The 49,042-nt window shown below is 71.2% G+C and carries 38 protein-coding genes (1 of these 38 cut by a window edge); 20 read left to right on the forward strand and 18 right to left on the reverse strand.

Annotated features, from left to right (window positions below):
• The 5 genes from nirB to MTP10_RS28170 form a co-directional block, all read right to left on the reverse strand.
• Positions 1–1,274, reverse strand: partial view of a nitrite reductase large subunit NirB gene (nirB, locus tag MTP10_RS28150; protein WP_310712740.1) — the 5' portion only. Its footprint begins 1,162 nt before the window's first position; the window shows 1,274 of its 2,436 coding nt (coding positions 1–1,274); it begins with the start codon at positions 1,272–1,274; the stop codon falls past the left edge of the window.
• A complete protein-coding gene (locus MTP10_RS28155; RefSeq protein WP_310712742.1) occupies positions 1,271–2,668 on the reverse strand; it encodes an FAD-dependent oxidoreductase in 1,398 nt (465 codons plus the stop codon). Before MTP10_RS28155 ends, nirB begins: the two co-directional genes overlap by 4 nt.
• Positions 2,665–4,689 (reverse strand): molybdopterin-dependent oxidoreductase, encoded by a 2,025-nt coding sequence (locus MTP10_RS28160; protein ID WP_310712744.1) that lies wholly within the window; start codon positions 4,687–4,689, stop codon positions 2,665–2,667. Before MTP10_RS28160 ends, MTP10_RS28155 begins: the two co-directional genes overlap by 4 nt.
• A 3-nt stretch (positions 4,690–4,692) precedes the next feature.
• Positions 4,693–6,006 (reverse strand): MFS transporter, encoded by a 1,314-nt coding sequence (locus tag MTP10_RS28165; RefSeq protein WP_310712746.1) that lies wholly within the window; start codon positions 6,004–6,006, stop codon positions 4,693–4,695.
• A gap of 459 nt (positions 6,007–6,465) precedes the next feature.
• Positions 6,466–7,047, reverse strand: coding sequence for a TetR/AcrR family transcriptional regulator (locus MTP10_RS28170; protein ID WP_310712748.1), 582 nt, complete (start codon positions 7,045–7,047; stop codon positions 6,466–6,468).
• 97 nt (positions 7,048–7,144) lie between these two features.
• Here MTP10_RS28170 and MTP10_RS28175 point away from each other — a divergent pair, with 97 nt between their 5' ends.
• Positions 7,145–8,338: an MFS transporter gene (locus MTP10_RS28175; RefSeq protein WP_310712750.1), complete on the forward strand. Its 1,194-nt coding sequence runs from the start codon at positions 7,145–7,147 to the stop codon at positions 8,336–8,338.
• Between the two features lie 104 nt (positions 8,339–8,442).
• On the opposite strand, the gene MTP10_RS28180 is transcribed toward MTP10_RS28175, so the two are convergent.
• Positions 8,443–10,302, reverse strand: coding sequence for a hypothetical protein (locus MTP10_RS28180; protein WP_310712752.1), 1,860 nt, complete (start codon positions 10,300–10,302; stop codon positions 8,443–8,445).
• Between the two features lie 50 nt (positions 10,303–10,352).
• Between MTP10_RS28180 and MTP10_RS28185 the strand changes: the two genes are divergently transcribed.
• The gene (locus MTP10_RS28185; RefSeq protein WP_310712753.1) at positions 10,353–10,640 is read left to right on the forward strand and encodes a hypothetical protein; all 288 of its coding nucleotides are present in this window, start codon (positions 10,353–10,355) and stop codon (positions 10,638–10,640) included.
• Positions 10,641–10,843: 203 nt separating this feature from the next.
• Here the strand turns inward: MTP10_RS28185 and MTP10_RS28190 are convergent, their stop codons facing one another.
• Together MTP10_RS28190 and MTP10_RS28195 are read right to left on the reverse strand one after the other, a co-directional pair.
• Positions 10,844–11,479 carry a transcriptional regulator gene (locus tag MTP10_RS28190; RefSeq protein WP_310712755.1) on the reverse strand — a complete coding sequence of 212 codons (636 nt, stop codon included), beginning with the start codon at positions 11,477–11,479 and terminating at the stop codon, positions 10,844–10,846.
• On the reverse strand, positions 11,476–11,871 hold the full coding sequence (locus MTP10_RS28195; protein ID WP_310712757.1) for a DNA-binding protein: 396 nt from the start codon (positions 11,869–11,871) through the stop codon (positions 11,476–11,478). The genes MTP10_RS28190 and MTP10_RS28195 overlap by 4 nt, the downstream gene beginning before the upstream one ends.
• Before the next feature lie 57 nt (positions 11,872–11,928).
• Here MTP10_RS28195 and MTP10_RS28200 point away from each other — a divergent pair, with 57 nt between their 5' ends.
• Both MTP10_RS28200 and MTP10_RS28205 read left to right on the forward strand, forming a co-directional pair.
• Complete coding sequence (locus MTP10_RS28200) at positions 11,929–13,185, forward strand: PEP/pyruvate-binding domain-containing protein (RefSeq protein WP_310712759.1); 1,257 nt, start codon at positions 11,929–11,931, stop codon at positions 13,183–13,185.
• Positions 13,182–13,796, forward strand: coding sequence for a histidine phosphatase family protein (locus MTP10_RS28205; RefSeq protein ID WP_310712760.1), 615 nt, complete (start codon positions 13,182–13,184; stop codon positions 13,794–13,796). The genes MTP10_RS28200 and MTP10_RS28205 overlap by 4 nt, the downstream gene beginning before the upstream one ends.
• A gap of 27 nt (positions 13,797–13,823) precedes the next feature.
• Here MTP10_RS28205 and MTP10_RS28210 read toward each other — a convergent pair whose 3' ends face one another.
• Together MTP10_RS28210 and MTP10_RS28215 are read right to left on the reverse strand one after the other, a co-directional pair.
• Positions 13,824–15,035 carry a DUF6596 domain-containing protein gene (locus tag MTP10_RS28210; protein ID WP_310712762.1) on the reverse strand — a complete coding sequence of 404 codons (1,212 nt, stop codon included), beginning with the start codon at positions 15,033–15,035 and terminating at the stop codon, positions 13,824–13,826.
• Positions 15,032–15,403 carry a YciI family protein gene (locus MTP10_RS28215; RefSeq protein WP_310712763.1) on the reverse strand — a complete coding sequence of 124 codons (372 nt, stop codon included), beginning with the start codon at positions 15,401–15,403 and terminating at the stop codon, positions 15,032–15,034. Before MTP10_RS28215 ends, MTP10_RS28210 begins: the two co-directional genes overlap by 4 nt.
• A 182-nt stretch (positions 15,404–15,585) precedes the next feature.
• On the opposite strand from MTP10_RS28215, the gene MTP10_RS28220 reads away from it, so the two are divergent.
• Complete coding sequence (locus tag MTP10_RS28220) at positions 15,586–17,088, forward strand: MFS transporter (RefSeq protein WP_310712764.1); 1,503 nt, start codon at positions 15,586–15,588, stop codon at positions 17,086–17,088.
• Between the two features lie 1,107 nt (positions 17,089–18,195).
• On the opposite strand, the gene MTP10_RS28225 is transcribed toward MTP10_RS28220, so the two are convergent.
• From MTP10_RS28225 to MTP10_RS28235, 3 genes are all read right to left on the reverse strand, one after another.
• Entirely contained in the window at positions 18,196–18,648 is a 453-nt protein-coding gene (locus tag MTP10_RS28225; RefSeq protein ID WP_310712765.1) for a nuclear transport factor 2 family protein, read from the reverse strand.
• An 89-nt stretch (positions 18,649–18,737) separates the two neighbouring features.
• Positions 18,738–19,625 (reverse strand): VOC family protein, encoded by an 888-nt coding sequence (locus MTP10_RS28230; RefSeq protein WP_310712767.1) that lies wholly within the window; start codon positions 19,623–19,625, stop codon positions 18,738–18,740.
• A 43-nt stretch (positions 19,626–19,668) separates the two neighbouring features.
• Positions 19,669–20,109 carry a DoxX family protein gene (locus MTP10_RS28235; protein WP_310712807.1) on the reverse strand — a complete coding sequence of 147 codons (441 nt, stop codon included), beginning with the start codon at positions 20,107–20,109 and terminating at the stop codon, positions 19,669–19,671.
• A 104-nt stretch (positions 20,110–20,213) separates the two neighbouring features.
• On the opposite strand from MTP10_RS28235, the gene MTP10_RS28240 reads away from it, so the two are divergent.
• Positions 20,214–20,783, forward strand: a complete 570-nt coding sequence (locus MTP10_RS28240; protein WP_310712769.1) for a TetR/AcrR family transcriptional regulator — start codon at positions 20,214–20,216, stop codon at positions 20,781–20,783.
• A gap of 638 nt (positions 20,784–21,421) precedes the next feature.
• Here MTP10_RS28240 and MTP10_RS28245 read toward each other — a convergent pair.
• Positions 21,422–21,643, reverse strand: a complete 222-nt coding sequence (locus MTP10_RS28245; RefSeq protein ID WP_310712770.1) for a hypothetical protein — start codon at positions 21,641–21,643, stop codon at positions 21,422–21,424.
• Positions 21,644–21,750: 107 nt separating this feature from the next.
• Between MTP10_RS28245 and MTP10_RS28250 the strand changes: the two genes are divergently transcribed.
• Positions 21,751–22,236, forward strand: a complete 486-nt coding sequence (locus MTP10_RS28250; RefSeq protein WP_310712772.1) for a metallophosphoesterase family protein — start codon at positions 21,751–21,753, stop codon at positions 22,234–22,236.
• Positions 22,237–22,245: 9 nt separating this feature from the next.
• Here the strand turns inward: MTP10_RS28250 and MTP10_RS28255 are convergent, their stop codons facing one another.
• Positions 22,246–23,268: a LacI family DNA-binding transcriptional regulator gene (locus MTP10_RS28255; protein ID WP_310712773.1), complete on the reverse strand. Its 1,023-nt coding sequence runs from the start codon at positions 23,266–23,268 to the stop codon at positions 22,246–22,248.
• 119 nt (positions 23,269–23,387) lie between these two features.
• On the opposite strand from MTP10_RS28255, the gene MTP10_RS28260 reads away from it, so the two are divergent.
• From MTP10_RS28260 to MTP10_RS28310, 11 genes are all read left to right on the forward strand, one after another.
• On the forward strand, positions 23,388–25,286 hold the full coding sequence (locus MTP10_RS28260) for a beta-L-arabinofuranosidase domain-containing protein (protein WP_310712775.1): 1,899 nt from the start codon (positions 23,388–23,390) through the stop codon (positions 25,284–25,286).
• 11 nt (positions 25,287–25,297) lie between these two features.
• Entirely contained in the window at positions 25,298–26,668 is a 1,371-nt protein-coding gene (locus MTP10_RS28265) for an extracellular solute-binding protein (RefSeq protein WP_310712777.1), read from the forward strand.
• Positions 26,669–27,550 (forward strand): sugar ABC transporter permease, encoded by an 882-nt coding sequence (locus tag MTP10_RS28270; protein ID WP_310712778.1) that lies wholly within the window; start codon positions 26,669–26,671, stop codon positions 27,548–27,550.
• Positions 27,547–28,449: a carbohydrate ABC transporter permease gene (locus MTP10_RS28275; protein ID WP_310712779.1), complete on the forward strand. Its 903-nt coding sequence runs from the start codon at positions 27,547–27,549 to the stop codon at positions 28,447–28,449. The genes MTP10_RS28270 and MTP10_RS28275 overlap by 4 nt, the downstream gene beginning before the upstream one ends.
• Positions 28,450–28,460: 11 nt before the next feature.
• Positions 28,461–30,389 carry an Ig domain-containing protein gene (locus MTP10_RS28280; RefSeq protein ID WP_310712781.1) on the forward strand — a complete coding sequence of 643 codons (1,929 nt, stop codon included), beginning with the start codon at positions 28,461–28,463 and terminating at the stop codon, positions 30,387–30,389.
• Positions 30,390–30,400: 11 nt separating this feature from the next.
• Entirely contained in the window at positions 30,401–31,900 is a 1,500-nt protein-coding gene (locus MTP10_RS28285) for an Ig domain-containing protein (protein WP_310712783.1), read from the forward strand.
• A 175-nt stretch (positions 31,901–32,075) separates the two neighbouring features.
• Complete coding sequence (locus MTP10_RS28290; RefSeq protein WP_310712784.1) at positions 32,076–35,621, forward strand: S8 family serine peptidase; 3,546 nt, start codon at positions 32,076–32,078, stop codon at positions 35,619–35,621.
• A 175-nt stretch (positions 35,622–35,796) separates the two neighbouring features.
• Positions 35,797–37,434, forward strand: coding sequence for a cytochrome c oxidase subunit I (ctaD, locus tag MTP10_RS28295; protein ID WP_310712809.1), 1,638 nt, complete (start codon positions 35,797–35,799; stop codon positions 37,432–37,434).
• 76 nt (positions 37,435–37,510) lie between these two features.
• Complete coding sequence (locus MTP10_RS28300) at positions 37,511–38,764, forward strand: NAD(P)/FAD-dependent oxidoreductase (RefSeq protein WP_310712786.1); 1,254 nt, start codon at positions 37,511–37,513, stop codon at positions 38,762–38,764.
• A gap of 19 nt (positions 38,765–38,783) precedes the next feature.
• Entirely contained in the window at positions 38,784–39,611 is an 828-nt protein-coding gene (locus MTP10_RS28305; RefSeq protein ID WP_310712788.1) for an MBL fold metallo-hydrolase, read from the forward strand.
• Between the two features lie 150 nt (positions 39,612–39,761).
• The gene (locus MTP10_RS28310; RefSeq protein ID WP_310712790.1) at positions 39,762–40,526 is read left to right on the forward strand and encodes an SDR family oxidoreductase; all 765 of its coding nucleotides are present in this window, start codon (positions 39,762–39,764) and stop codon (positions 40,524–40,526) included.
• 167 nt (positions 40,527–40,693) lie between these two features.
• Here MTP10_RS28310 and MTP10_RS28315 read toward each other — a convergent pair whose 3' ends face one another.
• Entirely contained in the window at positions 40,694–41,914 is a 1,221-nt protein-coding gene (locus tag MTP10_RS28315) for a sn-glycerol-3-phosphate ABC transporter ATP-binding protein UgpC (protein WP_310712792.1), read from the reverse strand.
• 178 nt (positions 41,915–42,092) lie between these two features.
• Here MTP10_RS28315 and MTP10_RS28320 point away from each other — a divergent pair, with 178 nt between their 5' ends.
• Together MTP10_RS28320 and MTP10_RS28325 are read left to right on the forward strand one after the other, a co-directional pair.
• The gene (locus MTP10_RS28320; protein WP_310712794.1) at positions 42,093–43,166 is read left to right on the forward strand and encodes a LacI family DNA-binding transcriptional regulator; all 1,074 of its coding nucleotides are present in this window, start codon (positions 42,093–42,095) and stop codon (positions 43,164–43,166) included.
• Positions 43,167–43,271: 105 nt separating this feature from the next.
• A complete protein-coding gene (locus tag MTP10_RS28325; RefSeq protein WP_310712796.1) occupies positions 43,272–46,217 on the forward strand; it encodes a BTAD domain-containing putative transcriptional regulator in 2,946 nt (981 codons plus the stop codon).
• Here MTP10_RS28325 and MTP10_RS28330 read toward each other — a convergent pair.
• The gene (locus MTP10_RS28330) at positions 46,202–47,161 is read right to left on the reverse strand and encodes a hypothetical protein (RefSeq protein WP_310712798.1); all 960 of its coding nucleotides are present in this window, start codon (positions 47,159–47,161) and stop codon (positions 46,202–46,204) included. The genes MTP10_RS28325 and MTP10_RS28330 overlap by 16 nt on opposite strands.
• Positions 47,158–48,534, reverse strand: a complete 1,377-nt coding sequence (locus MTP10_RS28335; RefSeq protein ID WP_310712799.1) for an AMP-binding protein — start codon at positions 48,532–48,534, stop codon at positions 47,158–47,160. The genes MTP10_RS28330 and MTP10_RS28335 overlap by 4 nt, the downstream gene beginning before the upstream one ends.
• Positions 48,535–49,042 lie beyond the last annotated feature (508 nt).

Here is a 49,042-nt window from a genome sequence, read left to right on the forward strand (position 1 = left end):
GGGACGTCGGTCACGCCCTTGTCGGCGATGGCCATGCGGACCGCGCCCGCGCTCACGTTGTTGCAGGAGCAGACCTGCGCGTCGTCGGGCAGGTCCAGCCCGGCCACCCCCGCCCCGGTGAACAGCAGGTCGGCCGGCGCGGCGGGCAGGGCCTTGCCGACGAACGGCCGCAGCGTCGCGTACGGCGAGGCGTCGCCGACGCAGATGCCGCCGAGCAGCGTCCGCGCGTCGTCGCTGATGAACAGCTTCTTGTAGACGCCGCCCACCGGGTCCATGTAGGTGACGTCGAGCGCCCCGCTCATCGCGCCGAACTGCGCCACCTCGACGCCCAGCAGCTTGAGCTTGGTCGACAGGTCGGCCCCCTCGAAGCCGGCCGTCCCGCCGAGCACGCGGTCGGCGGCCACCTCGGCCATCGTGTTGCACGGCCCGACCAGGCCGTACACCTGGCCGCCGGCCAGCGCGCACTCGCCGATCGCGTAGATGGCCGGGTCGGAGGTGCGCATGCCCTCGTCGACCACGATGCCGCCGCGCTCGCCCACGTCGAGCCCGCTGGCGCGGGCCAGCTCGTCGCGCGGCCTGATCCCCGCCGAGAAGACGACGATCTGCGCGTCGAGCAGGGTGCCGTCGGGCTTGCGCAGGCCGGTGACCCGCCCGCCGGCGTCGGTGACGATCTCCTGGACGCCCGCCCCGGCGTGGACGCTCAGCCCCAGCCCCTCGATGTGCCCCTTCAGCACCGAGCCGCCGCCCTCGTCCACCTGGCGCGGCATCAGCCACGGGCTCATCTCGACGATGTGCGTGCGCAGGCCGAGGCCGCGCAGCGCGTCGGCCGCCTCCAGGCCGAGCAGCCCGCCGCCGACGACCACGCCCTCCGACGCCCCCTCCGACGCCTCGCGGATCGCGTCGAGGTCGTCGATGGTGCGGTAGACGAAGGCGTGCTCCGCGCCCGGCACCGGCGGCACGAACGGCGCCGAACCGGTGGCCAGCACCAGCACCTCGTACGGCACGCTCGCGCCGTCGGCCGTGGTGACCACGCGCGCCTCCCGGTCGATCCCGGTGACGCGGGTCCCCAGGCGGGTCTCGACCCCCTCGGGCACCTCGTAGGTGAGCTCCTCCATGCTCGTCCCGGTCAGGTACGAGGTCAGCGCCACCCGGTCGTAGGCCGGGCGGGGCTCCTCGCCGATGACCGTGATCCGGCCGTCGAAGCCCCGCTCGCGCAGCGCCTCGACGAACCGGTGGGCGGTGGGCCCGTATCCCGCGACGACGACTCCGGTCATGCCGAAACCCCTTCCTGCTCACACAGCCAGCCGACGATGCCCTCGACCGCGTCGCGGCAGGTGCCGCAGCCGGTCGTGGCCCTCGTCGCCGCCGCTATCCCGGCCACGTCCCGCGCGCCGGCCTCCCAGCACGCCCGGATCTGGCCCTTGGTCACGTTGTTGCACTGGCACACCTTGGCCGCGTCCGGCATCAGCGTCGGGCTGTCGGCCACGTGCGCCGCCGACGACAGGCCGGGGAACAGCAGCCCCGCCCGGTCGCCCGGCAGGGCGCCGCCCCGGTCGAAGAGCTGCGTCACCGTCCCGACCGCGTCGCTCTCGCCCAGCAGGATCGCGCCCACCAGCCGCCCGTCACGGATGACCAGCTTGCGGTAGGTGCCGCGGGCCCGGTGGCTGAAGCGCACCACCTCGGCGTGCTCCTCGGTGAGCTGCGTCTCGCCCATCGCGGCCAGCTCCACGCTCTTGGCCTTCAGCCGGGTCACCAGCCGCGAGCCGCGGTAGAGGGCCTTGCCGCCGGTGATGACGTCGGCCGCCACCGTGGCCTGCTCCCAGGCGGGCGCCACCAGGCCGTACACGGTGCCGTCGTGCTCGGCGCACTCGCCGATGGCGAAGATCGACGGGTCGTCGGTGCGCATCTCGTCGTCCACGACGACGCCGCGCCGCACCTCCAGCCCGGCGTCGGCGGCCAGGCCCGTGACCGGGCGGACGCCGCAGGCCAGGACCACGAGGTCGCCCTCGACCAGCTCGCCGCCGGCCAGGGCGACGCCGTCCTCGCGCACCGCCTCGGCGCTCACGCCGGTCCGGATGTCCACGCCCAGCCCGGCCAGGGTCTCGCCGAGCACCTGCCCGGCCTCCACGTCGAGCTGGCGCTCCATGAGGTGGCCGGCCAGGTGCAGCAGCGTCACGGGCAGGCCGCGCCCGGCCAGGCCACGGGCGGCCTCGATGCCGAGCAGCCCGCCGCCGATGACCACGGCGCGCCGGCTGTGCTCGGCGGCCTTCAGGATGCGCCCGCAGTCGTCCAGCGTGCGGAACGGGATCGCCCGCTCCACGCCGGGCAGCCGGGGCACGATCGCCTCGCTGCCGGTGGCCAGCACGAGCACGTCGTACGGCACGCGGCGCCCGTCCTCGGTGATCACCGAGCGGGTGTCCCGGTCGAGGCACGTGACGGCGCTGCCGAACGCCGCCTCCACCCGGTGCGCGGCGTACCACGCCGGGTCGACCAGGCGCACCTGGTCGGGCCGGGTGGTCCCGGCGAGCACGTTGGACAGCAGCACCCTGTTGTACGGCTGGGACGTCTCGGCGCCGAGCACCGTGACCGTGATGTGCGGGTCACGTGCCCGCACCTCGCTGACCAGGCGTGAGCCGGCCATGCCGTTCCCTACGACGACGAGTCTCATGCGACCCTCTCCACTTTGACGGCGCACACCTTGAACTCAGGCATCCGGGAGACGGGATCGAGCGCGGGGTTGGTCAGGCGGTTGGCGCCCTCCCAGTGGAACGGCATGAACACCGTGTCGCGCCTGATCGCGTCGCTGATCTTGACCACTGCCTGGCTGTCGCCCCGCCGGCTGCTGACCCGCACCATGTCGCCCGCGCTGATCTCCAGCTCGCCGGCGAGGTCCGGGTGGAGCTCCACGAAGGGCTCGGGCGCCGCCTCGGCCAGGGGGGCGATGCGCCGGGTCTGGGCGCCGCTCTGGTACTGGGCGAGTACGCGGCCGGTCGTGAGGTAGAGGGGGTAGTCCTCGTCGATCTCCTCGGCGGCGGGGCGGTGCTCGACCGCGACGAACCGGGCCCGGCCGTCCGGGGTGGCGAACCGGTCGAGGAACGGCCGCGGCGTGCCCGGGTGCTCGGGGGAGGGGCAGGGCCAGAAGACGCCCTTCTCCCGCTCGATCCGCTCGTACGTGATGCCCGCGTAGTCGGCGATCCCGCCCGCGCTGGCCCGGCGCAGCTCGTCGAACACCTCGCGCGGATCGGCGGAGTAGGTGTGGCCGAACCGCTTGGCCAGGCCCTGCAGGAGCTCCAGGTCGCTGCGGACGCCGTCGGGCGGGGCGACGGCCTGGCGGCGCAGCAGCACCCGGCCCTCCAGGTTCGTCATGGTGCCGGTCTCCTCCGCCCACTGCGTGACGGGGAAGACGACGTCGGCCATGGCGGCGGTCTCCGACAGCACGACGTCGGCCACCACCAGCAGGTCGAGGGCGCGCAGCCGGTCGGTGACGTGCCCGGAGCGGGGCGCCGACACCACCGGGTTGGAGCCGAACAGCAGCAGCGCCCGCGGCCCCTCCGGGGTGCCGAGCGCGTCCAGCAGCTCGTAGGCCGAGCGGCCGGCGCCGGGCAGGTCCTCGGGGGACACGCCCCACACCCGGGCGACGTGCTCGCGGGCCGCCGGGTCGTCGATCTTGCGGTAGCCGGGGAGCTGGTCGGCCTTCTGGCCGTGCTCGCGGCCGCCCTGGCCGTTGCCCTGCCCGGTCAGGCAGCCGTACCCGGAGCCGGGCCGGCCGGGCAGGCCCAGCGCGAGCGCCAGGTTGATGAACGCGGTGACGGTGTCGGTGCCCTTGGCGTGCTGCTCGGCGCCGCGGCCGGTGAGCACGACGCCTCGCTGCGCCGAGGCCAGCGCCCGGACGGCCTGCCGCATGCGGGGCACCGGCACGCCGGTGATCCGCTCGACCCGCTCCGGCCACCAGGAGGAGAGCGAGGTGCGCACCGCCTCGAAGCCGGAGGTGCGGGCGGCGACGTACTCCTCGTCCACGAGCCCGTCGGCGATGGCCAGGTGCAGCAGGCCGAGCGTCAGCGCGAGGTCGGTGCCGGGGGTGGGCTGCAGGTGCAGCCAGGCGAGCTTGGCGGTCGCCGTGCGGCGCGGGTCGATGACGATGAGCCGCGGCCCGTCCAGGTGCCGGACGAACGGCGGCATGGTCTCGGCCACGTTGCCGCCGGCCAGCAGCACGACGTCGGCCTGCGCGAGGTCCGTGATCGGGAACGGCATCCCGCGGTCCATGCCGAACGCCCGGTTGGAGGCGGCCGCGGCCGAGGACATGCAGAAGCGGCCGTTGTAGTCGATCTGGCTGGTGCCCAGCACCACCCGGGCGAACTTGCCGAGCTGGTAGGCCTTCTCGTTGGTCAGCCCGCCGCCGCCGAACACGGCCACGCCGTCGGGGCCGTGCTCGGCGCGGATCTCGGAGAGCCGGCCGGCCACGTAATCGAGGGCGGTCTCCCACGAGACGGGCCTGCCGTGCAGCAGCGGGCTGGTCAGGCGCTCGCCGCCGGTGAGCAGCTCGGCCGCGGTCCACCCCTTCTGGCACAGGGCGCCGCCGGCGTTGGCCGGGATGTCGGTCCTGGGACTGATCACCGCCTCGGCGGTGATCGCCATCCCGCACTGCAGGGCGCAGTACGGGCAGTGGCTCAGCACGGGAAGCTCGATCATGTCTCAGACCCTGGCGTGGGCGAGGCTGGCGACGCGCGAGACGCCGACGGTCCGGGTGTAGCACCACCAGGTCAGGACGAAGCAGGACACGTAGAAGGCGCCGAAGGCGGCCAGCGCCGTCGCCGGGCTGCCGGTCTGCGCGAACGACATGCCGAACGCCCGGTTGATGAGGAATCCGCCGAGCGCGCCGACCGCGGAGATGATGCCGATCGCCGCCGACGCCTGTCGCTTGCCGTACAGGAGAGCCTCCTCGCCCTCGCCGCGCTCGGCGACCGCCTTCGCCTGGAAGATCGCGGGGATCATCCGGTACGTCGAGCCGTTGCCGATGCCCGCGGTGATGAACAGTGTCTGGAAGGCCAGGAAGAACGGCCAGAACGCGCCCGAGTCGACGGCGAGCCAGACCAGCGTGACGCCCACGCCCATGCCGGCGAAGTTCCACAGCGTGACCGGCGCGCCGCCGAGGCGGTCGGCCAGCCAGCCGCCGACGGGCCGGATGAGGGAGCCGACCAGCGGCCCGACGAAGGCCACCGCCGCCCACGGGGAGTCCGGGAACAGGCTCTTGGCCAGCAGCGGGAACGCCGTCGAGTAGCCGATGAACGAGCCGAACGTGCCGATGTAGAGGAACGACATGATCCAGGTCTGCGCCCGTCCGGCGACAGCGAGCTGCTCGCGGGGGCTGGCCTTGGCGCTGGTCAGGTTGTCCATGAAGAACCAGGCGCAACCGGCGGCCACCAGGATGAACGGCACCCAGAACCAGCCGGCCGCCGCCAGCCCGAGCCCGCCGATCACCAGCGGCATGACGAGCTGCACGGAGCTGACGCCGATGTTGCCGCCGGCCGCGTTGAGGCCGAGGGCGACGCCCTGCTTGGAGCGGGGGTAGAAGTAGGTGATGTTGGCCATGCTGGAGGCGAAGTTGCCGCCGCCGACCCCGGCCAGCGCCGCGATCACCAGGAACAGCCAGTACGGCGTGCCCGGGTTGTTCACCGCCACCCCGAGGAGCACCGCCGGGATGAGCAGCATGAGCGCGCTGAAGGTGGTGAAGGTACGCCCGCCGAACCTGGCCGGGCCGAAGGTGTAGGGCACCCGCAGCGCCGAACCGATCAGGTTGGGCAGCGCCACCAGCCAGAAGAGCTGGTCGGTGGAGAAGTCGTAGGCGCCCATCCTGGTCGCCACGATGCTCCAGAGCGTCCACACGGTGAAGCCGAGATGCTCGGCGAAGATCGAGAAAGCGAGGTTCCGCCGTGCGATCCTCTTCCCTCTGGTCTCCCAGAAGGTCTCGTCATCGGGGTGCCATTCGGCGAGCCACCGCGCCATCATCTCCTCCTACGCTCGATCTTTCTGGCTGCGAGCCTAGGAAAGGCGGGTTACGCACTCTGACGGTCCGTGGCGGTGCTCCGGTTACGTGTGTCGCACGCCTGTAACAAAGCGCACACATGGGTAACGAGCGAAACACGGCCGCAACAATCGCGCTGTGAGAACCAGGGAACGGGGCCTCGAAGGCAAGGTCCTCACGGAGGGGCGCGCTTCGCGCGACGGGGTTCGGGCTGTGACAGTGGGGGAGCCGAGCTCCCCCACACCCCCTGGCCGGGTGCCTCCGGCCCCGGACCCCCGAGCGCCGGCCACCTCGACGGGCGAGAGGCCGGCCCGTGTCTCGTCGGCGCTACGGTGGTCCTGCGCATCGGCTCACCGGATACCGGCAGGCCCGGCTATCACAACCTGCCGAATGGCGGTAGGGGCGGCCGGTCTCTCGCTGCTCCGCGACCGGGATAGGCGTGGTCAGGTCGCAGATGTCGCGAGCGTTTTGATCGTGAAGTCGATTGCTGTGGCGAGCCGTTGGGCGTCGTGTCCGACGCGTTCGCGTACGCGTAGTCCGAGCACCGTCGTGAACAGCAGCTCCGCTGCGGTGTCGACGTCCAATGCGGCGGGCAGGTCGCCGTCGCGGATGCCGCGGCGTAGCAGTGACGCCAGGGTTTTCCTGGTGACTTCGAACGCGGCCTCGGTCCTCTGCTGGACCTCGGGGTCGGTGGTGCCGAGTTCGGCGGCCGTATTGACCACGAAGCAGCCGCGACCGGCCTCGTGGCTGATCATCCAGATCAACCACTCTCGCAGGACTTCGAGGCTGGGACCGGCGGCGCTCAGCTGCTCTTCGGCTTGCGTGGACTCCGTCGCCCGATAGTGGTCCAGCGTCCGCAAGAACAGTGTGCGCTTGTCGTTGAAGGTCCGATACAGGCTGCTTTGCTTGAGTTTGAGCTCGGCGCCTAGGTCGCGGACGGACGTGGCGTTGTAGCCGCGACGCCAGAACAGGTCGGTCGCCTTGGCGATCACGTCTTGCTCGTCGAACTCCCTGGGCCGTGCCATGCTCGCCACTCTATCAAGGTTGTGGAGCGATCGCTCCCGTATTAAGGTTTGCCGTCATATGGGAGCGACCGCTCCCGAATAAGAGGGGAGACACGACGTGACGGCAACGGACCCCACGACGACCCGGCGAGACGCGTCAGCGAAGAATCATTGGATCGCGGTGTCCGCCGTGGCCTTCGGCACATTTCTCCTGGTGACGGCCGAGCAGCTCCCCATCGGACTGCTCACCCCCGTCGGATCGGCGCTGTCGGTCTCTGAGGGTGCGGCGGGCTTGATGGTCACGGTTCCCAGCATCGTCGCCGCCGTCGCGGCACCATCGGTCCCGGTACTCGTCGGCAGGATGGATCGCCGGCTCTTGCTCGTCGCCTTGATGGGACTCATGACGCTCGCTAACCTGGCCTCCGCCCTGGCCCCGAACTATCCACTTCTGATCACCGCCCGCGTGCTGGTAGGGGTGGCGATCGGCGGATTCTGGGCCATCGCCGGCGGTCTGGCCGTCCGGCTCGTCCCCGCCCCGCTCGTGCCGCGGGCCACGGCGATCATCTTCGGCGGCGTCGGGGCCGCGAACGTCTTCGGCGTCCCCATCGGCACGATGATCGGCGGGCTGGCGAGCTGGCGGATCGCGTTCGGCGCCTTGAGCGCCCTCGCACTGGTCGTGCTGGTCGCCTTGCTGGCCGTGCTGCCACCGTTGACCGCTGCTCAACCCGTCGGCCTGCGGCGGCTGACCGATCAGTTCCGCAACCAGGGCGTCCGGATCGGCATCCTGGCGACCTTCCTGATCGTGACCGGCCACTTCGCGGCCTACACGTTCATCAGCCCCGTGCTGCAGGATCTGTCCGGCATCGACGCGCAACTCGTCGGGCCACTGCTGTTCGGATTCGGCCTGGCAGGCGTGGCAGGGAACTTCATCGCGGGTGCCGCCGTGGCGAAACGGCTCCATCGGACGGTGCTGTCCATCGCCGCCGCCTTGGGGGTTACCGTGCTGCTCTACCCCCTAGCAGGGCTCACCGCCGCAGGCGGGGTGACGCTGCTCGTCGTCTGGGGCCTGGTGTACGGCGGGGTCTCCACGAGCCTCCAGACATGGATGATCAAGTCCGCGCCACAAGCGGTCGAGGAAGCCTCCGCCCTGTGGGTGGCGGTGTTCAACCTCTCGATCGGTCTCGGCGCGCTGGCCGGCGGCACAATCGTCGATGCCCTGCCACTCCAGGGCATCCTCTGGCTCGCCGGCGTGCTCGTCCTGGCGGCCGGGCTGGCAGTGTGGAGTGCGCGCCGGAACGACAGCCTTCGATGACACCCATCTCGCCAATCTGCGGCGATGACGTTTGCCGCGCATCGAATTCGGATTTTCCAAGACCCAGTACCCCGTCGACTGGTTATCCCGCACGATGCTGGAGGTCAGCGGCGCCGCCGGGCAACGCTCGCGGCGTAGCCAGGGCGGGTGTTTCCCGCGGCTTGGGCCCATTCGGTGGCGGTCGAGATGTGCAGGCCGAGGAGCTTGCTGACCACGACTGGGGGCAGTTGTGAGGCGAGGTCCATGAGGGCCGTACTGCGTCCGGGGCGGCTGTGTGCTCCGACCGCGTTGAGCAGTTGGTTCAGACTGGCCGGGTGCATGTGCTGGTTGGCGTACTGGCCGGGGAAGAGCCAGCGGTGGCCGGTTTCCCCGAGGACGGCCGCATGGTGATCAGCGGTGGCCAGTTCGCGGAGGAGGTCGGCCAGGGGTGCGGGCACATCGACGGGTCGGATTCCGAGTTGTAGCCGCATCTGGCCGGGGTCGTCGATGATCTGGTCCCCGGTCAGGGGCGCAATCCGGCTGACGGTCTGGCCGTAGAGCAGGACGAGGCAGCCTGCGACGCGGACGCGGGTGTCGAGACTGTCGTCGTGCAGGAGCCGGTGGACGATGCTCCAGCGTTCGTCGTCTTCGATGGCGGACTGGCCTCGGCCAGATCGGTCGGGGCTCGGGAAGATGACGTCCTTGAGGTAGTGCTGCTTGGTCGCCCAGCTGATGAACCGGCGGCTCTCCGGTCGGCCGGGGCCGTCGGAGGTGAGCCAGGCGTCGAGGTCGGCCTGGGTGCAGGTGGGCAGGGTGCGGTCGTGGTCGCGCACCCAGCTAAGGAAGCGGATCGCGGACCGGATCTGGGTTCGTGGTGGGGCTACCTGGCCGTAGCTCAAGGGTCTGCGGGCTGCGGCTCGGCGCAGTTGTCGAAGAACGGACCAGGTGCCGAAGCTGCGGATCAGCTTCTCGTCGTCGCGTTCTTCGACCTGGTTGACGATCTTTGTCAGCCAGGTCTCGAACGTGATGAGGTATTCGTCACGGGGAGGCAGGAGGCCCGCAGCGACGAGCGCGGCCCTGAGGCTGGCGACGTCCCGGGAGGTGCCAAGCTGGTCAAGGAAGTGGTGGTCGAGGCCGCTGCCTGCCTCGCGGAGCCGCCGGAGCTGGTGGCGCTTGCTGGTCCTCTCCAGAAGGTTGAGCAGCGGCAGAGGGCGGCCGGCGGTGAGGGCTTTGACGATGCCTTCGAGGTCGGCGCGGATGGCGCCTTCGGGGTCGGCGAACAGGTCACGCAGCCAGCGGATCGCGGCGCAGCGGTTGCAGAGCCGGTCGTGATACAGGTGCTCGACGGTGCCGCAGGTCCGGCATTCACGGACGAACCGAATGTCGGCGCGATAGCAGTTACGGCAGATCGGCCCGTCGGGAGTCCGGGTGATGACGCGGGAGTCACGGCCGCAGGTCGAGCACGGCTCGGTGGTCTCTCCGCACGCCTGGCAGAGTGCGCCGCCGTCATCGGCCCGGTAGGCGATCAGCCGGACGTTTCCGCAGCGGACGCATGGCGCCTTGGAACGTGAGCAGGACGGGCAGATCGGGCTGGCGGTCGCGGACCGGTAGCAAGGTTTGGACTTGCCGCACCGTGAGCAAAGCGCGACCGGCTCGGTGTGGCAGGACCTGCACAAACGTGTCCCGTCCTGGCGGGGTCGGCACAGGGCACGGCGCCCGCATTCGCCGCACGTCTCGTGGTTGGCGGGGTCGGCTTTGGTACACCGATCGCAGACCGGATCGCCGTCGGGGGTCCTGGAGGCGATGTCACCGACTTCGCCGCAGCTTCCGCAGGTGCGGCGAAGGCCGATGGCGTAGCAACGGCGGCAGCAGCGCAGGCCACCGTGCTTGAACCTCAGTGGAAGGGTGCGGCCGCAGACCGGGCAGGCCGGCGCGATGATCGAGCGAGCGCCGCGGCTGATCAGGGCTTCGATTAGCGCGATCACCCGCGGCGATCTCGGCGCGCTCCGTGACCTGCCTGCGGTACGTTGCCGGGGTGCTGAAGGTGCGCGTCACCGGCGTCCTCATCGAAGACGAGCGGATTCTGCTGCTGGACCAGGACACCGACACCGGCCGCTCCTGGTCCTTGCCCGGCGGGACGCGGACCGGCGGCAGCCTCGGTGCCGCCGACGGCGCGGACACAAGACCGATCCGGGGCGTGCGCTTCGTGCCCGTCAGCGACCTGCCGTCGCTGGGATTCAGCCGCCGCTTCACCGAGCTCGCCCAGGCCGGATTCCCCGGAGCCGGCTCCTACATGGGCGCCAAGTCCACCATCGGGCTGTGAGCCGAGCAGCTCAAGAGCGCCGACGATGCGGCCGTCCGGAACAGGCGCTCGGCCGTGCCGCCAGGACGAATGCGGTCGCATGCTGCTCGTCGTGTGTCGGATGCTCCTGGCGGGCGACCGTCCAGAACGGGCCCTGCCGGCCCAGCGACGGGCAGGTGGCGGGCCGGAGGGCCATCGGGTCCGAGGGGCGGGGGAGTGTGGGGTCAGGGTTGCGTGTGGCGGTCCAGGCCGAGCGTGGCGATGAGGTCCTCGTGGAGCTCGAACCAGACGCGATGGCAGGAGTCGACGTCGGTGCGGTCCACCCAGGCGCTCTCCCCGGCTCGGGCGCGCGCCAGAGCTGTGGTGAAGCGCGTGTCGTAGCCGCGGAACCGTGTGAGGACGCCCCCGAGCCGGTCCGCGAGCGGCCCGAGCGCGCGGTCGATGCCGGTGAGCTCGTGGAGGACCCCGGCGTCCCAGACGGGGTCGGAGTGGTCGTTGACGGCGAGCCGATCCCCGGCGGTGGGCCGGAGTTGCCAGTCGGTGCAGGCTCGTAGCAGGAGCGCGTTCAGCGGAAGGAACGCGCGGTAGGCGTCACGGACCTCGTCGGCGCCGCCGACGCGGGCGAGCTCGGCCGCGAGCCGGCGCTCGTCCTCCGCCCGGCCCCGTTCGGTCAGCGACCAGCCCCCGGTGCCGGCGAAGGCGGTGTGCTCGACCCAGCCACGTGCTTCGGCGTCGAGCAGCGCCTCTCTCGTCTCGGCCGGGTCGAGGCCGTACCGCTGAGCGATCACCGGGGTGTCCGCGAACCCGGTGATGCGGACGGCGTGCAGGGCCAGGAGGTCGGGCGGAGAGTCCGGCGTCACGAGTCGGCGTCCTGCCGTGCCGTCAGGCGGTTGTAGTGCTGCTGGCACGCCTGCGGGGAGTTGAACCCCATCGCCTGCGCCATCTGGGCCCAGGTCAGTCCCGCGCTCCGGGCTATGAACAGCAGGGCGGATTCGAGTCCTTCGACTTCGGCGCGTGCGGCGGGCAGGAGGGTGAGCGTGCTCAGGATGTCCTCCGGGTCCAGGTCGGCGTGGCGCCAGACGGCGAAGTGCGCGAGGTCGACCGCCGTCGGCGGGGCGGGCGGGGGTCGCCACGGACGGGCGTCGAGCGCGTCCGCGCCCAGGCCCAGAAGACGCTGTTGCGCCTCGTGCTCACGCCGGGCCCGGATGTGGTCGGCGTGCGCCGGGTGAGCGAGGTCCTGCTTGCGTGACATGCCACCTACGATCCATACTCAACAAAATATTGTCAATAATTTATTGAAAGGCCGCGGATGATCCTACCCCTCAGGGAGGCTGTCGCCGATACCTGCGGAGGCAAGGCCGGCGCACTGGGCGCGCTGCTCCGCGCGGGCCTGCCGGTTCCCGACGGCTTCGTCGTCTCGTTCTCCGCCTACCTCGCCGCCGTCCGCGACCTGGACCTCGGACGGTTCGCGGGCGAGCCGGACGGTCTTGACGCCGTGCGGCAGGGGATCGAGACCCGCCCCCTCCACGCCGACGTGATCGACGCGCTGGGACGCGCACTCGACGGGCTCGGCGACCCGCCTGTGGCGGTGAGATCATCGGCGTCGAACGAGGACACCGGTCAGGCATCGGCGGCCGGTCAGCACGAGAGCTTCCTCGCCGTGCACGGGGCCGGCGAGGTCGCCGACGCCGTACGCGCCTGCTGGGCCTCGCTGTTCTCTCCACGTGCCATCGGCTATCGGGCCGTCTCCGGCCGCGACGAGCGGCCGTCCGACGATCCTGCGATGGCCGTCATCGTCCAACGCCATCTGGACGCCGAGGTGTCCGGGGTCATGTTCACACCCGCGGGCCCGGACGACGCGACCCGGATCGAGGCGTCGTGGGGCCTGGGCCCCACCGTCGTCGGGGGCACGGTCACCCCCGACACCTACCGCGTCGCCGGCGACGGGTCGGTCACACGCACCGTCGCCGACAAACCGGACCGCCTCGACCGGCGCGGCACGCGGCTCGTCGTCAGCGACGTGCCCGCCGGCATCCGGGACCGACCGGCTATCGACGACGCGACCGCCACGCGGCTCGCCGAGCTGGGCGAGGAGGTCGCCGCCGTGATGGGCGGGCCGCAGGACATCGAGTGGGCGATCCTCGACGGCCGCGCCTGGATCCTGCAAGCACGACCGGTCACCGCCGCACCCCCACCGCCACCACCACTCCGACCTTCCGCAGCCTCGGGGCCCGCAGGCGCCACACTCACCGGGACACCCGGCAGTCACGGGACCGCGACCGGCGCCGCGAGGATCGTCCGCGGTCCCGGAGACTTCGCGCGCGTGCACCGGGGCGACATCCTCGTCTGCCCTTACACCGACCCCGCGTGGACGCCGCTGCTGCGCATCGCCGCCGGCGTCGTCACCGAAACGGGAGGCGTGCTCTCCCACGCCGCGATCGTCGCCCGTGAGCACGCCATCCCCGCCGTCCTCGGCGTCCCGAACGCGACGAGCAGGCTCCACGACGGCACCCTCATCACCATCGACGGCACCAACGGCATCGTCACGACGACCAACGCCTCATGACGACGCGACACCTCTATCTGGCACGCCACGGCGCGGCCGACGCGTTCGGGGAGCTCACCGGCGACGGGCGCCGGCAGGCGGGCCTGCTGGGCGAACGGCTCGCCGGCCTACCGATCGACGCCGTGTGGCACTCTCCGCTGCCACGCGCCGTGGCGAGCGCACACGAACTCGCCCGGCACCTGCCGGGCGTGCCCGTGGCCGAGGCCGTCGAACTGGTCGATCATGTGCCCTACGTTCCCAGCACGGCCGAGACACCCCCGTCCTGGACCGGCTTCTTCGACGGCTACGACGACGCCGAGGCGGCCTCGGGCCGAAGGCTCGCCGAGGCGCTGGTCGCCCGGTTCGCGAAGGCACCCGACATGACCACGACAGGGACCCGGCCCGACACGCACGACGTCCTGGTGACGCACGCCTACCCGATCGCGTGGCTGGTGCGGCAGGCCTTGGACGCGCCGCCATCCCGGTGGCTCGGGCTGAACAGCGCCAACACCGCGCTGACGGTCATCGAGTACCGGACCGGCCTGCCGCCCACGATCGTGATGTTCAACGACATGAGCCACCTCCCGGCCGACCTGCGCTGGACCGGATTCCCGAACGGCATGAGGCCGTGAAGCGGATCCCGGTCGCCGGGGCCGGCTCTACGGTCTCAGCCGGCCGGCTCGGGACTCCAGGTAGCGCTGCTCGGCGAGGCTCGCTGTGGCCTTCGCGGCGCGCCGGTAGTGCTCGTACGCCCCGGCCGGGTCGCCGGTCTCCTCCAGCAGATGCGCCCGTACGGACAGCAACCGGTGATGCCGGGCCATCCGCTCGTCACCGTCCAAGGTGGACAGCAGGGCCAGGCCGGCCGCCGGGCCCTCGATCTCGGCGAGCGCGATCGCCCGGTTCAGGGTGACCATCGGGTTGGGCGCTATCCGTTCCAGGATGAGGTAGAGGGCGTGCACCTGCGGCCAGTTTGTCTCCTCGGCCGTGGCCGCGTCGGCGTGCGTGGCGGCGATGGCGGCCTGCAACTGGTAGGGCCCCAGCGCCGGGCCGGCCAGCGACGCCTTGACCAGCTCGCTGCCCTCCTCGATCAGCGCGCGGTCCCACCGCGTACGGTCCTGCTCGTGCAGCGGCACCAGGTCGCCGGCCGCGGTCGTCCGTGCCTCCCGGCGGGCGTGGGTCAGCAGCATCAACGCGAGCAGCCCGGCCACCTCACCGTCCTCGGGCAGTTGCGCGTGCACCATCCTGGTCAGCCGGATGGCCTCGCGCGCGAGGTCGGCGCGGTGCAACTCGCTGCCCGAGGAGGCCGTGTAGCCCTCGTTGAAGATCAGGTAGAGCACGTGCAGGACGACCCGCAGCCGCTCCTCGCGCTCCGCGCCGTCCGGCAGGCTGAACGAGCTGCCGGCGGCCTTGATGCGCTGCTTGGCCCTGCTGATCCTGACCGCCATCGTGGCCTCCGGCACCAGGAACGCGCGGGCGATCTCGGCAGTGGTCAGGCCGCCGACCGCCCGCAGCGTCAGGGCGGTCTGGGAGGGGGCGGTCAGCGTCGGATGGCAGCACAGGAACAGCAGGACGAGCGTGTCATCGGTGTCCGGCACGTCCTCGGGCACCACCTCGCCGGCCGTCGCCGACTCCCGCTCGCGCCGCGCGTGGTCGCTGCGTATCTGGTCGATGAACCGCCGGGACGCGACAGTCACCAGCCAGCCACGTGGGTTGCCCGGCACCCCCTCGGCCGGCCACTGCACGGTGGCGGCGAGGACGGCCTCCTGGACAGCGTCCTCGCACCCTTCGAACTGGCCGTACCGGCGGATCAACGTGCCGAGGACCTGCGGCGTGAGCTCACGCAGCAGGTCCTCGATGGCTGGTGCTGTCATGCCTCCAATTGTCCGTCAGCGAACATCACCTGCCGCACCTCGATCCCCAGCCCCTCGATCGCGGCGTCCGGGATCTGCGCCGCCAGCTCGATCGCCCGCTCCTTGTTCTCGCAGTCGATCAGGTAGAAGCCGCCCAGATACTCCTTCGCCTCCAGGAAAGGGCCGTCGGTCACGACCGGCTGTCCGTTGCGCACGGAGACCACGGCGGCCTGTGACGGGTCGACCAGCGCCTGCGTGGTGATCAGCTCGCCGGACTTCTTCACCGCCTCCATGAACCTGCCGTGGCCGGCACCGATCGCCGCCTTCTCCTCGTCGGTCAGCGCGTCCAGCACGTTCGGGTTGATGTGCATGCTGATCAGGAACTTCATCTCGTACTCCTCGTGGTTCGCGAGCCCGGCCGGGCCCTTCGACTGGTTGGTCGGAGCCGCCCCCGTCGTCTTGACATCCCCGGCCGAACGTTCGCATGAGTCTTCGCTTCCGTACCCATGTCAAGAAGCTCCCGGTCGCTCCGACCAACCGGCGAAACGTCAAGAGAACAGGAGTTTTTGGTATGCGAGTCAACCGGGCATGGCTGGGAGTGGCCGTCCTCATGTTGCCGACCCTGCTCGTCGCGATGGACATGACGGCGTTGCTCCTCGCGCTTCCCCAGCTGAGCGCCGAGCTGGGGGCCACCAACGTTCAGCAGCTGTGGATCAGCGACAGTTACGGGTTCATGGTCGCCGGCCTGGTCATCACGATGGGTACGCTCGGCGACCGGATCGGCCGCCGGCGGCTGCTGATGATCGGTGGAGCGGCGTTCGCGGTGCTGTCGGTCGTGGCCGCCTTCGCGACCGGCCCGCTGACGCTGATCGTCGCGCGGGCGCTGCTGGGCGTCGCCGGCGCGACCCTGGCGCCGTCCACGCTCGCCCTGATCACCAACATGTTCCGCGACGGACGACAGCGCGGGACGGCCATCGCGATCTGGGCCACCTGCCAGTTCACCGGCGGCGCGCTCGGCCCCGTCCTCGCCGGACTCCTGCTCCAGCACTTCTGGTGGGGATCGGTGTTCCTGGTGGCCGTGCCGGCGATGGCGTTGCTGCTGCTCGCCGGGCCGTTCCTGCTGCCGGAGTTCCGCGACAATCACGCCGGCCGGCCGGACCTGGCCAGCGTCGGGCTGTCGCTCGTGGCGGTGCTCCTGACGGTCTACGGGGTCAAGCAGTTGACCGTCGAGAGCGTGCCGGTCGTGCCGGCGGTGGCCCTCGTCGCCGGCGCGGCCATCGGGTCGCTGTTCGTCCGCCGGCAACTGCGGCTGCGCGTGCCGCTGCTGGACCTGCGGCTCTTCCGCAACCGCCCGTTCACGGCCGTACTCGTCGCGCTGGTCCTCGCCGGGATCGCCATGGCCGGGACGGGCCTGCTGGTCACCCAGTACCTGCAGAGCGTGCTGGGCTTCTCGCCGGTCGCGTCGGCGGTGCTGTTCGCGCCGATGGGTCTGGGCGTGGCGGCCGGCACCATGGCCGCGCCGGCGCTGGCCCGGCGGATGAAGCACACGACCGCCATCGCCGGCGGACTGGTGGGGTCAGCGCTGGGCGGCCTGCTGCTGGTCGGCGTGGACGGTGCGCGCGCCCTGCCGCTGGTCATGATCGGCATCACCGTGCTGGCGCTGGGCACCGGCCCGCTGTTCGCGCTGGGCACCGGGCTGGTCGTCGGGTCCGTGCCACCGGAGCGCGCCGGCTCGGCGGCGTCGATGTCGGAGACCGGCAACTACCTCGGCGGTTCGCTCGGCTTCGCGCTGCTCGGCGTGGTCGCCGCAGTGGTGTACCGCGGCCGGATGGACGGCACGTCCGACTCGCTGGCTGGCGCGGTCGCCGCCAGCGGGCGCCTTCCCGCCGCTCAAGGCGCGGAGCTGCTGCGCGCCGCGCGGGAGGCGTTCACCGCCGGCCTGCACGTCATCGGCGTCGTCGCCGCGGTCGTCTTCATCGCGTCGGCCGCGCTGATCCTGACCATGCGCCCGCCGACCCGGACCGCCCCGGCCGGACAGCCGGCGCTTGCCGACTACGAGGCGACTCGCCCGTAGCACCCTAGGCGGAGTCGAAGTGGCCGGAGAACGCGCGAGGATGAGCGGGCCCGAGCGCCGAGGCACAGCAGTCAGATGATGCGCACGATGGGCAGCGACCGGAACCGATCCACCAAGCCCTGCCTCATGTCATGGGCGATGCCCCCCGGTGTTCGACGCGGTCAGCAACATCGTCTGGATTAGGATCCCGAGGATCATGAACTCGCGGTAGCTGGAGCCGTGCACGGTGATCGCGCTGCCGAAGACGAATCCGAAGAGCAGCGCGAACGAGGTGGGCGCCGGCCGTTGTACGGCTGATCTCCGCGGCCTGGCCGATAACGATGGACTGGGTGGGGCGGGACTAGCCGCAAGACGCCGCGCACATCTTTGAGCCCGTCCTCAAGCCCGGACTTCGCCCGCGCTGGACTGTCACAGCGGGGACGCTCCCGAGCCGGGGCGTGACGTGGAGGTCGACCACTGGGTGCTCTTCGTGACGGAGGAGGCACCCGAAGACTGGGGTCAGCCCGTCGAGTACCGGGAGAAGATGCGAGGACGGCTGCGGGCCTTCCTGCCGGATGCCGTGATGGGAGAACATTTCGGCGGGTGGATGGCCAACAGGGACTTCGCGTTGTCCCATGACGACCCGATCAAGGGGGGACTTGGGGCGAGTGCGGAGCGTAGGGCGTTCGTAGGACGTGGATGCGGCCGCCGCGTTGTCCATGAGAGCCCGTGGCAGGTCAGGGCAGGGGCATGAGGCTGTGGGGCTTCCTTTGGACGGTCGGGCCAGACGACGGCGTTCAGCGTCGCGTCTGGCTGACCTCGTGCGCCTTGGCTGCGACGGCTGACCACCGCTGTCGCCGACTGATCGATCGCCATGCCCCGCCCGCCGAGGATGAGGGCATGACGGAGATCGTGACAGCGGACCGCGCCCGCAGCCAGGCCGGCGGCACCATCGCAGAGCTGCGACGGTTGGTCCGGGGACAATCACCCGGTGGCGCTGGACAGCGGCCTCGGCGAGACGTTGCCGGGGTTCACCGCCACCTCGCCGGTGCCGGTTGTCGTCCGCCCTGGACCTGGGTGCGGCCCACGCCCACGCCCGTACGTCCCGCGCGTTTCGGGTCTGCCCGTTCAGCCGGTGACGGTCCGCCAGGCCTGCTCCTCGACCAGCTCGCGGCTGCGCCAGCCGTCCGGGGTGCGGCACATACGGTGGTGATACCAGCCACCGCCCCGCAGCAGTCCGGGGGCGCCTGCCGCGACCATCTCCCGCGACGGGGCAAGCGTGTCGGTGAACGCGGCGCTCACCGCGGCCTCGTCCCGTCCTTCGAGGTCGGCCCCGTCGAAGCGGATGACGACGGAGCCGATCAGGTGCAGCCGGCCGGGCCACCCGGACAGCACCTCGGACAGCCAGGCCGTGACCTCGGCGCGGGTTCCCCGGATACCGCTCGCGGAGCGGTAGTCGATGACGGCGTCGGGGGTGAAGACGTCGTCGAGGAGATTCCACTGACCGGAGTCGACGGCGCGGGCGTAACGTCCCAGCAGGTCGATGATCTCCAGCCGGTCGGCGATCTGGCGGAGGTCCATCCTTGGATCTAACCAAACGCTTGGTCGACAAGCTAGGGGGTACAGATCGGCCGGCAAGGGCGTGAGCCGGCGGAACCGTCCGTGGCGGGTCAGCCCTGTGTGAAGGCGAGTGGCACGCCGCAGGCGTCTTCGGCGGCGACGTAGAACCCGTCAGGGGTGGTGTACGTCGTGATGGCGTTGCTCTCGGTGAGCTTGCGGGCGACGACGAGGTCGCTCACGGCGATGGTGTGAGCGGCCAGCAGGGGCACGGCGGCCGGGGTGTGTCCAGGCAACAGCTCGTGGAGCGCGGACTGCGGAACGATCTCTACGCGGCCGTGCCGCAGCGGCACTACCCGCTTGGCGCCGTCGATCCACACGTCGGCGTCGAGCATCCGGGCGTAGCGCTCCTCGTGGGAATCCACGTCGCCGTCAGGGACGACCATGAGCACGCTGTGCAGTCCGGTCGCGCCGTTGGGGTGGGTGAGGAAGCGCGGCTGGTGGACGTACTCGGGAGTGTGATGCTGGGTGGCCTGGAGCGCGCCCTCCGGGGTGTGCTCCGCGTCGATGCGGACGCTGTCGGCGCGGACGGTGCGCGGTCCTTCCGGGGTGGACACCTCCCGCTCCAGCGCGCGCACGCCGGTCGAGGCCAGCCCGGCGGCGTGCAGCCGGTCGGCGGTGGCCTGCACGTCACGGGAGCCGAGGGTCATCAGCAGACCAGGGTAGGTTGCGCGCAACTGATGGACGCCCCAGGGGTCGGGGGCGGTCGGGTCGACGACACCGAGCAGTTCGATGTACGAGTGGCCGAAGTAGGCGCACCGGTTGGCGGTGCAGGTGGGCAGGGGCGGGCCGCCGGGGCGTTCGGCCAGCATATGAGGAGAGGTCGGGCTGAGCGTGAAGCCGAGGGCCTCGAAGCGGGTTGAGGCCGCGGCGAGGTCGGTGGTGATGAGCACCGTGTGGTCGATGTAGTCGATGTCCGGGGTACCGGGCGAAGCGTTCACTCGTGGTCCTTCGGTGTCGTGGTGTGTCCGGGTGGTCCGCGGCCTACACGGCCGCGGCGCTGGCGGCGGCGATGAACAGCACCTGCAGGGCGGTGCGCACCGGCAGCGGGGTCACAGGCTTCCCGGCCAGAGTGAGGTCGCGGCGGGCGGCCGAGACGTTGGCTGTGAACAGGGCGACCATGAGCAGGGCGAGGCCGATTGCGGCGAACGGCGCCAGGGCCGGGATCAGCAGCCCGGCGGCGCCGGCCAGCTCCAGCACTCCGGTGATGGTCACCAGCAGCGCCGGATGCGGCAACACCTCGGGGATCATCGCGACGAAGTCACGCCGCCACGAGGGCAGGAAATGCGGCACGCCGGTCGTGACGAACATCAGGGCGAGAGCGCCCCGCAACGCGGGCTGCCAGCCGTCCAGGGCGTCGATGCCGACGAGGCCGAGCAGCCGCAGGACGGCAAACCCACCGATCAGGGCGATGAACGGAACCATCACGTCCCTCCAATCTTGTCATCGTAAAGACTGAAGGAGAGTCGCTATCTTGTCAACGTAAAGATAGAATGAGTCTGACCCTGTCGACCACAGAAAGCGCGGAGGTGAGGCAGATCAAGCAGACCGCCTACCACCACGGCAACCTTCGGCGCGCCATCATCGACGCCGCTCTCGAGGCCATCACCGAATCCGGCCCCGCCGGATGGAGCCTGCGCGAGCTGGCCCGGCGCGCGGGCGTCTCGCACGCCGCCCCCGCTCACCACTTCGGCGACAAGACGGGACTCCTGACAGCCGTGGCCGCCGAGGGGTTCGAGGTGTTCGCCGACACCCTGGAACGAGCGGCCGAGAACGTCCTCGAAGTAGGAGTCGCCTATGTCCGCTTCGCGACCGGCCATCGGCCCTACTTCGAGGTGATGTTCCGGCCGGAGCTGTATCGCGTGGACGATCCCAGTCTGAAGGCGGCGCGTGAGCGCGCGGCTCATGTGCTCGTCACCAGCGCCGGCCGGTTGTCACCGAGCCCGGCGCAGGACCGCCTGACCACCATCGCCGCCTGGTCGCTGGCCCACGGCTTCGCCGGCCTGTGGCTGAGCGGCGCCCTGCCCGAGGCCACCCGCGACGATCCGGAGGCCCTGGCCCGCTCGGTGATCCAGCTCTTCATCGGCACGGCGCGTTGACCGACGAAACCGCGCTCCGCCCGATGGCGCCGTCATGCGGTCAGCGAGGGCCGGGTGGTGCGGCGGCACTGATGGATCACACCGAGGCCGAGTTCGGCACCCGGCGGCTGCCGACCAGCGGTGGGTCGGTCGGCGCCCACCCAAGTGTCGTGACGCTGCTGCGCCTGGGCGACCGGCATGGCAGCCCGGGCGCATTCCGCGTGACCAACCTACGACCTGTCGATGATCCCGAGCCGGCGGTCGTTCGGATCAAGGCGGCTGCTGAGCGACACCGAGACGCTGTGGCGGACGTACGAGCTGTTCACGCCCGGCAGGGGGCCGGAACAACGCCGCGAGCTGGACTTCCTGCCCACCACGGGACGCACGCTGACTTCGCTCCCCTCCGGCCGCTCGCAGTGGTGGATACTTGCACTGAGATGCGGTGTATGAAGGCTGTCACGCGTCTGGTGACCACTGTCGACGTCGACCACCGGCATGCCATGCCGTACGTGATCAGGCCGTCTGACGGCCTCTCGGCAAGGCGCTCCAGCACGAGACGGCGGGAGACCGCTTCACGCGCACTACACTCCCTGGACGGGTGCCGTTGTACGAGCCAGCCGCGTGAGGCGCGCCCCTCGTTCGGACCTGCCTTCCGTCCGTTACGAGCGGGCCGCCGCGATGATCATGACGAGGCCGAGCACCGCCAGGGCGAGGTTGGCGAACAGCGGCTGGGCGGCCAGGAGGTCCACCCGGGGCACGATCACCCGGTTGAAGAAGTTCAGGAACAAGCCCATGAACGGCTGGACGGCCAGATGGTCGATGGCGCCGCTGACGCCCTGGAGCAGCAGGATCAGACCGGTCACCTGGATGGCTTTGCGCATGATCGGACACTATGACCGGGTCCTCTCCCGGCGGATCGGTCATCGGGAGGGGGCCGGGAGACTTTCGTAGGGGGTGCCCTTCCGGGGGAAGCGGGCAGGGGAGAGGCGTGAGAGTGGTGGTCCTTTCCGACACGCACGCGCCCCGCCGCTGGCGCTCGTGCCCGCCCGGGGTGGCCGGGCACCTGCGCGGCGCCGACGTGATCCTGCACGCCGGGGACGTGTGCGTCGCCTCCGTGCTCGACGAGCTGGCGGCGTACGCGCCCGTCCACGTCGTCAAGGGCAACAACGACGGCCCGGACGTGACCGCGCCCGAGACGCTGGAGCTGACCCTGGACGGCCTGCGGGTCGGCATGATCCACGACAGCGGACCGGCCAAGGGCCGCCTGCCCCGGCTGCGCCGCCGCTTCCCCGGCGCGGACCTGGTGGTCTTCGGCCACTCCCACATCCCGATGGACGAGACGGGCGACGGCCTGCGCATCTTCAACCCGGGCTCGCCGACGGACCGCCGCCGCCAGCCCCACGGCACGGTCGGCCTGCTGACGATCGACCACGGCGCCCTCCAGGAGGCCCGGATCGTGCCTGTCACCCCATGAGGTACGGGGTCAGGCCGGGTTGACGCGGGTGGACTCGCGCAGGACGAGGCTGCACGGCACCGTGAGCACCCCGCGGGCCCGCGGTGCGCCGCCGATCGCCTCCAGCAGGTGCTCCGCCGCGATCCGCCCGATCTCGCCCAGGTTCATGTCAACGGTCGTCAACGGCGGGCGGCTGCCCTCCACCATGGGCTCCCAGTTGTCGAAGCCCACCACCGCCACGTCGTCCGGGATGCGCAGCCCCCGCTCCCGCAACGTCTCCGACACCCCCCGCGCGATCTGGTCGCTCCCGCAGAAGATCGCCTCCACGTCCGGGTGCGCCCGCAGCAGGATGTCGGCCCCCTGCCGCCCCCACTCCTCGGTCCACTCGCCGAACAGCGGCTCGCCCGCCGGCCGGGCGCCCGCCTCGGCCAGCGCCCCCGCCATGCCCTCCGCCCGCCGCCGGGCCGCCTCGAACCGCTCCGGGCCCGTCACGTGGCCGATCCGGGTGCGGCCGGTGGCGAGCAGGTGGCGGGCCGCGAGCGCCCCTCCGCCCCGGTCGTCGGGAATGACGGAGAAGTCGTCGTCCCCGGAGGACTGGGTCATCGCGTAGACCACCGGCACCGGCAGGTCCGCGCCGATGCTGGGCCGCGGCTCGGTGCGCCGGCCGGTGACGATGATGCCCTCCACGCGCCGCGCCAGCAGCCGCTCCACGTAGTGCTGCTCCCGGATCGGGTCGTCACGCGTGTCGCACATGAACACGGAGATCTGCCCCGCCCCGAGCGCGTCCTCCGCGCCCAGCATGACCGGGATGCTGAACCGGCCGAAGCTGTCGCCGGTCACCAGGCCCACCGTGTAGGTGCGGCCGGCCAGCAGGCCCTGCGCCAGCGGGTTCGGGCGGAACCCGAGGCGCTCGGCCGCGGCGCTAACCCGGGCCCGGGTCTCCTCGCGCAGCTTGCCGCGGCCGTTGAGCGCCTTGGAGGCCGTGCCGATGGAGACGCCGGCGGCCGCGGCCACCTCGCGGATGGTGACGACATGAGCCTGTTCAGAGGACAAACCTTTTCCTTTCCAACCACTCTCACTATAAGACTCTTGACGCTGACCTCGGCCTGGATCTACGTTCCCCTAAGGAAAACCTATTCCTTATTTTCCTTCGGGGCGAGTGAAGGAGCTCTATGGTCAACCCCCCTCAGGTCTGTGGCCCCGCCGTACCCACCCAGGGTGCCAAGGCGGTGTGGCGCCCGCTGGGCGTCCGTGACGTCGACATCACCGGCGGGCCGCTGGGCCGCTGGCAGCGGATCAATCGCGAGGCCAGCATCCCGCTCGGCCTGGAGCAGATGGAGCGCGCGGGCAGCGTGCCGAACCTGCGCCTGGCGGCGGGCGAGGCGGAAGGCGCCTACCAGGGGTACCGCTTCCAGGACTCCGACCTGTACAAGCAGCTCGAAGCGGTGGCCTGGGAGCAGGCCCGCCGGCCCGGATCCGGCTACCTGGAGTTCGTCGCCGAGTCGGCGGCCCTGCTCGGCCGGGCGCAGCGGGCCGACGGCTACCTCAACTCCCACTACCAGGTGGTCAAGCCCGACAAGATCTACGCCGAGCTGGAGTACAGCCACGAGATGTACTGCGCCGGCCATCTGTTCCAGGCCGCGGTGGCCGGGGCGCGGGCGGGCGGCGACGAGCGGCTGACGGCGGTGGCGCGCAGGCTGGCCGACCACCTGGTCGAGGTGTTCCTCAAGGGCGGCGACGACGGCATCGACGGCCACGCCGAGGTCGAGACCGCCCTGGTGGAGCTCTACCGGGTCACCGGCGAGCGCTCCTACCTCGACCTCGCGGGCAAGCTCATCGACAACCGCGGCAAAGGCCTGATCAAGGACAGCGGCATGGGCCCGCTGTACGCCCAGGACCACCTGCCGGTCAGGGAGGCCGACACCCCGGTCGGCCACGCCGTGCGCCAGCTCTACCTGGAGGCCGGCATCGTCGACGTCTACCTGGAGACCGGCGACGAGTCGCTGCTGGAGTGCTCGGTCCGCCGCTGGGAGGACATGGTCGCCACCAAGATGTACCTGACCGGCGGCGTCGGCTCCCGCCACGACGGCGAGGCGTTCGGCGAGCGCTACGAGCTGCCGCCGGACCGCGCCTACAACGAGAGCTGCGCGGCCATCGCCAGCATCCACTGGAACTGGCGGCTGCTGCTGGCCACCGGCCACGGTCGCTACGCCGACCTCATCGAGCGTGTCCTTCACAACGCCTTCGCCGCCTCCACCTCGGCCGACGGGCTGCGCTTCTTCTACGTCAACCCGCTCCAGCGCCGCGACGACACCGTCGAGGACGCCTACCTGGGGCGGCGGCGCGAGTGGTTCGCCTGCGCCTGCTGCCCGCCCAACATCATGCGCACGGTCTCCTCCCTCGGCCACTACATCGCCACGACGGCCGAGCGGGCGCTGCACGTCCACCAGTACGCGCCGGGCGCGATCCGCTCGGGCGACCTGGACCTCGCCGTCGCCACCGGCTACCCCTGGGCCGGCAAGGTGGTCTTCACCGTGGAGCGGGCCCCGGCCGGCCCGTGGTCGCTGGCGCTGCGCGTCCCCGCCTGGAGCGCCGGCGCCGCCACCGTCACCGTCGGCGGCGAGACCGTGCCGGCCGAGCCGGACGAGCGCGGCTACGCCGTCGTCACCCGCGAGTGGCGGCTCGGCGACACGGTCGAGCTCGACCTCGACCTGACGCCCCGCCTCACCTACCCCAACCGGCGGATCGACGCCGTGCGCGGCACGGCGGCCGTCGAGCGCGGACCGCTCGTCTACTGCTTCGAGCAGATCGACCAGCGGGCCGACGTGGACGACCTGGCGCTCGACCCGCGGGCCGAGCTGCGCGTGATCGACAAGGAGGACGTGCCGGGCCTCGGCCGGACCGCCCTCATCGAGGCCGGCGCGTACGCGGCCGACCCGCCCACCCTCGCCTACACCGGTACACCCCCCACGAGCACGCCCCCCACTCGTGTCACCGCCACCGCCGTCCCCTACTACCAGTGGGACAACCGCGGTGCGGGCGCGATGCGGGTCTGGCTGCCCCTCGCGTAAGGAACCACCAGATGAATCGACGTGATCTGTTCAGGATCGGCGGGCTGGCCGCGCTCGGCGCCGCGGCGGCGGCCTGCGGGGGCGGCGGCGCCGGCGGCTCGAAGGGCGGCACCCAGCTCCAGTTCATGTACTGGGGGTCCACCTTCGAGAAGACGGCCGTGGAGAAGATGCTCCGGCAGTACGAGCAGAAGAACGCGGGCGTCAACGTCAAGGCGCTGTTCACGCCCGACGAGTACGACGTCAAGCTCAACACCCTGGTCGCCAGCGGCCGGGTGCCCGACGTCGGCTACGTGCCCATGGGCATGTCGTTCCGGCTGGCCGAGCAGGGCACGCTGGTCAACCTGTTCCCGTACGTGAAGAAGTACCCGCAGCTCGCCGGCTGCCTGCCCGACGCCTACCTGTGGTACGGCCAGGACAAGCTGCACGGTCTGGCCACCGCCAACGAGGTCATGCTGCTCTGGTACGCCAAGGACGCCCTGGCCGAGGCCGGCGTCGCGCCGCCGCCCGCCGACGCCGCCTCGGCCTGGTCGTGGGACCAGCTCGTCCAGAACGCCTACAAGCTGACGGTCGACCAGAACGGCAAGCACCCCGACGAGTCCGGGTTCGACCCCAAGCAGATCCGGCAGTTCGGCATCTCCAGCAGCATCACCTACGGCGCCGCCTGGTATGGCTTCCTGCGCAGCAACGGCGCCGACTTCGCCGACGAGGCGGGCAAGCGCTGCCTGCTGGACACGCCCGAGGCGATCAAGGTGTTCCAGAACCTCCAGGACCTCATCTACAAGCACCGGGTCATGCCCGGCCCCGGCCAGCTCGCCGCCACCGGCGACGACGTGCCCGGCACGAACGTGCTGCTCAAGACCAAGCGGGTGGCCATGGTCGTCGACGGCCACTGGTCGCTGCTGGACATGAACCAGAGCAAGGTGAACTTCGGGATCGGCGTGCTGCCCAAGTACGGCGAGCCGTTCACCACGACCCAGGTGGCGGGCGCGTCGGCGGTCTTCGCCGGCAGCAAGCACGTGGAGGAGGCGGTCGAGCTGTTCGCCTTCCACAACGACCCGCGCTACGTGGACCTGTACCAGCAGGGCCTATGGATGCCGCAGGAGAAGAAGTACTACGAGGACTCCGCGGCCGTAGACTCCTGGACGAAGAACGCGGCGCACCCGCCCGAGTTCCGCACGGCGGTCGTCGACTACACCCGCGAGCACGGGGTCCCCGACCTGCGCAACCGGGTCAAGAACATGTCGTCCATCTCCAGCGACGTGCTGACGCCGGCGCTGCAGGAGATCGAGTCGGGCAAGCGGCCCGCCGCGGACGTGCTCAAGGAGGCCACCCCGAAGATCACCGCGTTGCTGCAGGGCTGGCACCACACCCAGGAGCTCTAGATGCGCAGGTTCGAGGCGCGCTGGGGCGTCCTCATGGCGCTGCCCGCGATCCTCGGGTTCGTCATCTTCACGGTCGGCCCGATGATCGCGTCGTTCTTCTTCAGCCTGACCGACTGGCAGGTCGGCGGCGCGCCCACGTACGTGGGCCTGGACAACTACACGGCCCTCGCCGACGACCCGCTGTTCTGGAAGTCGCTCGGCGCCACCACCTACTACACGCTCGGCGCGGTGCCGCTCACGCTGATCGTCAGCTTCGCGGTCGCCATGCTGCTCAACCAGAAGGCCCGCGGCCTGCCGCTGTGGCGGACGATCTTCTACCTGCCGACGCTGGTCCCGGCCATCGCCAACGTGGTGCTCTGGATCTGGATCTTCAATCCGGACTTCGGGCTGCTCAACTCCCTGCTGCGCGAGGCCGGCCTGCCGACCTCGCAGTGGGTCTACAGCGAGGAGATGGCCGTCCCGTCGCTGATCATCATGAGCACGTGGGGCTTCGGCAACACCATGGTGATCTTCCTGGCGGGGCTCCAGGGCGTGCCGCGCCACCTGTACGAGGCCGTGTCGATCGACGGCGGCGGGCCGTGGCGGCGCTTCTGGCACGTGACGCTGCCCATGATGACCCCGACCATCTTCTACAACCTGGTGGTCGGCGTCGTCGGCACCTTCCAGGTCTTCACCCAGGCGTACGTGATGACCGAGGGCGGACCCAACCAGGCCACGCTCTTCTACGTCTACTACATCTTCCGCAAGGCCTTCACCGAGAGCGAGATGGGCTACGCCAGCGCCCTCGCCTGGGTGCTGTTCATGATCATCATGGTGGTGACGTTCCTCATGTTCCGCAACGCCCGGCGCTGGGTCTACTACGAGATGGCGGGCGCCCGATGACCGCGCTCGCGGCGCCGGAGAAGACGCGACCGCAGGGCGTCGCGCCGACCGCCGGGCTGCGCCGGCCGCGCCGGTACGGCAGGGCGCTGCTGTACGTGGGGCTGACCCTCGGCGCGATCCCGACGCTCCTGCCGTTCGTGTGGCTGGTGCGCAGCGCGCTCATGACCGACGCCCAGATGTTCGTCGCGCCGCCGGAGTGGATCCCGCGCCCGTTCCAGTGGTCCAACTTCGGCGAGGCGCTCACCGCCCAGCCGTTCGGCCTCTACCTGCTCAACACCGTGATCATCGCCGTCGTCTGCGTGATCGGCACGGTGTTCACCTGCTCGGTGGCCGCCTTCAGCTTCGCCCGGCTGCGCTGGAAGGGCCGCAACGCCGTCTTCGCGCTGCTGCTCACCGGCGTGATGCTGCCGTACGCCGTGACGATCATCCCGACGTTCGTCATGTGGCAGGAGCTGGGGGCGATCGACACGTTCGTCCCGCTCACCGTGCCGGCCTGGTTCGGCGGGGCGGGGGGCGGCGTGTTCAACGTGTTCCTGCTGCGGCAGTTCTTCCTGACGATCCCGTTCGAGCTGGACGAGGCCGCCTACATCGACGGCGCCTCGCCGTGGCGGGTCTACTGGACGATCGTCATGCCGCTGTCCAAGCCGGCCATCGTGGTCGTCACGATCTTCACGTTCATCGGCACCTGGAACGACTTCCTGGGGCCGCTGCTCTACCTGCAGGACGAGGAGAAGTACACGCTCTCGCTCGGGCTGGCCTCGTTCCAGAGCGTGTTCATCACGCAGTGGGGCTACCTCATGGCCGCCTCGGCGGCCGTCATCGCCCCGATCATCGCGCTCTTCTTCTTCCTGCAGCGCTACTTCATCGAAGGAGTCACGCTCACCGGCATCAAGAACTGAGAAGAGGTCCCATGAAACGATTAACGGCCGCCGTCGTCCTGCTCCTCGCCTCGATCCTCGTCCCGCTCGGCGTCGGCGCGCCCGCCGCGCACGCCCTGTCCGCCGCCCAGATCGTCGACATGTACGGCAGGGTCGTCAACGACTACGGCGTCAAGCTCGTGGACTGGCAGGGCTACCTGGCCAACCCGTACATCGAGCTGACCGTCAAGCCCCCGCAGGACGCCCGGTTCCCGGTCACGATCGACCTCAAGGCCGAGGGCACCTCCCGCCTGATGATGGACCTGCCCAGCCAGCTCACCGCCACCGGCGCCACCAAGACGCTGACCTTCGCGAGCGCGAGCGAGCAGAAGACGTTCAAGCTGGCGATCCACTCCAAGCGCGGGCCCGGCGCCGACGAGCAGCACACGCTGCGGCTGTCGGTCAGGGACGCGGGCGGAGCCACGTTCCAGCAGAGCATGCCGATCATGGTGCAGCAGGACGAGAAGACCGCGCTGGAGCCGTCGATCCCCATCACCTTCGACTACCGCTACGACACCATCACCGGCTACTTCTCCGACCCGGCGTTCCGCACGGCCGCCGAGGAGGCGGTCAAGGACTGGTTCCGCTTCTTCGACGTCCAGCCGTTCGACAGCGTGGCGGCCGGGGCCGAGACCAACCACCTGCCGGGCGACGACTGGCAGAACACGATCACCGTCACGAACGGCTCCGCCTACACCGGCATGTACGTGTTCTTCCGCGGCATCCAGTCCCCGTACTCGACCGGCTACCCGGCCGCCAACGGCAAGTACCACACCCGAGGCGGCTCGCAGGTCGCCGGCCCGCTCCACCGCTCCACCGCGATGATCTTCGAGTACGACGAGGCCGGCAAGCGGCTGTTCACCTCCCTGGCCGACGAGGACTGGTACAAGACCGAGATCGCGGGCCCGGTCCTCGACGTCCACGGCCTGGTCATGCACGAGTACGGCCACGCCGTCGCCTTCCACAGCGACTGGGCCGGCATGCGCTCCTACGTCTCGGGCGGCGGCAACGACCCGGACGTCGTCGAGTACCAGGGCTACCCGGTGCCCCTCGACAGCAGCTACCACATCCCCGGCGACCAGAAGTACTGGGACCGGATCAGCGGCCAGAGCGGCGGCTGGACCCACCTGTTCCCGACCCGCCGGTGGATGATGACCAAGCTGTCCCTGCTCGTCGCCGAGAACGCCGGCTGGAAGCTGAACCGCAACCTCACCCCGTTCCTCAAGCCGTCGATCGTCACGGCCTCCCTGCCGCAGGCGTCGCCCGGCCAGGCCTACCGGCAGACGCTGACCGCCAAGGGCGGCGTGCCGTTCTACGACTGGCAGGTCACGTCCGGCTCGCTGCCGCCGGGCCTGTCGCTCGACCGCTTCACCGGCGCGATCAGCGGGACGCCCACGACGGCCGGCACGTACGGCTTCACCGTGCGCCTTCGCGACTACGACAAGCTGAGCACCCCGGTCACGAAGACCTTCCAGCTCACGGTCGGCGGGGGCGGCGGCACGTCCGTGAACGTGGCCGGCGGCGCGACCCCGTCGGCCTCGTACACCTCGGCCTGGGAGAGCGTCGCGGCCGTCAACGACGGGATCGACCCGCCGCGCTCGAACGACACCGTCAACCCCCGCTGGGGCACCTGGCCGAACACCGGCCAGCAGTGGGCCGAGCTGACCTGGCCGTCCGCGCAGACCCTCAGGTCCGCCGACGTGTACTTCTTCGCCGACGCCGACGGGGTGCGCCTGCCCGCCTCCTGGAAGCTCCAGCAGTGGAACGGCTCGGCGTACGTGGACATCCCGGGCACCTATCCGGTCGCGGCCGACGCCTACAACCACGTGACCTTCACCGGCGTGACCACGACCCGGCTCAGGGTCGTGCTCCAGAGCGGCCAGGGCTCGGTCGGGCTGCTCGAAGTCAAGGCGAACACCTAGGAAAGGACCTCATGAGGAAGACCGCCATCGTCACCGCGCTGGCCGGGCTGCTGGGTGCCCTCTCGGTACCCGCTCCCGGCCTCGCGGCCCGGCAGGCCGCGCCGAACCTCGACGTCTTCGACATCTTCTACCGCAACGTCAACGGCTACGGCGTGCAGCTCGTCGACTGGCAGGGCTACCTGGCCAACCCGTACGTCGAGCTGACCGTGCGGGCGCCCAAGACGCCGGGCATCGCCTACCCGCTGACCGTGGACCTCAAGGCCGAGGGCACGTCACGGCTGATGTTCAACACGCCGAGCGAGCTGACCGCGACCGGGGCGACGAAGTCCTTCACCCTCACCGGGCCGGCCGACCGGGAGGTGGTGCGGCTGGCCATCCACTCCAAGCAGGGTCCCGGCCAGGACGAGCAGCACAAGTGGATCATGAAGACCACCGACGCGACCGGCGCGACGGCCACCCAGACCATGCCCATCCGGGTCCAGCAGGACGAGAAGAAGAAGCTGGAGCCGACCGTCCCGATCGACTTCGACTACCGCTACGACACGATCACCAAGTACTTCTCGGACCCCGGCGTCCGCAAGGCCGCCGAGACGGCCGTGCGCAACTGGTTCGCCTTCTTCGACCTCAAGCCGTTCGACACCGTCCCGGCCGGCGACGAGGTCACGCGGCTGCCGGGCGACGACTGGCAGAACGAGGTGGAGGCGAGCAACGCCAAGCCGTACAACGGGATGTACGTCTTCTTCCGCGGCATCCAGACGCCGTACTCGACGGGCTTCCCGACGATCAACGGCAAGTTCCACACCCAGGACGGCAAGCCCACGCCGTACCACCGCTCGACCAGCATGATCCTGGAGTACGACGAGCAGCTCATGAAGCTGTTCACCTCGCTGGGCGACGAGGACTGGTACAAGACCGACCTCGGCTCGGTCATCGACGTCCACGGGCTGGTCATGCACGAGTACGGCCACGCCGTCGCCTACCACAGCGACTGGGAGGGCATGGCGAAGTACGTCGAGAGCAAGGGCCGCGACGACCAGGAGGTCATCGACTACCAGGGCTACCCGGTGCCGCTCGACTCCAGCTACCACGTGCCCGGCGACGAGCCGTACTGGGACCGGCTGAGCGGGCAGAGCGGCGGCTGGCGGCACGTGTTCCCGACCAGGAGGTGGGAGCTGACCAAGCTGTCCCTGCTCATCGCGGAGAACGCCGGCTGGAAGCTCAACCGGAAGCTCACGCCGTTCCTCAAGCCGTCCATCGAGACGGGCTCGCTCGGCCGGGCCACCGCCGGCCGGCCGTACGAGCAGCGGCTGGCGGCCAAGGGCGGCGTGCCGTTCTACGACTGGCAGGTCACGAGCGGCGCGCTGCCCGAGGGAGTGACGCTCGACCGGTTCACCGGCGCCCTCGCCGGCACGCCGGCCAAGGCGGGCACCTTCACCTTCACCGTGCAGCTCAGGGACTACGACAAGCTCAGCACGCCCGTGACCAAGGACTACACGCTCACCGTCCGATAAACGACGCTATGTCCTGACATTGCCCCTGACCAGATCACATTTCATGACTTTTCGGGTCTTGTTATGGCAGGACCTCTTGCAAAGCGCACACGATCTCTTCACCCTCGACCCGTAGGCGTAAAGATCAGCTCTACCCCGGCGGGGGCCCGCCCCCGCCGGGTGTGAAGGAGAGCGTGTGCCGAACACCCCCCGCCGGCGTGCGATCCTGACCGGGATCATCGCCGTCCTCACCCTCATCCTGCCGCTGGGCGCCCCCGCGCTGGCGGCGCCCGCGGCCGCCGCGACCGCCGCGACCGGCGCGGACAAGATCAGTCCCACCGTCCAGGCCGAGCTGGCCGACGACGGCAAGGCCACCTTCTGGGTACGCCTCAAGGGCGCCGCCGACCTCAGCGCCGCCCGCCGGGCCAGGACCAAGGAGGCCAAGGCCGAGCAGGTCTTCGAGGCCAAGACCGAGCAGGCCCGGACCTCGCAGGCCGGCGTGCGCAAGCTCCTGGACTCGCAGGACGCCGACTACACCTCGTACTGGATCGTCAACGCCGTACGCGTCACCGCCGGGGCCAAGCTGGCCGCCGAGCTCGCCAAGCTGCCCGAGGTCACCGGCATCGAGCCGGTCCGCACGCTGACGTTGCCCAAGCCGGACCCGGGCAAGGCGGAGGCGCGGGTCAAGGCCGTCGAGTGGAACATCGACCGCATCGGCGCCCCGCGCGTGTGGAGCGACCTGCGCGACCGCGGCGAGGGCATCGTCGTCGCCCACATCGACTCCGGCGCCCAGTTCGACCACCCCGAGCTGGCCGCCGCCTACCGGGGGCGCAACGCCGACGGCTCCTACACCCACGACTACAACTGGTTCGACCCCGCCCACATCTGCCCCAGCGCCGCGCCGTGCGACAACAACGGCCACGGCACGCACACGATGGGCACCATGGTCGGCGCCGACGGCATCGGCGTCGCACCCGGCGCGAAGTGGATCGCCGCCAAGGGCTGCGAGGTCAACACCTGCACCGACGCCTCCCTGCTCGCCGCCGGCCAGTGGGTCCTCGCCCCCACCGACCTCAACGGCGCCAACCCGCGGCCCGACCTCGCGCCGGACATCGTCAACAACTCCTGGGGCGGCGACGGCTTCGACCCCTGGTACAAGGAGACCGTAGAGGCGTGGGTGGCGGCCGGCATCTTCCCGGCCTTCGCCAACGGCAACGAGGGACCGGCCTGCCGGACCAGCGGCTCGCCCGGCCAGTACGTGAGCAGCTACAGCGCGGGCGGCTTCGACGTCAACAACGCGGTCTACGCCCGCTCCAGCAAGGGCGAGGGCGAGAACGGCGAGATCAAGCCGAACATCGCCGCCCCGGCCGTGAACGTGCGCTCCTCCGTGCCCGGCGGCGGCTACGACTCCTACACCGGCACGTCCATGGCCTCGCCGCACGTCGCGGCCACCGTGGCGCTCATCTGGTCGGCCGCGCCCGCCCTCCAGGGTGACGTGGCGGCCACCCGGCCGCTGCTCGACGGCACGGCGATCGACGTGAACGACCCCTCCTGCGGCGGCCCCGCCGCCGACAACAACGTCTGGGGCGAGGGCCGGCTCGACGCCTACGCCGCCGTCCAGGCCGCGCCCCGCGACGGCGTCGGCGACCTGGCCGGGACCGTCACCTCCACCACGGGCACCTCGACCGGCGGCCCCGTGGCCGGCGTCACCGTCACCATCACCGGCCCGGTCACCCGCACCGCCGTGACCGGCCAGGACGGCACGTACGCCGTGCCGCGCCTGCTGCCCGGCGACTACCGGATCACGGCCGAGAAGTTCGGCTACGCCGCCGGCGAGGCCACCGCCGCGATCACCGCCGGCCAGCGCGCCACCGCGGACGTCTCCCTGGTCCAGCAGCCCTCCGCCGTCGTGTCCGGCACGGTCACCACGGCCGGCACGCCGGAGCCCGGCGCCAAGGTGGAGGCCGCCGGCACGCCGGTCAGCACCGTCACCGACGCCGCCGGCCGCTACCGGCTGTCGCTCCCGCACGGCGAGTACACCGTCACCGTCACCCCGTCCTCCCGCTGCGCCCGCGGCGCCTCCGTGGGCGTCACGCTCTCCGGCGACACGGTCCAGGACATCGAGCTGGGGCTGCGCGGCGACAACTTCGGCTACACCTGCCGCACCGGGGCCGAGCCGTACGTGGCGGGCACCGACAAGCTCGCCCTCACCGGCGACGACGACGCCCAGCAGGTGACGCTGCCCTTCCCGATCCCGTTCTACGGCACGGGGCAGGCCAAGGCGTGGATCGCCACCAACGGCATGGCCACCTTCGCCGCCGACAAGGCCACCAGCGGCGGCAACGGCCGGCTGCCCACCACCGGCACGCCCAACAACGCCGTCTACCCGTACTGGGACGACCTGGTCGTGGACGCCAACGCCGGCGTCTACACCGGCGTCACCGGCACGGCGCCGCACCGCCAGTTCGTGATCGAGTGGCGCAACGTCAAGTACTACAACGACGCCACGCAGCGCATCTCCTTCGCCGCCCTGCTCGGCGAGGACGGCACCGTCAGCTACCGCTACAAGGGCGTCGACAGCCAGCGCGACCAGGGCACCAGCGCCACCATCGGCATCGAGAACGCGACCGGCGCCGACGGCATGCTCTACTCCTACGAGGAGCCCGCCCTCACCGACGGCCAGAGCCTCACCTTCACCGCCAGCCGGCACGGCCTGGTCATCGGCGTCGTCACCGACGCCAACGACGGCGACCCGCTGCCCGGCGCCACGGTGAAGATCGGCGACGTGGCCACCCTCACCACCGGCCCCGACGGCGCCTTCTCCGGCCAGCTCCTCGCCGGCGACTACCAGGTCGAGGTGTCCAAGGAGAACTACGGCACCTTCACCAAGCCCGTCACCATCGCCCCGGCCACGATCACCCGCATCGACACGGCTCTGGTCACCGGCCGGGTCAGCTCCTCCGTCGGCGAGATCACCCTGGTGATGCCCGCCGAGGCCAGCCGGACACGCACCTTCGAGCTGACCAACCTCGGCTCGACCACCGCCTACACCGTCGCCGCCGATCCCGCGCAGGGCTGGCTCGCCGTCACGCCCACGTCCGGCGACCTCGCCAAGGGACAGCAGGTCACGCTGAAGGTCACCGCCTCCAGCGCCGGCCTCCAGCCCGGCACGCTGCGCAGCGGCAAGCTGCTCATCAGGTCGGCCAGCGGACGGCAGCCCGTCATCGAGGTCAAGGTGACGGTCGTCGTGCCCAAGCTCCAGATCGCGGTGGACGTGGGCGCGAACAAGGGCGCGGTGGACGCCGGCGGCGACGCCTGGACGGCCGACCGCAAGTACACCCAGGGCGGCCACGGCTACGTCGCCACCTCCAACCGCACCCAGTCCACGTCCAAGACCATCAAGGGCACCGACGACCAGGCGCTGTTCCGCACCGCCCGCGAGGGCATGCTGGAGTACCGCTTCGACGGCGTGCCCGCCGGCACCTACACCGTCGAGCTGGACTTCGCCGACCTCCGCTCGACGGGCATCGGCAAGCGCGTCTTCGACGTGCTGGTCGAGGGGCAGCTCGCCATCCCGGCGCTCGACCTCGCCCTGGAGGCCGGCACGTACACGGCCGTGAGCAGGCAGTACACGGTGAAGGTCACCGACGGCCAGCTCAACGTCCGCTTCGCCACCCGGCAGGGCGACCCCATCCTCAACGCCATCCGCGTCTCCGAGCGGCCGGACAAGGCGACCTCCTGACGGACCGGGCGCGACTCGCCCCGCCGATGCGGGGCGAGTCGTGACCGCGGGCCGATCCTTCCTTGACCCGGCTACGGGTATTCCTGGTGGAAGGCGTCACGCGCGGGGGCAGGACGCCGGGACGCAGCAGGGGGAGGACCGGGTGACGACACAGAAGCCGGCCGCCGGCGAGCCGATGACCTCACCGCTCGCCCCGGTGAAGAGGCGCCGCACGGGCGAGATGCTCGCCAACTGGATGTCCACCACCGACCACAAGGTCATCGGCTACCTCTACCTGATCACGTCCTTCGGGTTCTTCCTGGCGGCCGGCGTGATGGCCATGATCATCCGGGCCGAGCTGTTCGCGCCGGGGCTGCAGTTCGTCTCGGCCCAGCAGTACAACCAGCTCTTCACCATGCACGGCGCGATCATGCTGCTGCTGTTCGCCACGCCGCTGTTCGCGGGGTTCGCCAACGTCATCATGCCGTTGCAGATCGGCGCGCCGGACGTGGCGTTCCCGCGGCTGAACGCGGTGGCGTACTGGCTGTTCCTGTTCGGCGGCCTCATGGCGGTCTGGGGCTTCGTGGTGCCGCTGGGGGCGGCGGACTTCGGCTGGTTCGCCTACACGCCGCTGTCGTCGATCACGTTCTCGCCCAGCCTGGGCGGCGACTTCTGGATCATGGGCCTCTCCCTGTCGGGGGTCGGCACGATCCTCGGGTCGGTCAACTTCATCACCACGATCATCTGCATGCGGGCGCCCGGCATGACGATGTTCCGCATGCCGATCTTCACCTGGAACACGCTGCTGACCAGCATGATGGTGCTCATGGCGTTCCCGGTGCTGGCCGCCGCGCTGCTGGCGCTGGAGATCGACCGGAAGTTCGGCACGCACATCTTCGACGGGTCGAGCGGCGGGCCGATCCTGTGGCAGCACCTGTTCTGGTTCTTCGGCCATCCCGAGGTCTACATCATCGCGCTGCCGTTCTTCGGCATCGTCACCGAGGTCATCCCCGTCTTCAGCCGCAAGCCGCTGTTCGGCTACGTGGGCCTGATCGGCGCGACGATCGCCATCGCGGGCCTGTCGATGACCGTGTGGGCGCACCACATGTTCCCCACCGGCCAGGTGCTGCTGCCGTTCTTCTCGTTCATGACCTTCCTCATCGCCGTGCCGACCGGCGTGAAGTTCTTCAACTGGATCGGCACCATGTGGCGGGGACACCTGAGCTTCGCGACGCCGATGATGTTCGTGATCGGCTTCCTCGTCACGTTCCTGCTGGGCGGCCTGACCGGGATCATCCTGGCCTCGCCGCCGCTGGACTTCCACATCACCGACACCTACTTCGTGGTGGCGCACTTCCACTACGTGGTGTTCGGCACGGTGGTGTTCGCGATGTTCGCGGGCTTCTACTTCTGGTGGCCCAAGATGACCGGCCGCATGCTGAACGACCGGCTCGGCAAGGTGCACTTCTGGATGCTGTTCGTCGGCTTCCACACCACGTTCCTCATCCAGCACTGGCTCGGGGTGGCCGGGTTCCCGCGCCGCTACGCCGACTACAGCCCGACCGACGGCTTCACCACGCTGAACGAGATCTCCTCGCTGGGCGCGTTCCTGCTGGGGCTGTCCACGCTGCCGTTCCTCTACAACGTCTGGATGACCGCGCGCCGCGCGCCGCGCGTGACCGTGGACGACCCGTGGGGCTTCGGCAACTCGCTCGAATGGGCCACCTCGTGCCCGCCGCCGCGGCACAACTTCACCTTCATGCCGCCGATCCGATCGGAGCGTCCCGCCTTCGATCTGCACTACCCGCGCGAACCCCTGGAACCGGCCGCGTGACCGGAAGCGAGGTTTAGGGAGTCCCCTTTGTGCCATATGCACTGCGTGGGACGACACGCCGGAAGGGGCGCCTGTGATGGTGGAAGGTACGCGGCAGAAGCGGCATGAGAGGCCGGCCAGGCCGCACGTCGTGGTGGTGGGCGGGGGCTTCGCGGGGCTCCGCGCCACCCGCGAGCTCGCCCGTGGGGGAGCTCGGGTCACGCTCGTCGACCACCATCCCTACACCACCTTCCAGCCGCTGCTGTACCAGGTGGCGACCGCCGCCATGGCCGCCGGCGACGTGACCTTCCCGCTGCGGGCCTTCGCGGCGAAGTACCCGCGCGTGCGCGTGCACGCGGCCGGGCTCGGCAAGCTGCTCCTCGACCAGAAGCAGGTCGAGCTCACCGACGGCGCCGTCCTCGACTACGACTACCTGGTCCTCGGCACCGGGGTCACCACCAACTGGCTCGGCATCGAGGGCGCCGAGAAGAACGCGCTGCCCATGTACTCGGTGCGCGACGCCGAGACGCTGCGTTCGCGGCTCCAGCGCTGCCTGGAGGAGACCGCCATGGGCAAGCGCCCGAGCACCCACGTGGTGGTCGTGGGCGGCGGGGCCACCGGGGTGGAGATCTCGGGAACCATGGCCGAGCTGCGGGCGCGGACGATCCCGCTCACCCATCCGGAGATCAGGCCCGACCAGACCAGCGTCACCCTGGTCGAGCGGTTCGACTACGTGCTGGCTCCGTACAAGCCGAGCCTGCGGGACGCCGCCGCGCGGGCGCTGCGCAAGCGCGGGGTGCGGCTGCGGCTCGGGGCGACCGTCGCCTCCGTCGAGCCGGACGCGGTCGTCCTGGCCGACGGCACGCGCCTGCACAGCGACGTGACCGTCTGGGCGCTGGGCGTGACCGCCCCCAAGGAGGTCGCCGACTGCGGCCTGCCCCAGGGCAAGGGCGGCCGGGTCACCGTCACCGAGACGCTGAACCTCGGCGAGCACCCCGAGGTCTACGTCGTCGGCGACCTCGCGCTGCCGCCCGAGCCGTTGCCGCAGCTCGCCCAGCCGAGCATCCAGATGGGCGAGCACGCCGGCAGGCAGATCCTCGCCGCGGCGCGGGGCCGCGCCACCGTGCCGTTCCGGTACAAGGACCCCGGCATCATGGCGATCGTCGGGCGCGCCCAGGCCGTCGTGCAGCTGTCCAACGGCTTCACCTTCCGCGGGCTGCCGGCCTGGCTCGCCTGGATCTTCCTGCACGTCGCGTACCTGCTCGGCGGGCGCAACCGGGCCAGCGTGCTCGTCAACTTCTTCTGGCGTTACTTCGGGCCGCGCAGGAGTCGCGCCTCGGTCGCGGAGTGACTCATCGGAGGTGCGGATCATGCGGAGAGCGGACAGCGGGAGTGTGCTGTTCATCGGCAACGCCACCACGCTCATCCGGTACAACGGCTACACCCTGCTGACGGACCCGAACTTCCTGCATCGCGGGCAGCGGGCCCACCTGGGTTACGGCCTCACCTCGCGCCGCCTCACCGACCCGGCCGTGGAGCTGGAGGACCTGCCGCCGCTCGACGCGGTGATCCTGTCGCACCTGCACGGCGACCACTGGGACCGTGTGGCGCGCGACGGCCTCGACAAGGCCACGACCATCGTCACCACGAGACACGCCGCGCGGCGGCTCCGGCGGCAGGGCTTCGAGCGGGCCGTCGGCCTGAAGACCTGGCAGGAGCACCAGCTGCGCAACGCGACGGGGGCGCTCACCATCACCTCGGTGCCCGCCCGGCACGCGCAGGGCCCGGTGGAGGCGCTGCTGCCGCCGGTGATGGGCAGCGTGCTGGAGTTCCGCAGCGAGGGCCGCATCGACCTGCGGCTGCACATCAGCGGGGACACCCTGCTGGACCACCGCCTGCACCAGATCCCGAAGCGCTTCCCGGACCTCGACGTGGGCATCGTCCACCTGGGCGGCACCAAGCTGCTCGGCACGGTCATGGTCACCATGGACGGGCGGCAGGGCGCGGACTGGGTGGACCTGATCGGTCCCGGGCGGGTCCTGCCGGTCCACTACGACGACTACACGGTCTTCAGCTCGTCCCTGGAGGACTTCCGGAGTCACATGGAGCACTCCGGCCACGGCGACCGGGTCGTCTACCTGGACCGCGGCGACACCTGGACCCTTCCGGTCCGTCCCACGGCCCGGACCCGGAGCTGAGGGCCGCCCGCGCGGAGGCGCGTCAGCCGGAAGCGGACCGCTGACATCAGGTGCGGACCGTGCCGGCCCTCACGCGACATTCCTCGGGGCAGTGACCGGGGCGGCGTGGTGGCGGGTGGTGCCGGGCGTGACACGGGTTAGGGTGCTGGCATGCCTACCGCACTGATCACCGGCGCGACCGCCGGCATCGGCGCCGCCTTCGCCCGGCGGCTGGCCGCCGACGGCTTCGGCCTCGTCCTCGTGGCGCGCGACGAGCAACGACTCGGCGAGGCCGCCGACCGGCTCAAGCTCAGGTACGGCGTGAGCGTCGAGGTGCTCCCCGCCGACCTCGCCACGGAGGAGGGGCTGTCCCGGGTGGAGGCCCGGCTGCGCGAGGACGACGGCCGGCAGGTCGACCTGCTCGTCAACAACGCCGGCTTCGGTCACCCCGGGGCGTTCCTCGACGTGCCGGTCGAGGACGAGCTGCGCATGCTCAAGCTCCACTGCGAGGCCGTGCTGCGGCTGACGCTGGCCGTCCTGCCCGGGCTGAGGCGGCGCGGCAGGGGAGGCGTGATCAACGTGGCCTCGGTCGCCGCGTTCTTCACCCGCGGCACCTACAGCGCCTCCAAGGCGTGGGTGGTGAACTTCAGCGAGTCCGTCGCGGTCGAGGTGCACGAGCCCAAGGTCCGGATCATGGCGTTGTGCCCGGGGTTCGTGCGCACCGAGTTCCACGAGCGGGCCTCGATGGACGTGTCCGGAATCCCGGGCTTCCTGTGGCTCGACGCCGACGCCGTGGTCGGCGCCGCCATGCGGGACCTCGCGCTGGGCAGGCGCGTCTCGGTGCCCGACGCCCGCTACAAGGCCATCGTCGCCGTCGGAAAATTCGTGCCCCGCGGCCTGGCGGGCGCCGTCTCCGCCCGCCTCGGCCGCCGCTGACCCACGGTCCGGCCGGGAAGAACAGTCAGACCGGGAAAAAAAGGCGGGCCCCCGCCGCGGGAGGGGGTCGCGGTGGGGGCCCAGTCGGTGACGAGCGTGGCTCGTCACCGACACCTTGGGAGATCACTGGCCCCGGGCGTCACAGGCCCGGGGACCACTGATGGGGACTACAGGCCGCGGTTCTGCTCGTGGCCGATCGACAGACCGCTGGTCGGGTCGAAGAAGTGCAGGTTGTGCGTGTCCAGGACCAGGTCGATGCTCTGGCCGGGGCGGACGTGGCTGCGGGCGTTGACGCGCGCGGTCCACAGCGACTTGTCGCCCACCAGCGGCAGCGCGGCCTCGTCGTCGTCGCCCTGGTCGGCGGCGGCGACGGTGTCCTTGTGCTCGACCGGCGGGGCGTCGATGAGGAACAGCACGTTGATCTCGGAGCCCAGCTCCTCCGTGACCTCGGCCTTGACGGGCAGCGTGGCCCAGCCGTTGGCGTGGCTGCCGGCGGAGGCGGCGTCCTCGAAGTCGGAGGGGCGGATGCCCAGGATGATCTTCTTGCCGATGAACTTGTCGAGGCCCGGCTTGTCGGTGAACGTCGAGTCGGGGATCGACAGCCTGATGTCGGCGAACGTCACGGCGGCGCCGTTGTCGTCGCGCACCAGCTCGGCGGTGGCGAAGTTCATCGACGGGGAGCCCATGAAGCCGGCGACGAACAGGTTGACCGGCTTGTCGAACAGGTTCTGCGGGGTGTCCACCTGCTGGAGCAGGCCGTCGCGCAGGACGCAGACGCGGTCGCCCAGCGTCATGGCCTCGACCTGGTCGTGGGTGACGTACACGGTCGTGACGCCGAGGCGCTCGTGCAGCGTGTTGAGGGAGGCGCGCATGGACACGCGGAGCTTGGCGTCCAGGTTGGACAGCGGCTCGTCCATGAGGAACGCCTGCGGCTCGCGGACGATCGCGCGGCCCATCGCGACACGCTGGCGCTGACCACCGGACAGGGCGGCCGGCTTGCGCTTGAGGTACGTCTCGAGGCCCAGCATCTTGGCGGCCTCGTTCACCCGCTTCTGGATCTCGGGCTTGGGCATCTTGCGGAGCTTGAGGCCGAAGGCGAGGTTCTCCTCGACCGTCATGTGCGGGTAGAGGGCGTAGTTCTGGAAGACCATGGCGATGTCGCGGTCCTTCGGCGGAAGGTGGTTGACCACCTTGTCGCCGATGGCGATCTCGCCGCCGCTGATGTCCTCCAGGCCGGCGATCATCCGCAGTGCGGTCGACTTGCCACAACCGGAGGGGCCTACCAGCACCATGAACTCGCCATCCTTGATCTCAAGGTTGAGCCCGTTCACGGCCTTCACGCCACCGGCGTAGATCTTGTCGACATTGGTCAGAACGATGGATGCCATGCCATTCCTTCGGGGTCCAGGGCGGCGGCCTAGGTGATGTGCGGGGTGTCCACTCACATGGATACGTTTTCATGCATCTCACCCGAAAGGGGCAGGAGTGTCAAGGGTTACGGGGTGACCAGCTTCTACGGATTCTGCGGGGTTCCGGTCGGATGGAAACCATGATGGAATCGTTTCCATGGAGGCGAAGCGGGCGACCATCAAGGACGTCGCCGAGGCGGCGGGCGTGGGCGTGGCCACGGTGTCCCGGGTGCTGTCGGGAGGCTCGGCCAGCCCGGACACCAGGGAGCGGGTGCTGGCCGTCGCGGCCCAGCTCGACTACCGGCCGAGCGCGCTCGGCCGCAACCTGCGCCGGCGCCGCACCGGCGGCATCGGCCTGCTCGTCCCCGACCTGACCGACACCTTCTTCGGGCAGCTCGCCGAGGGCGTGCTCGCCTGCGCCCGGTCCGCGGGCGAGCCCGTGGTGCTCGGCTCCACCGGCGACGACCCCGAGCAGGAGGCCGAGCTGGTCGGCATGCTGCTGGAGCAGGGTGTGGACCGGATGATCGCCGTGCCGTCGGGCGGCGCCGACACCTGGGGACCGGTGGCGCGGGCCGGCATGACCGTGGTCTTCGCCGACCGTCTCCCCGCCGAGCGGGCCGCCGACGGCCTGAGCGGCGGGGGGCTGCCGGGGGGAGCGGCCGATCTCATGCTGCTCGACGGCGTTCCGCCGCCCCCGCCGCCCCGTCCCGCCGAGGTGCCCGCCGTCCTGGCCGACGACCGGACCGGCATCCGCACGGCGGTCCGCTACCTGCGCGGCCTGGGCCACCGGCGCATCGCCTTCCTCGGCGGCCCCGGCCACGACCGGCGGGTCGCCGCGTTCCGCGAAGCCGTCGGCCCGCCGGTGGACGAGGAGCTGGTCGTGTTCGCCACCGGCAGCCGCGACTCCGCCTACGCCGCCGCCTCGGGCCTGTTCCAGAGCCGTCCCGACCTGACGGCCGTGCTGGCGGGCGGCAACATGCTGGGGGAGGCGGCCGTCCTGGCCGCCCGCGAGCTGGACCTGCGGGTGCCGCGGGACGTGTCGCTCGTGATGTACGACGACGTGCCGTGGGCGGAGCTGTGCTCGCCGCCGCTCACGGTGATCGCCCAGCCGGGACGCGACATCGGCTACCGCGCCGCCGAGCTGGTGCTGCGCACCTCGGGCCGCCGCCCCCGCGCGATCGTCCTGCCCACGGAGCTCATCGTCCGCGGAAGCTGCGGCCCCCGCCGCTGACCGCTCACCGCGCCTCCCGCGCCCCAGTGGCCCCGTGGTTGCCATACTGATCGGCAAGGGATGTACTCGCTCCTGGGTTCCGGACGGTCTCGGGGAGATGTCACGGTGGATTTCGCGATTCTGGGATCCCTGCGCGTGCGCGGCGCGGAAGGGCCTCTTCGGCTGAACGCCAAGCAGCGCGCCGTGCTCAGTGCCCTGCTCCTCCATCCCAACGTCGCCCTCTCCACCGAGCGCCTGGTCGCCGCCGTCTGGGACGCCCCGCCGTCCTCGGCCGTGGCCAACCTCCAGACGTACGTCTCCCAGCTGCGCCGCGCCCTGCGGGGCAGCTCATTGGATCTGCGCAGGGAGTCCTCCGGGTACATCTGCGAGGTGACGCCCGACCGGCTCGACCTGCTCGCGTTCGAGGACGCCGTACGGCGGGCGCGGCGCGCGCGGCAGGCGGGCGAGCGCGAGACGGCGGCGCGGGCCCACGCGGCGGCCGTGTCCCTGTGGCGGGGCAGCCCCGCGGAGGACGCCCGGCTCGGCATGGCGATGGCGCCCAGGATCGCCGAGCTGGAGGAACAGCTCGTCGAGGCCAGGTCCGACTGGATGGACGTACGGCTGGAGCTCGGCGAGGAAGACCTGGTGGCCGAGCTGCGGACGCTGGTCGCCGCCCACCCGCTGCGTGAGCGGCTGTGGGCGCAGCTCATGCTGGCCCTGCAGAAGAGCGGGCGGCGCAGCGAGGCGCTGGACGCCTTCCGCCAGGCCCGCGCGGTGCTCCGCGCGGAGCTCGGCATCGAGCCGGGCCGCGAGCTGGCCGGCCTGCACGCCGCCCTGCTCGCCGGCGACCCCGTGCCGGCCCCCGCGCGGAGCGCCCCCGCCTTCCGGGCGCCGCTGTGCCAGCTTCCCGCCGGCACCTCCGACTTCGTGGGCCGGCAGGCCGAACTGGACGTGCTGCTGGCCGCCGCCCGGGCGCGGCCGGACCGCATGTCGCCGCCCATCGTGGTCGTGTCGGGGCTGCCGGGCGTGGGCAAGACCACGCTGACCGTGCACGCGGCGCACCTCCTGCGCGCCGACTACCCCGACGGCCAGGTCTTCCTGCGGCTGGGCCGCGACGCGGCCGGACCCCGCAGCCCCGGCGACCTGGTGGGCGAGCTGCTCAGATCGCTCGGCGTGGACGGCACGCTGATTCCCGGGCCGCTGGAGGAACGGGCCAGGCTGCTCAGGCAACGCCTGGCCGACCTGGCCGTGCTCATCGTGCTCGACGACGCCCAGGACGCGACACAGGTGCGCCACCTGCTGCCGGGCACGGCGCGCTGCTGCGTCCTGCTGACGTCCAGATCGCGGATGCCCGCGCTGGAGGGGGTCACCCGGCTGCCGCTGGAACTGCCCGGCGAGGACGACGCTCGCCTGCTGCTGGAGCGGGTGGCGGGCGGGGCCCGGTTCGGGGCGGCGCCGGAGGCGACGGGGGCCCTCCTGCGGGCCTGCGGGATGTTACCGCTGGCGATCAGGGTGGCGGGCGCCCGGCTGGCCATCCGTCCTTCCTGGCCGGTGCGCGAGTTCGCCAGCCGGCTCGAGGACCGGCGGCTCGACGAGCTGATCGTGGGCGGACTGGACGTGCGCGGCACGTTCTCGGAGAGCTACGCGGCCCTGCCCGAGCCGGCGCGACGGGCGTTCAGGCTGCTCGGGCTGGCCGACCTGGAGAGCATCGCCGAGTGGTCGGCGGCGGCGCTGCACGGCGGGCCGGCCCTCGAGGCCGACGCGGCGCTGGAGACCCTGGTGATCAGCGGGCTGCTGGACACCGGCGAGGTCGACGGGGCCGGCCAGCCGCGCTACCGGCTGCACGATCTGCTGCGGGTCTACGCCGGCGAACGCGCCCAGGCCGAGGACGCTCCGGAGGAACAGCGGGCGGCGCTGGCCAGGCACGTGACGGAGTGCCTGCGCCGGATCAGGGCCGCCACCCGCGAGCTGCCCATACCGACCGCGCCGCCGTACCCGGAGGCCGAGGCGACCGCGGGGGTGGGCGTCGCGTGGCTGGCCGCCGAGCGCAGGACGCTCATCCACAGCGTGCAGGTGGCCCTCGACCTGGGGATGGCGGAGGAGGCCGCCGAGCTGGCGCACCACCTGTCCGCGTATCTGAACCTCGAAGGGTTCCTCGACGACGTGGAGCGGCTGCAGCGGCTCGTGATCGCCGCGGCTCCCGGTGAGCGGATCGCGCTGCGGGCGGAGCTGCTCCTGGCCGGGGTGCCGCTGTCGCGAGGGGCCTACGGGAACGCGAGCGCGCACTTCGGCCGGCTGTTACGGGACTTCCAGCGGATCGGCGACGCGCACGGGGCCGCGTACGCGCTGATCAACCTGGCCGCGTGCCACCACGGGGCCGGGCTCTGGGAGCAGGGGCTGGACGCCGCGAACCGCGCCATCGCCATGATGGAGGAGCTGGGCGACAGTAGTGGGGTCGACTACGCCGCGATCTGGCCCATCTGGATCCACATGGAGCTCGGCCGGTACGGCGAGGCGATGCGGCTCTGCCAGGAGCGGCTGGCCAAGGCGGGCGACGACCCCCGGGTGCGCGGCGACCTGCTGCGGGCTCTGGGCACGGTCCGCTACATGCGCGGTGACGTGGCCGAGGCGGTGCGGTGCTACCGGGAGAGCCTGGTGCTCAGCGAGGCCATCGGGGACCGTGTCGCGGTGAGCAAGGTGCTGCGCAGGCTCGGTGAGGCGGTGGGGGCGCTCGGCGGGTTCGAGGAGGCCGTGGACGCGCTCGGCCGGGCCCGGTCGCTCTTCCGCGAGTGCGGCGACGAGCTGGGGGAGGCCCTGGCCACGTACGCGCTCGGCGAGGTGCGGCTGCGGCAGGGCCGCGCCGGGGAGGCGCTCGGCCTGCTGGGCACCGTCCGCGAGCGGCTCGGGACCGACGGGCCGCCGGTGTGGCGGGCCCGCGTGCTCAGGGAGCTCGGGCGCGCGCACGCCGAGCTGGGGGAGCGCGAGCGCGCGGCCGCGGCGTGGCGCGAGTCGATCGAGTTGTTCGAGAGCGGACCGGAGCGCGCGCGGGTGGAGGCCTACCTGGCCGGCTGATACCTGATCACCGGTACGGCCTCCGCTCCCGACAGGCGTGCCGCCTGCCTGGCCCGGCCGGGGGTCGGCCCTTCGCCGACGACCTGGCCGTCGGCCAGCGCCACCCACACCCCGCCGGGGATCGTGCCGCCGAGCGCCTGCTCCACCTGCGGCCGCGACGGCGCCGCAGTGGGGCGCCGGCGCCAGAAGAGCCACTGCACGACGATGAGCGGCCCGAGGATGCTCAGCAGCGGCACCGCGCCGCTGCCGGACAGGAAGGCCGCGACCATCACGGCCAGCAGCACGGCGTCGATCCCGGCCGCCGTCCATCCGGCGCGCCTGCCGTACCACCTGAAGGCCACCAGCGGCCACAACGCCAGCATGAGGCAGTCGCCCAGTCCGGCGATCGACGGGTCGGCGCCGTAACGGGTGGCCAGCACGGGCGCGAACGGCAGTCCGTCCAGCCGTGCCACGAAGTCGAGCGTGAGCGAGCTGAGCCCGGTGGCCAGCGTGTCGTAGCAGGTCAGCGCGGCCGCCAGGGCCGCCACCTGGGCCGGGGTGATGGCCGTCTGGACCCAGAGGTTGACCGCGCCCACGACGAGCAGGATCACCGCGACGTCGTTCAGCACCAGCACGGCCTGCGTCCAGCCGGCGAAGTACGCCGCCACGTCGCCGCAGCACAGCAGCCCCGCGGAGATCGCGGCCGCCCTGCCGCCGATCACGGGGGCGAGGGTGAGCTGCGCGAAGGTGAAGACCACCACGCCGAACACGGTCACCACGATCCCCACGGGGATGTGCAGGTACGCGAACGGCATCGCCACCAGCGCCACGACCATGACCGCGATGTCCGCCCCGACGAACCGGCCGACCGGCGGGCGCGGGATCGCGTACCGGGTCAGGAAGAGCCCCGCCAGCACGATGGCCAGGGCGATGAGCGCGTGCAGGCCCACGACGTGCGCGGTCATCGGACTCCGATCGGAAGGGGAGCGGCGTGCTCGAAGCTGTGCTCGATCAGGTCGGCCCGGACCTGGCAGGGGCTGGGCAGCTCGTCGGGGGTCTCGACCAGCCTGATGCCCCTGATCGCCAACGCCCCGGCCCGCTCCTCCAGCCGGCCGAGCAGCGCCGGGTCGTCCTTGCCCGACACCACGTGCAGGACGCCGTCCTCGATCGCGAACCTCGTCGGCAGCGGCAGCGCGGGCTCGGCCTGCAGCAGGTCCAGCACGTCACGGGTGGTCACCTCGCCGTCGACGGAGCGCCCCAGGAGGCGGGAGGTCGCCGGGATCGCCGCCATCGCGCACGTGGCCGGCTCGGGCAACGTCCTGACCATGTCGCCGGTGACGTAGCGGAGCAGCAGCGTCGTGTCGCGGAAGGTGGAGTACGGGGTGATGACCAGCACTCCGAGCGCGTCCGGGCCGGCGGGCTCCATGGTGACCGGGTCGAGCACCTCGACGAGGCCCTGGTCGGGCGGAAGATGCAGATGCCCGTCGTCGCACACCCGCCCGGCGACGGGCGCGACCTCGGTCATGGAGTACCCGTCGAAGACCTTGGCGCCCAGGGCCTGCTCGGCGCGCACGCGCAGCGCGTCGGTCAGCACCTCGCCGCCGGAGTACACCTCGGCCAGCCCGAAGTCGCGCGGGCTCCAGCCGCCGCGCTCGGCCTCCTGGACCAGGGCGCCGAGGTAGGAGGCGGTCACGTTGAGGTGCGTGATCAGCGGCTGCTTGCCGGGCACGTGCAGCGGCGTGGCCAGCCGGTCGAGAGTGGCACGTGGATCGACCATGCCCAGGTGGATGAAGCCCGCGCCCGTCATCGGCACCGCCCGTTCGACCAGGATCTGGGCGATGGAACGGGAGCTGATCGCGTTGGCCCACAGATGATCGGAGCGCAGGCCGCCGGCGAGCATGAGGCCGAGCGCGGAGATGGAGGACATCAGCTCGATCTCGTACGCGGAGAACCAGACGAGCGTGGGGCTGCCCGTCGTCCCGGTGGTGTGGGCGAGCACGGCCGGGCGGGCCAGGTCGGAGACGAACGCGGAGGGCATGCCCCTCAGGGCGAGCTTGGGCGTCGGCGGGATGTCGTCGGGGTCGCGCAGGCGGCGGTAGTAGGGGACCTCCGCCATGGCGTGCTTGATCGTCCGGCGCATGCGCCGCCTGGTGAGGTCCTCCTGGATCTCGGGGTCGGTGGCCGCCAGCATGTCGTCGGAGCCCTCGCCCGGCGAGCCGAACGCCTCCATGGTCGCCCGCGTGTCGTCCACCAGGGCGCGTACGTCCCGGATCCGGAACCTGCGGCCCGACATCATCGACCACGCGTAGCCCAGTTGCCGCACCGCTGTGCCGAACATGCCTCTCCCTGCTTCTCGCTGATGGCGCGGTGCGTCCCCCGGGCCCCGGAGAGCCCGGGGGACGCGGGACGACGTCAGCCGTTGAGGATGAACACGGCGGTCGACAGGGCGCTGACGGCGTACTTGGCGTAGCGGCGAGCGGTCTTCACCATGGGTGTCTCCCTTTTCGTGCGGTACGAGGGGCAAACGCCGCCCCTCTGCCTGTAGACGATCAGGCCGGGCTCTACAAATCGGCCATATAACCGCTACACGCCGGCGAGCCCGGGTCATACCTGAGAGCTACGCCGAAGTGGGCTCCCCGGGGTGAGGACGACCACGAGGCGTGATCCCTAGCGTCGGTGCCGGAAACACGAGTGATCTCCGGCATGGAAGGACCGACAGCCATGGCATCCCCGCCGCGCGGCATGCGCCTGCGCCGCGCCCTGCTCGCCGCGTTCGTCGCATGGTCGAGGGGCCCGCCGGGGTGGGCAAGACGCAGCTGGCCAAGGCCGTGGCGCGGGCGAGCGGG

Source organism: Nonomuraea sp. 3-1Str, assembly GCF_031570565.1.
Classification (GTDB): domain Bacteria; phylum Actinomycetota; class Actinomycetes; order Streptosporangiales; family Streptosporangiaceae; genus Nonomuraea.

What these genes read in the sequence shown, in the direction of transcription:
- MTP10_RS28155 (WP_310712742.1), bottom strand. Translation starts at nt 2,668, where the DNA reads ATGAGACTCGTCGTCGTAGGGAACGGCATGGCCGGCTCACGCCTGGTC.
- MTP10_RS28160 (WP_310712744.1), bottom strand. Translation starts at nt 4,689, where the DNA reads ATGATCGAGCTTCCCGTGCTGAGCCACTGCCCGTACTGCGCCCTGCAG.
- MTP10_RS28165 (WP_310712746.1), bottom strand. Translation starts at nt 6,006, where the DNA reads ATGATGGCGCGGTGGCTCGCCGAATGGCACCCCGATGACGAGACCTTC.
- MTP10_RS28170 (WP_310712748.1), bottom strand. Translation starts at nt 7,047, where the DNA reads ATGGCACGGCCCAGGGAGTTCGACGAGCAAGACGTGATCGCCAAGGCG.
- MTP10_RS28195 (WP_310712757.1), bottom strand. Translation starts at nt 11,871, where the DNA reads ATGTCACGCAAGCAGGACCTCGCTCACCCGGCGCACGCCGACCACATC.
- MTP10_RS28200 (WP_310712759.1), top strand. Translation starts at nt 11,929, where the DNA reads ATGATCCTACCCCTCAGGGAGGCTGTCGCCGATACCTGCGGAGGCAAG.
- MTP10_RS28205 (WP_310712760.1), top strand. Translation starts at nt 13,182, where the DNA reads ATGACGACGCGACACCTCTATCTGGCACGCCACGGCGCGGCCGACGCG.
- MTP10_RS28210 (WP_310712762.1), bottom strand. Translation starts at nt 15,035, where the DNA reads ATGACAGCACCAGCCATCGAGGACCTGCTGCGTGAGCTCACGCCGCAG.
- MTP10_RS28215 (WP_310712763.1), bottom strand. Translation starts at nt 15,403, where the DNA reads ATGAAGTTCCTGATCAGCATGCACATCAACCCGAACGTGCTGGACGCG.
- MTP10_RS28220 (WP_310712764.1), top strand. Translation starts at nt 15,586, where the DNA reads ATGCGAGTCAACCGGGCATGGCTGGGAGTGGCCGTCCTCATGTTGCCG.
- MTP10_RS28225 (WP_310712765.1), bottom strand. Translation starts at nt 18,648, where the DNA reads ATGGACCTCCGCCAGATCGCCGACCGGCTGGAGATCATCGACCTGCTG.
- MTP10_RS28235 (WP_310712807.1), bottom strand. Translation starts at nt 20,109, where the DNA reads ATGGTTCCGTTCATCGCCCTGATCGGTGGGTTTGCCGTCCTGCGGCTG.
- MTP10_RS28245 (WP_310712770.1), bottom strand. Translation starts at nt 21,643, where the DNA reads ATGCGCAAAGCCATCCAGGTGACCGGTCTGATCCTGCTGCTCCAGGGC.
- MTP10_RS28260 (WP_310712775.1), top strand. Translation starts at nt 23,388, where the DNA reads ATGGTCAACCCCCCTCAGGTCTGTGGCCCCGCCGTACCCACCCAGGGT.
- MTP10_RS28265 (WP_310712777.1), top strand. Translation starts at nt 25,298, where the DNA reads ATGAATCGACGTGATCTGTTCAGGATCGGCGGGCTGGCCGCGCTCGGC.
- MTP10_RS28270 (WP_310712778.1), top strand. Translation starts at nt 26,669, where the DNA reads ATGCGCAGGTTCGAGGCGCGCTGGGGCGTCCTCATGGCGCTGCCCGCG.
- MTP10_RS28275 (WP_310712779.1), top strand. Translation starts at nt 27,547, where the DNA reads ATGACCGCGCTCGCGGCGCCGGAGAAGACGCGACCGCAGGGCGTCGCG.
- MTP10_RS28280 (WP_310712781.1), top strand. Translation starts at nt 28,461, where the DNA reads ATGAAACGATTAACGGCCGCCGTCGTCCTGCTCCTCGCCTCGATCCTC.
- MTP10_RS28285 (WP_310712783.1), top strand. Translation starts at nt 30,401, where the DNA reads ATGAGGAAGACCGCCATCGTCACCGCGCTGGCCGGGCTGCTGGGTGCC.
- ctaD (WP_310712809.1), top strand. Translation starts at nt 35,797, where the DNA reads ATGACCTCACCGCTCGCCCCGGTGAAGAGGCGCCGCACGGGCGAGATG.
- MTP10_RS28300 (WP_310712786.1), top strand. Translation starts at nt 37,511, where the DNA reads ATGGTGGAAGGTACGCGGCAGAAGCGGCATGAGAGGCCGGCCAGGCCG.
- MTP10_RS28305 (WP_310712788.1), top strand. Translation starts at nt 38,784, where the DNA reads ATGCGGAGAGCGGACAGCGGGAGTGTGCTGTTCATCGGCAACGCCACC.
- MTP10_RS28310 (WP_310712790.1), top strand. Translation starts at nt 39,762, where the DNA reads ATGCCTACCGCACTGATCACCGGCGCGACCGCCGGCATCGGCGCCGCC.
- MTP10_RS28315 (WP_310712792.1), bottom strand. Translation starts at nt 41,914, where the DNA reads ATGGCATCCATCGTTCTGACCAATGTCGACAAGATCTACGCCGGTGGC.
- MTP10_RS28320 (WP_310712794.1), top strand. Translation starts at nt 42,093, where the DNA reads ATGGAGGCGAAGCGGGCGACCATCAAGGACGTCGCCGAGGCGGCGGGC.
- MTP10_RS28330 (WP_310712798.1), bottom strand. Translation starts at nt 47,161, where the DNA reads ATGACCGCGCACGTCGTGGGCCTGCACGCGCTCATCGCCCTGGCCATC.
- MTP10_RS28335 (WP_310712799.1), bottom strand. Translation starts at nt 48,534, where the DNA reads ATGTTCGGCACAGCGGTGCGGCAACTGGGCTACGCGTGGTCGATGATG.